Annotated in this window: 51 protein-coding genes, 2 tRNA genes, 3 pseudogenes and 1 other annotated feature (2 of these 57 cut by a window edge); of the genes and pseudogenes, 40 read left to right on the forward strand and 16 right to left on the reverse strand. The window is 51.9% G+C overall.

The window, feature by feature from the left end:
* From wcaD to ugd, 28 genes and pseudogenes are all read left to right on the forward strand, one after another.
* Nucleotides 1-24 carry the end of a colanic acid polymerase WcaD gene (wcaD, locus tag HWQ14_RS12885; protein ID WP_148418239.1) on the forward strand. 1,197 nt of this gene lie to the left of the window's left edge, so the window shows 24 of its 1,221 coding nt (coding positions 1,198-1,221); its start codon lies beyond the left edge, outside the window; the stop codon is at nt 22-24.
* Nucleotides 25-40: 16 nt separating this feature from the next.
* A complete protein-coding gene (gene wcaE / locus HWQ14_RS12890; RefSeq protein WP_176609933.1) occupies nt 41-787 on the forward strand; it encodes a colanic acid biosynthesis glycosyltransferase WcaE in 747 nt (248 codons plus the stop codon).
* A gap of 16 nt (nt 788-803) precedes the next feature.
* Nucleotides 804-1,358, forward strand: a complete 555-nt coding sequence (gene wcaF, locus HWQ14_RS12895; RefSeq protein ID WP_176609934.1) for a colanic acid biosynthesis acetyltransferase WcaF — start codon at nt 804-806, stop codon at nt 1,356-1,358.
* A gap of 21 nt (nt 1,359-1,379) precedes the next feature.
* Nucleotides 1,380-2,501 carry a GDP-mannose 4,6-dehydratase gene (gene gmd / locus HWQ14_RS12900; protein WP_003863514.1) on the forward strand — a complete coding sequence of 374 codons (1,122 nt, stop codon included), beginning with the start codon at nt 1,380-1,382 and terminating at the stop codon, nt 2,499-2,501.
* Nucleotides 2,502-2,503: 2 nt separating this feature from the next.
* Nucleotides 2,504-3,469 carry a GDP-L-fucose synthase gene (gene fcl, locus HWQ14_RS12905; RefSeq protein ID WP_148418236.1) on the forward strand — a complete coding sequence of 322 codons (966 nt, stop codon included), beginning with the start codon at nt 2,504-2,506 and terminating at the stop codon, nt 3,467-3,469.
* 2 nt (nt 3,470-3,471) lie between these two features.
* Nucleotides 3,472-3,951 carry a GDP-mannose mannosyl hydrolase gene (locus tag HWQ14_RS12910; RefSeq protein ID WP_176611191.1) on the forward strand — a complete coding sequence of 160 codons (480 nt, stop codon included), beginning with the start codon at nt 3,472-3,474 and terminating at the stop codon, nt 3,949-3,951.
* Nucleotides 3,948-5,171: a colanic acid biosynthesis fucosyltransferase WcaI gene (gene wcaI, locus HWQ14_RS12915; protein ID WP_148418235.1), complete on the forward strand. Its 1,224-nt coding sequence runs from the start codon at nt 3,948-3,950 to the stop codon at nt 5,169-5,171. The genes HWQ14_RS12910 and wcaI overlap by 4 nt, the downstream gene beginning before the upstream one ends.
* A 3-nt stretch (nt 5,172-5,174) precedes the next feature.
* Nucleotides 5,175-6,611, forward strand: coding sequence for a mannose-1-phosphate guanyltransferase (gene cpsB, locus HWQ14_RS12920; protein WP_148418234.1), 1,437 nt, complete (start codon nt 5,175-5,177; stop codon nt 6,609-6,611).
* 109 nt (nt 6,612-6,720) lie between these two features.
* Nucleotides 6,721-8,091, forward strand: a complete 1,371-nt coding sequence (cpsG, locus tag HWQ14_RS12925; RefSeq protein ID WP_148418233.1) for a colanic acid biosynthesis phosphomannomutase CpsG — start codon at nt 6,721-6,723, stop codon at nt 8,089-8,091.
* 130 nt (nt 8,092-8,221) lie between these two features.
* On the forward strand, nt 8,222-9,616 hold the full coding sequence (wcaJ, locus tag HWQ14_RS12930; RefSeq protein ID WP_176609935.1) for an undecaprenyl-phosphate glucose phosphotransferase: 1,395 nt from the start codon (nt 8,222-8,224) through the stop codon (nt 9,614-9,616).
* A 1-nt stretch (nt 9,617) separates the two neighbouring features.
* Nucleotides 9,618-11,096 (forward strand): colanic acid undecaprenyl disphosphate flippase WzxC, encoded by a 1,479-nt coding sequence (wzxC, locus tag HWQ14_RS12935; RefSeq protein WP_176609936.1) that lies wholly within the window; start codon nt 9,618-9,620, stop codon nt 11,094-11,096.
* Between the two features lie 17 nt (nt 11,097-11,113).
* Entirely contained in the window at nt 11,114-12,394 is a 1,281-nt protein-coding gene (gene wcaK, locus HWQ14_RS12940) for a colanic acid biosynthesis pyruvyl transferase WcaK (protein ID WP_176609937.1), read from the forward strand.
* Nucleotides 12,391-13,611: a colanic acid biosynthesis glycosyltransferase WcaL gene (gene wcaL / locus HWQ14_RS12945; RefSeq protein ID WP_176609938.1), complete on the forward strand. Its 1,221-nt coding sequence runs from the start codon at nt 12,391-12,393 to the stop codon at nt 13,609-13,611. Before wcaK ends, wcaL begins: the two co-directional genes overlap by 4 nt.
* Nucleotides 13,612-13,623: 12 nt before the next feature.
* Nucleotides 13,624-15,015: a colanic acid biosynthesis protein WcaM gene (gene wcaM / locus HWQ14_RS12950; RefSeq protein WP_176609939.1), complete on the forward strand. Its 1,392-nt coding sequence runs from the start codon at nt 13,624-13,626 to the stop codon at nt 15,013-15,015.
* Between the two features lie 173 nt (nt 15,016-15,188).
* Nucleotides 15,189-16,085, forward strand: coding sequence for a GalU regulator GalF (gene galF, locus HWQ14_RS12955; RefSeq protein ID WP_110293152.1), 897 nt, complete (start codon nt 15,189-15,191; stop codon nt 16,083-16,085).
* 337 nt (nt 16,086-16,422) lie between these two features.
* Nucleotides 16,423-17,895, forward strand: a complete 1,473-nt coding sequence (locus HWQ14_RS12960; RefSeq protein ID WP_176609940.1) for a lipid II flippase MurJ — start codon at nt 16,423-16,425, stop codon at nt 17,893-17,895.
* Entirely contained in the window at nt 17,892-19,013 is a 1,122-nt protein-coding gene (locus tag HWQ14_RS12965; RefSeq protein WP_176609941.1) for a glycosyltransferase family 4 protein, read from the forward strand. Before HWQ14_RS12960 ends, HWQ14_RS12965 begins: the two co-directional genes overlap by 4 nt.
* Nucleotides 19,014-19,016: 3 nt before the next feature.
* Nucleotides 19,017-20,138, forward strand: a complete 1,122-nt coding sequence (locus HWQ14_RS12970; RefSeq protein ID WP_176609942.1) for a hypothetical protein — start codon at nt 19,017-19,019, stop codon at nt 20,136-20,138.
* Complete coding sequence (locus tag HWQ14_RS12975) at nt 20,111-20,656, forward strand: serine O-acetyltransferase (protein ID WP_148418224.1); 546 nt, start codon at nt 20,111-20,113, stop codon at nt 20,654-20,656. Before HWQ14_RS12970 ends, HWQ14_RS12975 begins: the two co-directional genes overlap by 28 nt.
* Nucleotides 20,634-21,734, forward strand: coding sequence for a glycosyltransferase family 4 protein (locus HWQ14_RS12980; protein ID WP_176609943.1), 1,101 nt, complete (start codon nt 20,634-20,636; stop codon nt 21,732-21,734). The genes HWQ14_RS12975 and HWQ14_RS12980 overlap by 23 nt, the downstream gene beginning before the upstream one ends.
* A gap of 4 nt (nt 21,735-21,738) precedes the next feature.
* Nucleotides 21,739-22,851, forward strand: a complete 1,113-nt coding sequence (locus tag HWQ14_RS12985; protein WP_176609944.1) for a glycosyltransferase — start codon at nt 21,739-21,741, stop codon at nt 22,849-22,851.
* Nucleotides 22,848-24,032, forward strand: a complete 1,185-nt coding sequence (locus HWQ14_RS12990; RefSeq protein ID WP_176609945.1) for a glycosyltransferase family 4 protein — start codon at nt 22,848-22,850, stop codon at nt 24,030-24,032. The genes HWQ14_RS12985 and HWQ14_RS12990 overlap by 4 nt, the downstream gene beginning before the upstream one ends.
* A 3-nt stretch (nt 24,033-24,035) precedes the next feature.
* Nucleotides 24,036-25,430, forward strand: coding sequence for a mannose-1-phosphate guanylyltransferase/mannose-6-phosphate isomerase (locus tag HWQ14_RS12995; RefSeq protein ID WP_148418220.1), 1,395 nt, complete (start codon nt 24,036-24,038; stop codon nt 25,428-25,430).
* A gap of 15 nt (nt 25,431-25,445) precedes the next feature.
* Nucleotides 25,446-26,868 (forward strand): annotated as a pseudogene (locus HWQ14_RS13000) (phosphomannomutase).
* 191 nt (nt 26,869-27,059) lie between these two features.
* Nucleotides 27,060-28,466 (forward strand): NADP-dependent phosphogluconate dehydrogenase, encoded by a 1,407-nt coding sequence (gndA, locus tag HWQ14_RS13005; protein WP_176609946.1) that lies wholly within the window; start codon nt 27,060-27,062, stop codon nt 28,464-28,466.
* Between the two features lie 92 nt (nt 28,467-28,558).
* Entirely contained in the window at nt 28,559-29,644 is a 1,086-nt protein-coding gene (gene rfbB, locus HWQ14_RS13010; protein ID WP_176609947.1) for a dTDP-glucose 4,6-dehydratase, read from the forward strand.
* Complete coding sequence (gene rfbA, locus HWQ14_RS13015) at nt 29,645-30,526, forward strand: glucose-1-phosphate thymidylyltransferase RfbA (protein ID WP_176609948.1); 882 nt, start codon at nt 29,645-29,647, stop codon at nt 30,524-30,526. It begins immediately after the preceding gene.
* 239 nt (nt 30,527-30,765) lie between these two features.
* Nucleotides 30,766-31,932: a UDP-glucose 6-dehydrogenase gene (gene ugd / locus HWQ14_RS13020; protein WP_176609949.1), complete on the forward strand. Its 1,167-nt coding sequence runs from the start codon at nt 30,766-30,768 to the stop codon at nt 31,930-31,932.
* A 51-nt stretch (nt 31,933-31,983) separates the two neighbouring features.
* On the opposite strand, the gene HWQ14_RS13025 is transcribed toward ugd, so the two are convergent.
* Nucleotides 31,984-32,988, reverse strand: coding sequence for an NAD-dependent epimerase (locus HWQ14_RS13025; protein ID WP_176609950.1), 1,005 nt, complete (start codon nt 32,986-32,988; stop codon nt 31,984-31,986).
* A 195-nt stretch (nt 32,989-33,183) separates the two neighbouring features.
* On the opposite strand from HWQ14_RS13025, the gene wzzB reads away from it, so the two are divergent.
* Nucleotides 33,184-34,164 (forward strand): LPS O-antigen chain length determinant protein WzzB, encoded by a 981-nt coding sequence (gene wzzB, locus HWQ14_RS13030; protein WP_176609951.1) that lies wholly within the window; start codon nt 33,184-33,186, stop codon nt 34,162-34,164.
* A gap of 38 nt (nt 34,165-34,202) precedes the next feature.
* Here the strand turns inward: wzzB and hisIE are convergent, their stop codons facing one another.
* The 9 genes from hisIE to hisL form a co-directional block, all read right to left on the reverse strand.
* A complete protein-coding gene (gene hisIE, locus HWQ14_RS13035) occupies nt 34,203-34,814 on the reverse strand; it encodes a bifunctional phosphoribosyl-AMP cyclohydrolase/phosphoribosyl-ATP diphosphatase HisIE (protein ID WP_176609952.1) in 612 nt (203 codons plus the stop codon).
* Nucleotides 34,808-35,584: an imidazole glycerol phosphate synthase subunit HisF gene (gene hisF / locus HWQ14_RS13040; RefSeq protein ID WP_148418213.1), complete on the reverse strand. Its 777-nt coding sequence runs from the start codon at nt 35,582-35,584 to the stop codon at nt 34,808-34,810. The genes hisIE and hisF overlap by 7 nt, the downstream gene beginning before the upstream one ends.
* Nucleotides 35,566-36,303 (reverse strand): 1-(5-phosphoribosyl)-5-[(5-phosphoribosylamino)methylideneamino]imidazole-4-carboxamide isomerase, encoded by a 738-nt coding sequence (gene hisA / locus HWQ14_RS13045; protein ID WP_176609953.1) that lies wholly within the window; start codon nt 36,301-36,303, stop codon nt 35,566-35,568. The genes hisF and hisA overlap by 19 nt, the downstream gene beginning before the upstream one ends.
* On the reverse strand, nt 36,303-36,893 hold the full coding sequence (hisH, locus tag HWQ14_RS13050; RefSeq protein ID WP_176609954.1) for an imidazole glycerol phosphate synthase subunit HisH: 591 nt from the start codon (nt 36,891-36,893) through the stop codon (nt 36,303-36,305). The genes hisA and hisH overlap by 1 nt, the downstream gene beginning before the upstream one ends.
* On the reverse strand, nt 36,893-37,960 hold the full coding sequence (gene hisB, locus HWQ14_RS13055) for a bifunctional histidinol-phosphatase/imidazoleglycerol-phosphate dehydratase HisB (RefSeq protein ID WP_176609955.1): 1,068 nt from the start codon (nt 37,958-37,960) through the stop codon (nt 36,893-36,895). Before hisB ends, hisH begins: the two co-directional genes overlap by 1 nt.
* Nucleotides 37,957-39,018 carry a histidinol-phosphate transaminase gene (gene hisC, locus HWQ14_RS13060; protein WP_176609956.1) on the reverse strand — a complete coding sequence of 354 codons (1,062 nt, stop codon included), beginning with the start codon at nt 39,016-39,018 and terminating at the stop codon, nt 37,957-37,959. Before hisC ends, hisB begins: the two co-directional genes overlap by 4 nt.
* The gene (gene hisD / locus HWQ14_RS13065) at nt 39,015-40,319 is read right to left on the reverse strand and encodes a histidinol dehydrogenase (protein WP_176609957.1); all 1,305 of its coding nucleotides are present in this window, start codon (nt 40,317-40,319) and stop codon (nt 39,015-39,017) included. The genes hisC and hisD overlap by 4 nt, the downstream gene beginning before the upstream one ends.
* Nucleotides 40,320-40,324: 5 nt before the next feature.
* Nucleotides 40,325-41,224, reverse strand: a complete 900-nt coding sequence (gene hisG, locus HWQ14_RS13070; RefSeq protein ID WP_148418207.1) for an ATP phosphoribosyltransferase — start codon at nt 41,222-41,224, stop codon at nt 40,325-40,327.
* Nucleotides 41,225-41,269: 45 nt separating this feature from the next.
* Nucleotides 41,270-41,393, reverse strand: a sequence feature (His leader region).
* Nucleotides 41,369-41,419: a his operon leader peptide gene (hisL, locus tag HWQ14_RS13075; protein ID WP_099516347.1), complete on the reverse strand. Its 51-nt coding sequence runs from the start codon at nt 41,417-41,419 to the stop codon at nt 41,369-41,371. Its footprint overlaps the feature before it by 25 nt.
* A 173-nt stretch (nt 41,420-41,592) precedes the next feature.
* Between hisL and HWQ14_RS13080 the strand changes: the two genes are divergently transcribed.
* The 4 genes from HWQ14_RS13080 (at nt 41,593) to plaP (ending at nt 45,018) form a co-directional block, all read left to right on the forward strand.
* A complete protein-coding gene (locus HWQ14_RS13080; RefSeq protein WP_176609958.1) occupies nt 41,593-42,417 on the forward strand; it encodes an SDR family oxidoreductase in 825 nt (274 codons plus the stop codon).
* 41 nt (nt 42,418-42,458) lie between these two features.
* Nucleotides 42,459-43,388 carry a LysR substrate-binding domain-containing protein gene (locus HWQ14_RS13085; RefSeq protein WP_176609959.1) on the forward strand — a complete coding sequence of 310 codons (930 nt, stop codon included), beginning with the start codon at nt 42,459-42,461 and terminating at the stop codon, nt 43,386-43,388.
* 219 nt (nt 43,389-43,607) lie between these two features.
* Nucleotides 43,608-43,670, forward strand: a complete 63-nt coding sequence (gene yoeI, locus HWQ14_RS13090; RefSeq protein ID WP_099458931.1) for a membrane protein YoeI — start codon at nt 43,608-43,610, stop codon at nt 43,668-43,670.
* Nucleotides 43,660-45,018, forward strand: coding sequence for a putrescine/proton symporter PlaP (gene plaP / locus HWQ14_RS13095; protein WP_003859499.1), 1,359 nt, complete (start codon nt 43,660-43,662; stop codon nt 45,016-45,018). The genes yoeI and plaP overlap by 11 nt, the downstream gene beginning before the upstream one ends.
* A gap of 59 nt (nt 45,019-45,077) precedes the next feature.
* On the opposite strand, the gene sbcB is transcribed toward plaP, so the two are convergent.
* Nucleotides 45,078-46,514, reverse strand: coding sequence for an exodeoxyribonuclease I (gene sbcB, locus HWQ14_RS13100; protein ID WP_413815245.1), 1,437 nt, complete (start codon nt 46,512-46,514; stop codon nt 45,078-45,080).
* A 197-nt stretch (nt 46,515-46,711) separates the two neighbouring features.
* On the opposite strand from sbcB, the gene dacD reads away from it, so the two are divergent.
* The 4 genes from dacD to HWQ14_RS13120 all read left to right on the forward strand — a co-directional run bounded on the left by dacD (nt 46,712) and on the right by HWQ14_RS13120 (nt 50,103).
* Entirely contained in the window at nt 46,712-47,878 is a 1,167-nt protein-coding gene (gene dacD / locus HWQ14_RS13105; RefSeq protein WP_176609960.1) for a serine-type D-Ala-D-Ala carboxypeptidase DacD, read from the forward strand.
* A 118-nt stretch (nt 47,879-47,996) separates the two neighbouring features.
* Complete coding sequence (sbmC, locus tag HWQ14_RS13110; protein ID WP_176609961.1) at nt 47,997-48,470, forward strand: DNA gyrase inhibitor SbmC; 474 nt, start codon at nt 47,997-47,999, stop codon at nt 48,468-48,470.
* A 91-nt stretch (nt 48,471-48,561) separates the two neighbouring features.
* Nucleotides 48,562-49,620: an FUSC family protein gene (locus HWQ14_RS13115; RefSeq protein ID WP_176609962.1), complete on the forward strand. Its 1,059-nt coding sequence runs from the start codon at nt 48,562-48,564 to the stop codon at nt 49,618-49,620.
* A gap of 147 nt (nt 49,621-49,767) precedes the next feature.
* On the forward strand, nt 49,768-50,103 hold the full coding sequence (locus HWQ14_RS13120) for a DUF496 family protein (protein WP_148418199.1): 336 nt from the start codon (nt 49,768-49,770) through the stop codon (nt 50,101-50,103).
* Nucleotides 50,104-50,240: 137 nt separating this feature from the next.
* Here the strand turns inward: HWQ14_RS13120 and HWQ14_RS13125 are convergent.
* A tRNA-Asn gene (locus tag HWQ14_RS13125) sits at nt 50,241-50,316 on the reverse strand.
* A 161-nt stretch (nt 50,317-50,477) separates the two neighbouring features.
* On the opposite strand from HWQ14_RS13125, the pseudogene emmdR reads away from it, so the two are divergent.
* Nucleotides 50,478-51,961, forward strand: a pseudogene (gene emmdR, locus HWQ14_RS13130) (multidrug efflux MATE transporter EmmdR).
* A 103-nt stretch (nt 51,962-52,064) separates the two neighbouring features.
* Nucleotides 52,065-52,140: transfer RNA gene (locus HWQ14_RS13135), tRNA-Asn, on the forward strand.
* A 109-nt stretch (nt 52,141-52,249) separates the two neighbouring features.
* Here the strand turns inward: HWQ14_RS13135 and HWQ14_RS13140 are convergent.
* Together HWQ14_RS13140 and shiA are read right to left on the reverse strand one after the other, a co-directional pair.
* Entirely contained in the window at nt 52,250-53,704 is a 1,455-nt protein-coding gene (locus tag HWQ14_RS13140; protein ID WP_148418197.1) for an AMP nucleosidase, read from the reverse strand.
* A 76-nt stretch (nt 53,705-53,780) separates the two neighbouring features.
* On the reverse strand, nt 53,781-55,097 hold the full coding sequence (gene shiA / locus HWQ14_RS13145) for a shikimate transporter (protein ID WP_176609964.1): 1,317 nt from the start codon (nt 55,095-55,097) through the stop codon (nt 53,781-53,783).
* Between the two features lie 256 nt (nt 55,098-55,353).
* Here shiA and pagP point away from each other — a divergent pair.
* Nucleotides 55,354-55,931, forward strand: a pseudogene (gene pagP, locus HWQ14_RS13150) (lipid IV(A) palmitoyltransferase PagP).
* Here the strand turns inward: pagP and HWQ14_RS13155 are convergent.
* Complete coding sequence (locus HWQ14_RS13155) at nt 55,928-56,893, reverse strand: acyltransferase (protein WP_148418194.1); 966 nt, start codon at nt 56,891-56,893, stop codon at nt 55,928-55,930. The pseudogene pagP and the gene HWQ14_RS13155 overlap by 4 nt on opposite strands.
* Nucleotides 56,890-57,671 carry the 3' portion of an efflux RND transporter permease subunit gene (locus HWQ14_RS13160; protein WP_176609965.1) on the reverse strand. The gene runs 2,281 nt beyond the window's last position, so the window shows 782 of its 3,063 coding nt (coding positions 2,282-3,063); the start codon falls outside the window, past its right edge — the gene reads right to left on this strand; its stop codon occupies nt 56,890-56,892. The genes HWQ14_RS13155 and HWQ14_RS13160 overlap by 4 nt, the downstream gene beginning before the upstream one ends.

The following is a 57,671-nucleotide window of genomic DNA, read 5'->3' on the forward strand; positions in this document are numbered from 1 at the left end:
GCGCTAAATATTACGAGCGTATGACGAAATGAGGTGATTTATGTTTCTTAGCGTCATTACTGTCGCTTTTCGTAATTACGAAGGGGTGGTAAAAACCTGGCGCTCGCTGCGCAACCTGGCGCGCGATCCGAGCCTCACCTTTGAGTGGATCGTGGTCGATGGCGGCTCGAACGACGGCACGGCAGAGTTTCTGGAAAAACTCAACGGTGAGTTCAACTTGCGCTTCATCAGTGAGAAAGATAAAGGCATTTACGATGCGATGAATAAAGGCATCGCGATGGCGCAGGGCCGTTACGCCATCTTCCTCAACTCCGGCGACGTGTTCCATGAAGACGTGGCGTTATTTGCCCGTCAGCTGGCGCGCCAGAAAGAGGACGCCATGTTTATCGGTGATGCGCTGCTTGATTTCGGTGATGGGAAAAAAGTGCTGCGGGGCGCGAAGCCCGGCTGGTATATCTACCATAGCCTGCCGGCCAGCCATCAGGCTATTTTCTTTCCGATGAGTGGCCTGAAAAAGCAGCCTTACGATTTGCAATATAAAGTATCGTCCGATTATGCCCTGGCCGCCAGCCTGTACAAATCCGGTTATCCGTTCCGTCGTATTAAAGGGCTGGTATCTGAATTTTCAATGGGCGGCGTGTCAACCTCAAATAATCTGGAATTGTGCCAGGATGCAAAAAACGTGCAGCGTAAAATATTACGCGTACCGGGGTTCTGGGCGGAATTATCTTATTTATTACGTCTGAAAACGACGGGTAAAGCGAAAGCCTTATATAACAAAGCCTGAGATATAAGGAAATGTAATGCAGGAATTAAACGGATTCTCCGTGCCGAAAGGCTTTCGGGGCGGGAGCGGTATAAAAGTTCAGCTGTGGTGGGCCGTACAGGCAACGTTATTTGCCTGGTCGCCGCAGATAATGTACCGCTGGCGAGCATTTTTATTGCGCCTGTTTGGCGCAAAAATCGGAAAAAACGTAGTCATTCGACCTTCGGTAAAAATTACCTACCCCTGGAAATTAACGCTTGGGGATTACGCCTGGGTAGGGGATGACGCGGTGTTATATACCCTGGGCGAGATTACGATTGGCGCAAATTCGGTGGTTTCACAGAAGTGTTATTTGTGCACCGGCAGCCACGATTTTATGAGCCCGCATTTTGATATTACCGCTTCGCCAATTGCGATCGGCGAAAAATGCTGGCTGGCAACGGATGTATTTGTTGCACCGGGTGTTTCTGTTGGCGATGGCACGGTTGTAGGTGCCCGCAGCAGCGTTTTTAAATCGCTACCGGCAAATAAAGTTTGCCGTGGCAACCCCGCAGTGGTGATACGCGAACGCGTTGAAACTGAAAAACTTTGATAAGTACAGAGGAATATAAACATGTCTAAAGTCGCTCTCATCACCGGCGTTACCGGGCAGGATGGTTCTTACCTGGCAGAATTGCTGCTGGAAAAAGGTTATGAAGTTCACGGTATTAAGCGTCGTGCTTCTTCATTCAACACCGAGCGTGTCGATCACATTTACCAGGATCCACATGCGGCTAACCCGAAATTCCACCTGCATTACGGCGACCTGACCGATACCTCCAACCTGACCCGCATCCTGCAGGAAGTGCAGCCGGATGAAGTCTACAACCTGGGGGCGATGAGCCACGTTGCGGTTTCTTTCGAATCTCCGGAATACACCGCTGACGTTGACGCCATGGGTACCCTGCGTCTGCTGGAAGCGATTCGTTTCCTCGGTCTTGAGAAGAAAACCCGCTTCTACCAGGCATCCACCTCTGAGCTGTACGGCCTGGTGCAGGAAATTCCGCAGAAAGAGACCACGCCGTTTTATCCACGTTCTCCGTATGCGGTAGCGAAGCTGTACGCGTACTGGATCACCGTGAACTACCGTGAATCCTACGGCATGTACGCCTGTAACGGCATTCTGTTCAACCACGAATCCCCGCGTCGCGGCGAAACCTTCGTGACCCGCAAAATCACCCGCGCTATCGCCAACATTGCTCAGGGCCTGGAATCCTGCCTGCACCTCGGCAACATGGATTCCCTGCGCGACTGGGGCCATGCGAAAGACTACGTGAAGATGCAGTGGATGATGCTTCAGCAGGAGCAGCCAGAAGACTTCGTCATCGCGACCGGCGTGCAGTACTCCGTGCGTCAGTTCGTTGAGATGGCCGCGGCACAGCTGGGTATCAAGCTGCGCTTCGAAGGCACCGGCGTGGAAGAGAAGGGTATCGTGGTTTCCGTGACCGGCCACGACGCGCCGGGCGTGAAGCCAGGCGACGTGATTGTCCAGGTTGACCCGCGTTACTTCCGTCCTGCTGAAGTGGAAACCCTGCTGGGCGACCCAACCAAAGCGCACGAGAAGCTGGGCTGGAAACCAGAAACCACTCTGCAGGAGATGGTATCCGAGATGGTGGCCAAAGATCTTGAAGCAGCGAAAAAACACTCCCTGCTCAAGTCTCATGGCTACGAGGTTGCCATCGCGCTGGAGTCCTGAGAATGACCAAACAACGTATTTTTGTCGCCGGTCATCGCGGAATGGTGGGTTCCGCGATTGTCCGCCAGCTGGAGCAGCGCGGTGACGTTGAGGTGCTGGTTCGCACCCGCGACGAGCTGAACCTGCTTGACAGCAAAGCGGTGCAGGACTTTTTTGCCAGCGAGCGTATCGACCAGGTGTATCTGGCGGCGGCAAAGGTGGGCGGCATTGTCGCTAACAACACCTACCCGGCGGATTTCATCTACGAGAACATGATGATTGAGAGCAACATTATTCACGCGGCGCATCTGCACAACGTGAACAAGCTGCTGTTCCTCGGCTCATCCTGTATCTACCCGAAAATGGCGAAGCAGCCGATCGCCGAAAGCGAACTGCTGCAGGGCACGCTGGAAGCGACCAACGAGCCGTACGCGATTGCCAAAATTGCCGGGATCAAGCTGTGCGAGTCCTACAACCGTCAGTACAACCGCGACTATCGCTCGGTGATGCCGACTAACCTGTACGGTCCGCACGACAACTTCCACCCGAGCAACTCGCACGTGATCCCGGCGCTGCTGCGCCGCTTCCACGAGGCGACCGCCGAAAACGCGCCGGACGTGGTGGTGTGGGGGAGCGGTACGCCGATGCGCGAGTTCCTGCACGTAGACGATATGGCGGCGGCCAGCATTCACGTGATGGAGCTGGATCGCGAGGTGTGGCAGGAAAACACCGAGCCGATGCTGTCGCACATCAACGTGGGTACCGGCGTCGACTGCACCATTCGCGAGCTGGCACAGACCATCGCGCAGGTGGTGGGCTACAAGGGCCGCGTGGTGTTTGACGCCACCAAACCGGACGGCACGCCGCGCAAGCTGCTGGACGTGACCCGTCTGCATCAGCTGGGCTGGTATCACGAGGTGTCGCTGGAGCAGGGGCTGGCCAGCACCTACCAGTGGTTCCTGGAAAACCAGCACCGCTTCCGGGGGTAATGATGTTTTTAAGTCAGGAAGATTTTGCCACGATCGTTCGTTCCACTCCGCTCATCTCAGTTGACTTGATCGTGGAGAACGAACGCGGCGAGTTCTTGCTGGGGAAACGAACCAATCGTCCTGCACAGGGCTTCTGGTTCGTGCCCGGCGGGCGCGTGCAGAAGGATGAGACGCTGAGCGATGCGTTTGAGCGTCTCACTCTGGCGGAACTGGGCCAGCAGCTGCCGATGGCAGCGGGCCAGTTTTACGGGGTCTGGCAGCACTTCTATGACGATAACTTTTCGGGCACGGACTTTACCACGCACTACATCGTGCTGGGGTTCCGCCTGAAGGTGAGTGAGGCAGACCTGCGTCTGCCTGATTCTCAGCATGACGACTACCGCTGGCTGACGCCAGAGGCGCTGCTTGCCAGCGACAATGTGCACGACAACAGTCGTGCCTATTTCCTGGCAGATCGTCAGTCCGGAGTGCCGGGCTTATGAAAATTTTGGTGTATGGAATCAACTACTCGCCGGAGCTGACCGGCATCGGGAAATACACCGGCGAGATGGTCGAGTGGATGGCGAGCCAGGGGCACGACGTGCGGGTTATTACCGCGCCGCCGTACTACCCGGAGTGGAAGGTAGGCGAGCGCTATTCAAGCTGGCGCTATCGCCGCGAAGAGGGCGCGGCGACCGTCTGGCGCTGCCCGCTCTACGTGCCGAAGCAGCCCTCGACGCTGAAACGTTTAATTCATCTGGGCAGCTTTGCCCTGAGCAGCTTCTTCCCGCTGATGGCGCAGCGTCGCTGGAAGCCGGATCGCATCATCGGCGTGGTGCCAACGCTGTTCTGCACGCCGGGCATGCGCCTGCTGGGCAAACTCTCCGGCGCGCGCACCCTGCTGCATATCCAGGATTATGAAGTGGACGCGATGCTCGGCCTCGGGATGGCGGGCAAGGGCAAGGGCGGCAAGGTGGCGAAGCTCGCCAGCGCCTTCGAGCGCAGCGGGCTGCTCAACGTGGATTACGTCTCCACCATCTCGCGCTCGATGATGAACAAGGCGCAGGAGAAGGGCGTCCCGGCCCGGAAGGTGATCTTCTTCCCGAATTGGTCCGAAGTGGCGCGCTTTCGTGACGTAACGGAAAGCGACGCGCAGGCGCTACGCGCGCAGCTCGGTTTGCCTGATGGTCATAAAATCATTCTTTACTCGGGCAACATCGGCGAAAAGCAGGGGCTGGAGAGCGTGATTGACGCCGCGCTTCAGCTGAGCGAACACCCGTGGACGTTCGTGATTGTCGGGCAGGGCGGCGGCAAGGCGCGCCTGGAAAAAATGGCTAGCGAGCGCGGCCTGACCAACGTCCGCTTCTTCCCGCTTCAGTCTTATGACGCGCTGCCCGCGCTGCTGAAAATGGCGGACTGCCATCTGGTGGTGCAAAAACGCGGCGCGGCGGATGCGGTGCTGCCGTCCAAGCTGACCAACATTCTGGCGGTGGGCGGCAACGCGGTAATAACGGCAGAAGCCGATACCGAATTAGGCCAGCTGTGCAACAGCTACCCGGGCATTGCCGTTTGCGTGGAGCCGGAATCGGTTCCCGCGCTGGTGACCGGAATTGAGCAGGCGCTTGCCATGCCAAAAGAGAACACGGTGGCACGTGAATATGCCGAACGCACGCTCGAGAAAGAGAACGTGCTGAGCCAATTTATTGCAGATATACGGGGATAAATCATGAGTCAAACCACTTTGTATCCGGTCGTAATGGCGGGTGGATCCGGGAGCCGGTTGTGGCCACTGTCCCGCGTGCTTTATCCAAAACAGTTTCTTTGCCTGAAGGGCGACCTCACCATGCTGCAAACGACGGTTAACCGTCTGCACGGCGTGGAGTGCGAAAGCCCGGTGGTGATCTGTAACGAACAGCACCGCTTTATCGTTGCCGAGCAGCTGCGCCAGCTGAACAAACTCACCGAAAATATCATTCTGGAGCCTGCCGGCCGTAACACCGCGCCCGCTATCGCCCTGGCGGCGCTGGCGGCGAAACGCAGCAGCCCGGACTGCGATCCGTTGATGCTGGTGCTGGCGGCTGACCACGTTATCCAGCAGGAAGAGGCGTTCCGCGACGCGGTGCGTGCGGCCATTCCTTACGCCGAGCGCGGCAAGCTGGTGACCTTCGGCATCGTGCCGGATCTGCCGGAAACCGGCTATGGCTACATTCGCCGCGGCAGCGTGACGCCAGGCGAGGGCGACAGCGTGGCCTTTGACGTGGCCCAGTTCGTCGAAAAACCTAATCTGGAAACCGCGCAGGCCTACGTTGCCAGCGGTGAATATTACTGGAACAGCGGTATGTTCCTGTTCCGCGCCGGGCGCTACCTGGAAGAGCTGGAAAAATATCGCCCGGATATCTTAAGCGCCTGCGAGAAAGCGATGGCGGTGGTGGATCCGGATCTCGACTTTATCCGCGTGGATGAAGCCTCTTTCCTCGCCTGCCCGGAAGAGTCCATTGACTATGCGGTGATGGAGCGCACGGCGGACGCCGTGGTGGTGCCGATGGATGCGGGCTGGAGCGACGTCGGCTCCTGGTCATCCCTGTGGGAGATCAGCGCGCATACCCCGGAGGGTAACGTCCATCACGGCGACGTGATTAGCCACAAAACGGAAAACAGCTACGTCTACGCCGAGTCTGGCCTGGTCACCACGGTAGGGGTGAAGGATCTGGTGGTGGTGCAGACCAAAGACGCGGTGCTGATTGCCGACCGTAATGCCGTGCAGGACGTCAAAAAAGTGGTGGAGAAGATCAAGGCCGACGGCCGCCACGAGCACCATATTCACCGGGAAGTGTACCGTCCGTGGGGCAAATACGACTCCATCGACGCGGGCGAACGTTACCAGGTGAAGCGCATCACCGTGAAGCCGGGCGAGGGGCTGTCGGTGCAGATGCACCACCACCGCGCCGAGCACTGGGTGGTGGTGGCGGGTACCGCCAAAGTAACCATCGACGGGGAAGTGAAGCTGCTGGGTGAAAACGAGTCCATTTATATTCCGCTGGGGGCGACGCACTGCCTGGAAAACCCCGGAAAAATTCCGCTCGACTTAATTGAGGTGCGCTCCGGCTCCTATCTGGAAGAGGACGACATTATCCGCTTCCAGGATCGTTACGGGCGCGTGTAGCACCCCGCATCATGCCCGGCGGCGCTGCGGCTGCCGGGCCTACGAATGACAAAAATAAATTAGGCCATTATGTGGTCAGGGCCAACCGTTGCCTGAAAAAGAGGTCATCATGGAAAAATTAACCTGTTTTAAAGCCTACGATATTCGCGGCAAGCTGGGCGAAGAGCTGAACGAAGACATTGCGTGGCGCATCGGCCGCGCGTACGGCGAATATCTCAAGCCAAAAACCATCGTGCTGGGCGGGGACGTGCGTCTGACGAGCGAATCCCTGAAGCTGGCGCTGGCGAAAGGGCTGCAGGACGCGGGCGTGGACGTGCTGGATATCGGCCTTTCCGGTACTGAAGAGATCTATTTTGCCACCTTCCACCTCGGCGTGGACGGCGGTATCGAAGTCACCGCCAGCCATAACCCGATGGACTACAACGGCATGAAGCTGGTGCGCAAGGGCGCACGTCCTATCAGCGGCGACACCGGGCTGCGCGACGTGCAGCGTCTGGCAGAGGCCAACGACTTCCCGCCGGTTAACGACGCAAAACGCGGCAGCTATAAGCAGATTAACCTGCAAAAAGAGTACATCGACCACCTGCTGGGCTACATCAACGTGGCGAACCTTAAGCCGCTGAAGCTGGTCATTAACTCCGGCAACGGCGCGGCAGGCCCGGTTGTCGATGCGCTTGAGGCCCGCTTTAAGGCGCTGAACGTGCCGGTAACCTTCGTCAAGGTGCACAACACGCCTGACGGCAACTTCCCGAACGGTATTCCTAACCCGCTGCTGCCGGAGTGCCGCGACGACACCCGCAACGCGGTAATCGAGCACGGCGCCGATATGGGCATCGCCTTTGACGGCGACTTCGACCGCTGCTTCCTGTTCGACGAGAAAGGCCAGTTTATCGAGGGCTACTACATTGTCGGCCTGCTGGCGGAAGCGTTCCTCGAGAAAAACCCGGGCGCGAAGATCATTCACGATCCGCGCCTCTCCTGGAACACCGTCGACGTGGTGGGTGCCGCGGGCGGTACGCCGGTGATGTCCAAAACCGGCCACGCGTTTATCAAGGAGCGCATGCGTGAAGAAGACGCCATTTACGGCGGCGAGATGAGCGCGCACCACTACTTCCGCGATTTTGCCTACTGCGACAGCGGGATGATCCCGTGGCTGCTGGTGACCGAGCTGCTGTGCCTGAAAGGGCAGAGCCTGGGCGAGCTGGTGCGCGACCGCATGGCGGCGTTCCCGGCCAGCGGCGAGATCAACAGCAAGCTGGCGCAGCCCGCCGAGGCCATCGCCCGCGTTGAACACCACTTTGCCCTTCACGCGCTGGAGATTGACCGTACCGACGGTATCAGCATGTCGTTCCCGCAGTGGCGCTTCAACCTGCGCTCCTCAAACACCGAGCCGGTGGTGCGCCTGAACGTCGAATCCCGTGCCGATACCGCGCTGATGGAAGCGCGAACGAAGGACATTCTGGCGCTGTTGAATCAGTAATACGAAAAGCTGAAATCTGCCCCTCTCCCTAACCCTCTCCCCAAAGGGGAGAGGGAACTTGAACACCCTCTCCCCTTTGGGGAGAGGGCCGGGGTGAGGGGTAAGGTTTTGGTTGAATAAAGGAACAACGATGACGAATCTAAAAAAGCGCGAACGAGCGAGAACGAATGCATCGTTAATCTCTATGGTGCAGCGTTTTTCTGATATCACCATCATGGTCGGCGGACTGTGGGCGGTGTGTTGGGTCAGCGGGCAGTCGTTCTTCTACATGCATTTGCTGATGGCGTTGATTGCGCTGGTGGTGTTTCAGATGATTGGCGGCATGACCGATTTCTATCGCTCATGGCGCGGCGTAAAAATGACCACCGAACTGATGCTGCTGCTACAGAACTGGACCTTAAGCCTGATTTTCAGCGCGGGCCTGGTGGCGTTCAGCCATGATTTTGATAACCGCCTTGTGACCTATCTCTGCTGGTATCTGCTGACCAGCGTCGGCATGGTGGTTTGCCGCTCGCTGATCCGCTTTGGCGCGGGCTGGCTGCGCAACCGCGGCTATAACCGCCGCTTCGTTGCCGTGGCGGGCGATCTGCCGGTCGGCCGGGTGTTGCTCGACGGCTTTCGCAAAGAGCCGTGGTTAGGCTTTGAAGTGGTCGGTATTTATCACGACGCGAAGCCCGGCGGCGTGCCGTCCGACTGGGCGGGAAACTACGAACAGCTTATCGACGACGCGAAGGCCGGCAAAATTCATAACGTCTATATCGCCATGCAGATGAAGGATGAATCCCGCATCAAGAAGCTGATGCGCGAGCTTGCCGATACCACCTGCTCGGTGATCCTCATCCCGGACGTCTTCACCTTCAACATTCTTCACTCCCGTATTGAAGAGGTCAACGGGGTGCCGGTTGTTCCGCTGTACGACACGCCGCTGTCGGGCATTAATCGCGTGCTGAAGCGCGTGGAGGACATCGTGCTTTCGTCGCTGATCCTGCTGCTGATCTCCCCGGTGCTGTGCTGCATTGCGCTGGCGGTGAAGCTCAGCTCGCCGGGGCCGATCATCTTCCGTCAGACCCGCTACGGCATGGACGGTAAGCCGATCATGGTGTGGAAATTCCGCTCCATGAAGGTGATGGAGAACGACAAGGTGGTGACCCAGGCGACGCAAAACGATCCGCGCGTCACCCGCGTGGGCAACTTCCTGCGCCGCACCTCGCTGGACGAGCTGCCGCAGTTCATTAACGTGTTCACCGGGGGGATGTCCATCGTCGGGCCGCGTCCTCACGCTGTTGCCCACAACGAGCAGTACCGCACCCTGATTGAAGGCTACATGCTGCGCCATAAGGTGAAGCCTGGCATCACCGGCTGGGCGCAGATTAACGGCTGGCGCGGCGAGACCGACACGCTGGAAAAAATGGAAAAACGCATCGAGTTCGACCTGGAGTACATCCGCGAGTGGAGCCTCTGGTTCGATATCAAGATTGTTTTTCTGACCATTTTCAAAGGCTTCGTGAACAAAGCGGCGTACTAAGATGAGCTTACGTGAAAAAACCATCAGCGGCGCGAAATGGTCAGCCATGGCCACCATCGTCATCATCGGCCTCGGGCTGGTGCAGATGACGGTGCTGGCGCGCATTATCGATAACCACCAGTTCGGCCTGCTGACGGTCTCGCTGGTGATTATCGCGCTGGCCGATACGCTGTCTGACTTCGGTATCGCCAACTCGATTATCCAGCGCAAAGAGATTAGCCACCTGGAGCTGACCACGCTCTACTGGCTGAACGTCGGGCTGGGTATTTTCGTCTTTGTGCTGGTGTTCCTGCTGAGCGACGTGATTGCCGGCGTGCTGCACAACCCGGATCTGGCCCCGCTGATGCGCACGCTGTCGTTTGCTTTTGTGGTGATCCCGCACGGGCAGCAGTTTCGCGCGCTGATGCAAAAAGAGCTGGAGTTCAACAAAATCGGCATGATTGAGACCAGCGCCGTGCTGGCGGGCTTTACCTTCACCGTGGTGAGCGCCCATTTCTGGCCGCTGGCGATGACCGCCATTCTCGGCTACCTCGTTAACTCTGCCGTGCGCACGCTGCTGTTTGGCTTCTTTGGCCGCAAGATTTACCGCCCGGGGCTGCACTTCTCGCTGGCGTCCGTCTCCTCCAACCTGCGTTTCGGCGCGTGGCTGACGGCAGACAGCATTATTAACTATGTGAATACCAACCTCTCCACGCTGGTGCTGGCGCGCATTCTGGGCGCGAGCGTCGCGGGCGGCTATAACCTGGCGTATAACGTCGCGGTCGTGCCGCCGATGAAGCTCAACCCGATCATTACCCGCGTGCTGTTCCCGGCGTTTGCCAAGATTCAGGACGATACCGAGAAGCTGCGCGTCAACTTCTACAAGCTGCTGTCCGTGGTGGGCATTATCAACTTCCCGGTGCTGCTGGGGCTGATGGTGGTGTCCAGCAACTTCGTGCCGCTGGTGTTTGGCGAGAAGTGGAACAGCATCATCCCGATCCTCCAGCTGCTGTGCGTGGTGGGGCTGCTGCGCTCCGTGGGAAACCCGATTGGCTCCCTGCTGATGGCGAAGGCGCGCGTGGATATCAGCTTCAAGTTCAACGTGTTTAAAACCTTCCTGTTTATTCCGGCGATTATCGTGGGCGGACACGTGGCGGGCGCCATTGGCGTGACGCTCGGGTTCCTGCTGGTGCAGATCGTCAATACCGTGCTGAGCTACTTCGTGATGATCAAACCGGTGCTGGGCTCCAGCTACCGTCAGTACATCCTCAGCCTGTGGCTGCCGCTCTACCTCTCGCTGCCAACCCTTGCCGTCAGTTACGGCCTGGGCGTGGTGCTCAGCGGCCATCTGCCGCTGGCGGCGCTGCTTGCGGTGCAGGTCGCGGCAGGCGCGCTGGCCTTCGGCGTGATGATTGTGCTGTCACGCAACGCGCTGGTGGTTGAGATGAAGCGCCAGTTTTGCCGTAACGAAAAAATGAAAACGCTGCTTCGCGCAGGCTAGATATTTAAGAGGCCATTATGAAATTACTTATTCTTGGCAACCATACCTGCGGCAACCGTGGCGACAGCGCCATCCTGCGCGGTTTACTGGATGCAATTAACACCCTTAAGCCTGAGACCGAAGTGGACGTAATGAGCCGTTATCCGGTCAGCTCGTCCTGGTTACTGAACCGTCCGGTAATGGGCGACCCGCTCTACGGCCAGATGAAACAGCATAACAACGCCGCGGGCGTGATGGGGCGCGTGAAGAAGGTGCTGCGTCGCCGCTACCAGCATCAGGTGCTGCTCTCCCGCGTGACCGATACCGGCAGGTTGCGCAACATCGCCATCGCGCAGGGCTTTACCGATTTCGTGCGCCTGCTGTCCGGCTATGATGCCATTATTCAGGTCGGCGGCTCGTTCTTTGTCGATCTCTACGGCGTGCCGCAGTTTGAGCATGCGCTCTGCACCTTTATGGCGAAAAAGCCGCTGTTTATGATCGGCCACAGCGTCGGGCCGTTCCAGGATCCGCAGTTTAACCAGCTGGCAAACTATGTATTCGGCCACTGCGACGCGCTGATCCTGCGCGAATCGGTCAGCCTCGACATGATGAAGCGCAGCGAGATCGACACGTCAAAAGTGGAGCACGGCGTGGATACCGCCTGGCTGGTGGATCATCAGGTCGACAGCTTCCAGCCGAGCTACGCGGTCCGGCACTGGCTGGACGTGGCGGCGAAACAGAAAACCGTCGCGATTACCCTGCGCGAACTCGCCCCGTTCGATAAACGTCTCGGCACCACCCAGGCGGCGTACGAGAAAGCGTTTGCCGACGTGGTAAACCGCGTGCTCGACAGCGGCTACCAGGTGCTGGCGCTCTCCACCTGCACCGGTATCGACAGCTATAACAAGGATGACCGCATGGTGGCGCTGAACCTGCGCAACCTGGTGAACGATCCGTCCCGCTACCACGTGGTGATGGACGAACTGAACGATCTGGAGATGGGCAAGCTGCTCTCCGCCTGCGACCTGACCGTGGGCACGCGTCTGCACTCGGCGATTATCTCGATGAACTTCGGCACGCCGGCGATTGCCATTAACTACGAACACAAGTCAGCGGGCATTATGCAGCAGCTCGGCATGCCGGAAATGGCCGTTGATATTCGTCATCTGCTGGACGGTTCGCTTGGTGCGATGGTGGGCGACACGCTGGGCCAGCTGCCTGCAATCAACGAACGTCTGGCGGTGGCGGTGAAAGCCGAACGCGAAAAAGGCATTGGGATGGTGAAATCCGTACTCGATCGCGTCCGGGAGGGGAAATGAAGGTTGGTTTCTTCTTGCTGAAATTCCCGCTGTCGTCTGAGACCTTTGTGCTGAACCAAATCACCGCGTTTATCGATATGGGATATGACGTGGAGATTATCGCCCTGCAAAAGGGCGATACGCAGAACACCCATGCGGCGTATACCCAGTATGGGCTGGAGGCGAAAACCCGCTGGCTGCAGGATGAGCCGGGCGGGCGGATGAACAAACTGCGCTATCGCGCCAGCCAGACGCTGCGCGGGCTGCATCGCGCGTCGACGTGGCGGGCGCTGAACATGACGCGCTATGGGGCGGAGGCGCGTAACCTGATCCTCTCCGCCATCTGCGGGCAAACGGCGCGGCCGTACCGTGCGGATGTGTTTATCGCCCACTTCGGCCCGGCGGGCGTCACCGCCGCGAAGCTGCGCGAGCTTGGGGTGATTGAGGGCAAAATTGCGACCATTTTCCACGGTATCGACATCTCCAGCCGCGAGGTGCTGAACCACTATACCCCGGAGTATCAGCAGCTGTTTCGCCGCGGCGACATGATGCTGCCGATAAGCGACCTGTGGGCCGGACGCCTGAAAACCATGGGGTGCCCGAGCGAGAAAATTACCGTCTCGCGCATGGGCGTGGACATGGAGCGCTTCACCCAGCGCCCGGTCAAGGTGCCGGGCAAGCCGCTGCAGATTATCTCCGTGGCCCGCCTCACCGAAAAGAAAGGGCTGCACGTGGCCATCGAGGCCTGTCGCCAGCTGAAGGCTCGCGGCGTCGATTTCCACTACCGCATCCTGGGGATCGGGCCGTGGGAGCGTCGCCTGCGCACGCTGATAGAGCAGTACCAGCTGGAAGACGTGGTCGAGATGCCCGGCTTCAAGCCGAGCCACGAGGTGAAGGCCATGCTCGACGAGGCGGATGTGTTCCTGCTCCCCTCCGTGACGGGCGCCGATGGCGATATGGAAGGCATTCCCGTAGCGCTGATGGAGGCGATGGCGGTCGGTATTCCGGTTGTTTCGACGTTACACAGCGGCATCCCGGAGCTGATCACCTCTGAGCATTCCGGCTGGCTGGTGCCTGAAAACAATGCGCTGGCGCTGGCGGACCGCCTGGCGGCGTTCAGTGATATCGATAGCCAGACGCTGGTGCCCGTGCTGCAAAATGCGCGGCAAAAAGTTGAAGCAGAATTTAACCAGCAGGTAATTAATCGCCAGTTAGCGAGCCTGCTGCAAACGCTGTAACGCTGAGGTTGTATGCTGAAAAAGATTACCCGACGCCGATTTGTCTCTTCTTTATCCGTCCTGGCTGCCATGCCGCTGCTGTCGCCCCGCGCCGCGCGGGCGGCCACCGGAAAGACGGTTTCTGTCGATCGCTATAACCATAACGACTGGATCGCCGCCTTTAAGCAGGCCTTTAGCGAAGGCGATACCGTGGTGGTTCCTGCCGGGTTAACCTGTGAAAACATCAACACCGGCATTTTTATCCCTGATGGCAAAACGCTGCTCGTCCGCGGCGCGCTTAAGGGCAACGGGCGCGGGCGCTTTGTGCTCCAGGAAGGCTGTAAGGTGATCGGCGAGGGGGAAGGGCGCACGCACAACATCACGCTGGACGTCCGTGGCTCCGACTGTGCCATCAAAGGGCTGGCGATGAGCGGCTTCGGCCCCGTCACCCAGATTTACATCGGCGGTAAAAAGCGGCGAGTGATGCGCAACCTGCTCATCGATAACATCACCGTGACGCAGGCCAACTACGCTATCCTGCGTCAGGGGTTCCACAATCAGGTGGACGGCGCGCGCATCACCAACAGTAAATTCAGCCATTTACAGGGCGATGCGATAGAGTGGAACGTGGCGATCAACGATCGCAATATCCTGATCTCGGACCACGTGATCGATAATATCAACTGCACGAACGGCAAGATCAACTGGGGCATTGGCATCGGGCTTGCCGGCAGTACCTATGACAATGATTACCCGGAAAAGCAGACCGTAAAAAACTTCGTGGTGGCAAATATCACGGGCAGCAACTGTAGACAGCTGGTGCATGTCGAAAACGGTAAGCACTTTGTTATTCGTAATATTAAGGCCAGCAATATTACTCCCGACTTCAGCAAAAAGGCGGGAATTGATAACGCGACGGTAGCTATTTATGGCTGTGATAATTTCGTTATTGATAATGTCGATATGGTCAACAGCGCTGGCATGCTAATTGGTTATGGCGTAATCAAGGGGGATTATCTGTCGATCCCGCAGAACTTCAAACTCAACGATATCCGGCTGGATAACCGAAAGCTGGCGTATAAGCTGCGCGGAATACAGATTTCATCCGGCAATGCCACGTCGTTTGTTGCCATCACCAACGTTGAGATGCAGCGCGCAACGCTTGAGCTGCATAACAAGCCCCAGCACCTTTTCTTGCGCAATATCAACGTGATGCAGGAGTCAACGACGGGGCCAGCCCTGAAGATGAACTTCGACCTGCGCAAAGACGTGCGCGGGAAGTTTATGGCTAAAAACGAGACGCTGTTGTCGCTCGCGAACATAAAAGCGGTGAATGAAAAAGGGCAGAGTTCGGTGGATATCGATCGGGTGGATCAACACATTGTGAATACGGAACGGCTGAATTTTGCGCTACCGCACCGCTAACCGGCGCGCTATTTTGCGACTTTTCCTGGCACAGAATCGCGATCTATTCAGATTACAACTACTGTAATTTGTGGTGGGGTAGCTTAGGATTACTTCATATTTACGGCAAATCATGCTGGCGAAAACAGGTTTAAAAGCTATAATTCGTCAACCATTTTAAGGTGGAAGATATAATGATTAATTTGAAAGCAGTCATTCCGGTAGCAGGTCTGGGCATGCACATGTTGCCAGCCACAAAGGCCATTCCTAAAGAGATGCTGCCGATCGTTGACAAGCCGATGATTCAGTACATCGTCGACGAGATTGTTGCTGCAGGGATCAAAGAAATCGTTCTGGTGACGCACTCATCCAAGAATGCGGTAGAGAACCACTTCGACACCTCTTACGAACTCGAAGCGCTGCTTGAGCAGCGCGTTAAGCGCCAGCTGCTGGCAGAAGTGCAGTCTATCTGTCCTCCTGGCGTAACCATCATGAACGTGCGCCAGGCGCAGCCGCTGGGCCTGGGCCACTCCATCCTGTGTGCTCGCCCTGTTGTTGGCGACAACCCGTTTATCGTTGTACTGCCAGATATCATCATTGATACCGCTTCTGCTGACCCGCTGCGCTATAACCTGGCGGCGATGGTGGCGCGTTTCAACGAAACGGGCCGCAGCCAGGTGCTGGCTAAGCGCATGAAAGGCGATCTGTCCGAATACTCAGTTATCCAGACCAAAGAAGCGCTGGAGACGGAAGGGCAGGTAAGCCGTATCGTTGAATTTATCGAAAAACCGGATCAGCCACAGACGCTGGACTCAGACCTGATGGCGGTTGGCCGGTATGTGCTGAATGCGGATATCTGGGCCGAGCTGGAGAAAACCGCGCCGGGCGCCTGGGACCGTATCCAGCTGACCGATGCGATTGCCGAGCTGGCGAAAAAGCAGTCCGTTGATGCGATGCTGATGACCGGCGACAGCTACGACTGTGGGAAGAAAATGGGGTATATGCAGGCGTTTGTGAACTACGGCCTGCGTAACCTGAAGGAAGGGGCGAAGTTCAGAAGCCGCATTGAGAAGCTGCTGGCTAACGACTGATAGCTCATCACAGGCATAATCGGTTTACGAGCGACAGCCATCATTTTGTTATGTGGTTACATAACTAAAATGATGGCTGTCGCTTTTTTGTTATTAATTCCTATGATAACAGAGAGTTATCTGCTTTAAATCTGGACTGATTTGTAACGATTTGTGCTTGTTTCTGATGCGATTTAGGACGACAATTAACGCCAGTTTTTGCAGTTGTCCAGCGCCAGTAAGAGTTCGGTGTCGGACTTCAACAAATGGAACATTTAACCCTCGTTCAGTGCACTGGTAGCTGTTAAGCCAGGGGCGGTAGCGTGGCTCCAATGCTGTTTATGGTGACAAAACCTTCATGAACTTTATTATATATTTGGTACTTTCCCTTGTGAGTAAGGTTTTTGCATCTGCAAGAGAGTTTGGCATTGGTTATTTTTGGGGCGCTGGAGCTCTGGTCGATGCATTTATCATTGCAATGATGTTACCAATGTTCTTTATTGATATTTCAAATGTGCTATTTAATTCAACATATATTAATGTTTTCATAAAGCACAATGCGAAAGGTAGAAAGGATTTATTCAAAGATGTGATGTTTTTTTTAGCAGGATATATTGTCTTGTCTGTTTTAGTTATTTTTGCCTTTTTAAAAGTTTATGTTCATTATGCGGACATTCCCCTAGTAACAAAAAATATTATCAAAGATATAACATATTATATCCTAATTTATTATTCTTTGATGGTATGCTGCGAACTATATAAAGCACATATGGTCGCTAGCGAAAAGCAAAGGTTAATGCCCTTGCCAATGATTTTTGCTAATTTTATATTTATTATCTCAATGTATTTTGTTGCAGGTGAAAAAAATAACCTTGCGCTTGTTTTGTGTTTTGTATTGTCTGCGGCGATTCAATATCTTTTATATGTCGGACTTGTGTTTTTTTGCGTAAAAGACATTAATAAGAAAGGGGCAGATAAACAAAGCGCAATACTCTTAACGCGTAAAGAAAGTAGGGGGCTTTTTTTAAAAAATATAATCCCTGTTGCATTTAATTCAGTCTTGACGCAATCATCAAAAATAACAGATAAGTTAATTGCTTCAGGTTTGCTTATTGGAAGCCTGTCTTCATTATATTTCGCCCAGCAATTCTATGCACTTTACATAAATATAATTATTGTAAGTGTTTTGACTTTTGCTTACCCTAAAATATGTAGCAAAAGTAGTGAAAATAGTGAAATGGCAAATTATGTCAATGATGTAATTATACTCTTAATAGCCTTGTTAACGTTGCCATTAGTAATAGGATGGTATTATTCGAATTCAATATTCACACTTTTATTAAATAATACTAGCCCTGATAAAATAGCACTAGCATCAGAAATGTTCAACTGGCTAAGTATAGCCGTGTATTTCGAAGCAGTTAGTGCAACAATTAAAAGAGCATTTTGGGCAATGGATAGAATGAAAGTAACTGTTTACAATAGTGCATTTTCAATATTGCTAAATATTTTTTTGAGTGTTTTTTTGTCAAAATTCATCGGTGTTTCTGGGTTGGTTATCTCATATTGCATATCGAATTTCGCGGCATCTGTTTTGTTAGCTAAACTATATTACAAAGATTATGGTGTGAGTCTGGACGTAAAAAAAATCAAAGTGTTAATTATCATTTTTTTAACTGCTCTTTTACTATTCTTCATTCTAAATTGTTTCGCAATAAATATTAATCAACCAGAAGGCTTTATAATTCCTATCATTATTACTTTAATTGGATTTGGGTTCTATTTGGCTATTATTATCAAAAACAAACTCCTTAAGGTGCTTACAGCATGAAAAATATCTGCTTTGTAAATAGCTATGCTTGCTTGGGAGGTGCTGAAAAAAGCTTACAATCTCTAATTGTTGGCTTTCGAAATAAAGGATATCATATAACAGCAGTAGTCGGGGAAGATGGTCCATTATGCGAGTGGTTATATAAGGAAAAAATTGAGCATTGCATTATCCCTCAGCCATCTTTAAAGTCAGGTATAGGTAAATATCTTTCCCCTGTTAATCTGCTCAAATTCTTGCTCTCGGTACGTAATTTCTTAAAAAAGAATAATGTTGACATTGTTCATGTAAATACCTTTCGTTCGCGATTATATTGTTCTTATTTAAAGAAAATTTATAAATGTAAGTTAATAGCACATGTTAGAGATATAGAACCCTCCTCATTTAATGAGTTTTTAATCAGTAAATATGACTATACAATAGCAATATCTAAGGCGGTAGAGGAGTGTTTGTTAAAAGATATCAAACATTCACCTGAAATTGTTCGAAAAATAAAAGTTATATATAATGGTGTCGAAGAAACGGAATTAACATTAGCTCAAAAGGCAAGCAATAATATTGTCCAGATAGCAATGTTTTCTCGTTATGATGAATGGAAATGTCAGCACGTTTTAATCGAAGCTATAAAGTTAATACGCGAAAACAATGAGTATTTACTTGAAAATGTTGTTTTCAAACTTTACGGTGCCCCAATAAGAAAAGCAGAGGTTGACTATTATGCTAAGATTGTAAGCTTGGTAGAAAAATATGGTCTGAAAAATCATGTGATATTTATGGGTTTTTGCAGTGAACCATTGCAACAAATGCGGCAGATGGATTTAATTGTTTGTCCTTCGGATAACGAACCTTTTGGTCGAGTTGTTATAGAAGCAATGTCATTAAAAAAGGTGGTATTTGCATCAGGCAATGGAGGTATAATAGAAATTTTAGGTCAGAATTTTGGTGAGTTAACTTTTAGGCCAAGAGATCCCGATTCTTTGTCACGATTATTAATAAATTACGTAGAAAATAAAAAACAGTTTGATGGCGAATATAAAGATAAGTTATATGAAGAATATAAAAGTAGATTCTCTATAGAACAACTTATCAATAATATTGAAAAATTATACAGGGAAGAGTAATAGATGTTTTTTTTATTGCCTGCCTTTTTTGAGAATTTGACGTTTCCTACATCAAGAACAATATCAGATTTATTGTTTATACTCATTGCTATTATCTTGTTACTTTTTTATAAGAAAATTACCATTGAAAAAATTGGTATTTGCTACATTCTTTTCACAGCCCTTATAGTTCTGATAAATGCTGCGAATGGCTTTGCTAATGTTAGCAATCAGATTAATACGGATTTTTATGAAAAGTTAAACTGGTTGGTAACAGACCGGGGAATAAGTGAGTTTGTTCCATTAGGTGATTATTACCGCAGTACGCTAATATATCTTCGCTATCTCTTAATACCGATTTACTTCGCTGTAGGCTATCGCATCGCCTTGGTCCAAGGAAGGTATCAAGCACTTAATAGTTTATGGATACTGTTAACGTTCGCGCTAACTCTCAACCTCGTTTATGGCCTTTTCAAAGACAATCAACGGATATCTGGTTTTTTTGAAAATACAGCCACATTAGCATCTTTAAGTATATTATGCATATTTTTAGCAACGAAACTTAATTCATATTTAAAAATCACTTATACATTATTGATAAGCGGTATTACACTATTATTATCACAGACAGCAAGTGCCTATCTTGGATTGGCGGCTATTATAATATTACCCTTACTTAAAGTTAAAAAACCGCATATCAAGAGTATATTAATCACTGTTACCATTAGTATAATAATTTCAACGATTGGACTTATTCCTTCTATAATTGAGTTTATCGGTAAATATCTTTATACCGGGAGCTTAATCAATAGATTTACCACTTGGGGTACAATAATTAGTTATTATGATAGTTATAAGGTAATTATGTTCGGCTTAGGTTCGTTCCCGGTTTTCGCTGATAATTTATTTGTTTGGTTAATATCGGGATTTGGTTTAAGTGCTATTATTATGTACGTCTATCTGATGAAATTAGGAAACTATAATAATGATTGTGCTATTTTTATATCAATGATTGTTTGGCAGGGATTGCTTTTCCCTGGATTTATAATGCCCTATATGATAATAACAACATTTATGATTTTGGGGATCTTAAGTGTTGATAAAGAAAGAGGTATATTTTGTTCGAATACATCAAAAAGGATTTAAAGAGATATGATGATAACCTCATCTCAGCTATTCCAAAAGCATTAAGCAAATTAGGGTTTCTTGCATTAATTAATTACAGGATTGGTCGATTTTTAAGAAGCAAAGTCAAAGTCCCAATATTAAAACAATTAATATGGCTGCTGACCGGGTTATCAAGATTAGTTGTAAATATTTTAACTGGCATTGATTTACCTTATTCTTCAAAAATAGACGGAGGTATGAAAATCTGTCATTTCGGTACAATATTCATATCCTCCAAAACAATAATAGGAGAAAACTGTACAATTCATCAAGGAGTAACTATTGGCAAAGGTGGACATAATACTGAATCTGCAGAACCAATACTTGGGAATGATGTTTTTATAGGTGTTAACGCAACGATTATTGGTCCTATCATAATTGGGTCTCGTGTGAGAATTGGCAGTAATGTTTGTTGTTTTAAAGATATTCCTGACGATGCTACTGTTGTTACTACTGGGATAAGAGTTATTAAAAATGAAAGTAATGCTTCTTCATAATGAAATTAAAACCTTTCGTGTTCCGCTTTTCCAAGCTTTATCTCTCAAATATAATATTGATTTTTATTGCTTAAGAAAAAATCATTCAACAGTTGATTCCGTATCTAATGTACATTATGGACGTTATTTTCGGATTCCCAAGATGCAAGATCTTGAAATTCCTATGGGTTTATGGAAGCACCTTAAAGAAAAAAATCCTGACGTAATAATTTCTACTGATCTGGGCTATGCAATAACGTACATTGGTTTCGCGTTTGCCAAAATGTATAATAAAAAATTTGTTCTTTGGAATGAGCAATGGTGTGATATAGAGCATCCAAGAAGAAAGATTACTAAACCACTTGAAAAGTATATTTGCAAAAAATCAGATATTATATTAGCTTTTGGTGAGAAACATGGACAATATGCGGTTAACCTCGGTGCCGATCCTGAAAAAATTGTAAATGTTCCCAATGCAGTGCCGGATATCGAGCCTACTCCATTAACTGACATGGATATCCCTTGGCTGTATGATTCCTCATTGTTCAAGATCGTTTGCCCTGCTAGATTAGTCAAGTTCAAAGGCCATATCACTGTTTTGGATGCAATTACAAAAATAATACAAACACACAGTAATATTCGTGTTATTTTTGCTGGTTCGGGACCTGAATTAAAGACGCTCAATGAACTTGTTTGTCTACGAAATTTGAGTCAATATGTCTATATCACTAACAAAACTTATAATTCAAAAGAGCGCGATACTCTGTTCACATATTCAGATCTTATTATTCTAGCTTCTTTAAAATCTCGAGGTGTTGAAGCTTGGGGGTTAGTTATTAATGAAGCTGCTATGTTTGGAAAAAAAATAATCGTAAGCGATGCTACTGGAACTGCAAACGAATTGGTACTTGATAAAATAACAGGGCGTATTTTTAAAAGTGGAAATTCCGACAGTCTGGCTGAATGCATCAGTTCAGCATATGAAAAGACGTTAATTTGGAACAATTATAGTTTATCCATCAAACAAAGGGTCCATGATAAATACTCTATGGATTTACTCATCAAGCAGTTTAAACAAACTTTAGACAGGCTAATGTAATTATATGAAAGTATTATTGGTTTCTATTAATTCTATTTACGAACAAACCGGAGGTGGGATTTACTTACGTACACTTAAGTCGTTATATGAAATGAGTGGAACAAAAGTAGACATCTTTTCTAAAAATAGCCCCGATTACAAAGTAAAAAAAAATATTTTTACCGACTTAATTGGTCGAATACTATTTTGTCCTTCTTATATTGGCGCCTATGTTTTTAACATTTTAATTTTTTCAAAAAAATATGACATCATCGCTTTTCATAGCACGAGACTAGGTTTTTTAGCCAAAATCATTAAATTTATTTTGAAAAATAAAAAAATTATCTGCCATTCGGATAATGTAGAGAGCTTGTTAATTCGAGAGGTCAATGTAAACACCGGGATTCTAAAAAAAATATTAATCATAATTGATACCTTCCTTATCCCTTTTTCTGAATCTTCTTCAGTTCGAAACTGTGAGATGATATCGTTTATAACAGAAGAAGATAAAGATGCTACAGAAAAAAAATTGAAGATTAACCTCCAAAAAAAATCTTTCATTGTTCCAGTTTTATTAGATTCCTCACCGTGCCCAAATGATAATAGCGAAGGATATCTATTTTTTAGCGGTAGTTTTGATTTTTATCCAAATCAACATGCATTGTCTCGCATAGTTACTCTTGCAAATAACAATAAAAATCTAAAATTTTGTGTTTCAGGAAGAGGACTTGATAATTTTATTAAGGAAGCAAACTTAACGCTCCCAGAAAATTTAAGCATTTACAGTGATGTTTCATCGTCAAAAATGTCAGAATTATATCGAAAAGCAATGTTATATCTCTGCCCTGTAAAATATGGCAGCGGAATGAAAACAAAAATAGCAGAGGCGTTAAGTTATAATTTATTTGTCATTACTGATGAAGATAGTGCATACGGTTATAAATATGCTATCGATAACCGTGTGGTTTTTTCAGTTAATTCGAATCTATTTGATGATGTTAATAGTAAAATATTGCAAGAAATGGTTGAGAAAGTAGAACAGATAAAAAAAAATGCTAATAATAAACCGTATCAAGTTTTTAACGAATATTACAGCCTTAAAGCAGGCATTGAGTCTTTTCGACGGAATATTTTATGAAAAAATTATTGGTTCTTTCTCCTCGTTTCCCTTTTCCAGTAATCGGAGGTGATAGGCTTCGTATTTACAAAATATGCGAACAACTTTCTAAAAAATTCGAATTAACATTACTTTCTCTGTGCGAGTCGGAAGAGGAAATGAGTTTACCAGTTTCCGATAGTGTTTTTTCCAGAATAGAACGAGTTTATCTTTCTCCGCTTAAATCAAAACTTAATGTTATTAAAGCACTTCCGAGCAGCAAACCTCTTCAGATTGCATATTATAGTTCTGCTAAATTTGAACTAAAAATAAAGGAACTTATACCTTTTCATGATGCAGTTTTTGCTCATCTTATACGAACTGGCGAGTATATTAAGGATAAAAATATTAGAACTATCCTTGAAATGACAGACGCTATTTCTCTAAACTATAAGAGGGTAGCAGAATTAAATGAAACCAAAAATTTACGAACATTTATTTATCGATTAGAACAAAAAAGGCTTGAGAGATACGAAAAGCAAATTGCTTCAAAATTCGACCTGGTTTCATTCATTTCTAATGTTGATAGACAATATTTATATCCAAATTCATCTCCAACAATAAAGGTCTATCCAAACGGTGTTGATACGAAATCATTAATGTTTAAAAATAGAACCCTTCATTGTGATAATCCAATAATAATTGTCTTTATAGGTAACATGCACTCATTACAAAATATGGATGCAGCGAGATGGTTTGCTAAAAAAATACTGCCACATTTGTCGTTAAATAATAGGAAAGTAATTTTTAATGTGATCGGTAAAATAAGAGACTCTGACAAAGAATATTTGAATAATATTCCTAATGTCAATGCTATTGGCTCTGTTAATGATATTAATGAGGCGTGTGAAAATGGTCATATTGGAGTTTGTCCGATGCGTCTAGGCGCAGGTGTACAAAATAAGATCTTAGAATATATGGCCTTAGGTTTACCGTGTATTACTTCAACGGTTGGTTTTGAGGGGATTGGCGCTACAAAAAATAATGAATTGATAGTAGCTGATTCTCTTTCCCAGTATCGGGATGCTATATCCAAGCTTGTTAATAATCAAAGTTTTTACAAAGACATAGCGAACAATGCACGCACTTTTGTTGAAACAAAATTTTCATGGGAGTCAATGATTACTCCACTTGTTAATGATATTGAAAAATTATTGGATTAATAAATGATACTACCAGTTATTATGGCTGGAGGAGTCGGCACTAGACTCTGGCCACTTTCAAGAAAATATTTTCCTAAGCAATTTCATAATCTAGTATCATCTGAATCATTATTGATTGACACACTTAAACGTTTAGAAAAGATCAAACATGTCCCAGCTTTGATAGTCAGTAATGAAGACCATAGATTCCTTGTTGCAGAACAAGTAAAAAACTCAACATCTAAGGTTAGTGGTATTTTACTTGAGCCTGAGGGGAAGAACACTTGTCCTGCCGTTGCCTTGGCTGCTTTCCATGCATTAAAAGAAGGCATGGATCCGCTATTATTAGTTCTTGCAGCCGATCACGCTATTGAGGAAAATGACAAATTCATACGGGCAATTAATATTGCTCAAGAATCTGCATCCAAAGGGTTCTTGGTAACTTTTGGTATTGTACCTGATCGACCTGAGACAGGTTATGGCTATATTAGAAAAGGTAATGATATAGGTTCTGATGTTTACGTAGTAAATTCTTTTAAAGAAAAACCTGATCTTGATACTGCTTTATCATATGTTTCATCTGGCGAATATTTGTGGAATAGCGGAATGTTTATGTTTAGAGCATCTGCTTTTCTTGAACAACTAAAACAATATGCTCCGGATATATATGAATGTTGTGAATTGTCTGTCAAAAATTCTCTTCGTGACTTAGATTTTATCAGAGTTGATCATCAGATTTTTAAAAATTGCATATCTGAATCTGTTGATTATGCCATCATGGAAAAAACTGACAAAGCAGTTGTGGTGCCATTACAAGCCAAATGGAATGATGTTGGTTCATGGGCTGCATTATGGGAATTATCAAACAAGGATTCTTCTGGGAACTACATTAGTGGAGATGTTATTACCAACAATTGTACCGGAAACTACATACGGTCTGATTCTTCATTGGTCGCCACTGTCGGTGTAAATGATCATATTATTGTAAATACAAAAGATGCTCTTTTAATTGCCCATAAAAATCATGTGCAAGATATTAAAGCTATAACTTCAATACTGCAACAGAAAAATAGACCTGAACTTTCATATTTTAAAAATGAATTTAGATCATGGGGAGAGATTGAGCGAATTGATACCAATAATAACTATTTGGTCAACCGAATAACAATAAAGCCAGGTTCAAAAATATCAAATCAATTGCATTATCATAGAAATGAACATTGGATTGTCGTATCAGGAACAGCCAAAATAAAGATTGATAATGATTATTTTTATCTTACTGAGAATGAATCGACTTTTATCAAGGTTGGGCAACAACATTCTATAATGAATCCGGGAACTTTACCCTTAATAATCATTGAAGTACAGGTCGGGAATTTAATATCCGAAGAAGATATTCTAAGAATGGATGATAAATAAATGGAACAACACCTAATGCTATCATGTAAAAAAATCATTGCAAATAGTAATATTGTTTTTGGAACAAGCGGCGCGCGTGGTTTGGTAACTGATTTTAACCATAATGTCTGCTCTGCTTTCGTACATGCCTTCCTAAGTGATTTGAGAAATAATTATTACTTTAATACCGTTGCATTAGCTATTGATAATCGGCCTAGCAGTTATGAAATTGCTCAGTCATGTGCAGATGCGATTGTAAAGCAGGGATTCAATGTTGAGTTTCATGGTGTGATTCCCACACCTGCCTTAGCCTATTATTCAATGCAAAAAAAAATCCCCTGCGTTATGGTAACCGGTAGCCACATTCCTTTTGATCGCAATGGACTTAAATTTTATAGGCCAGATGGTGAAATATCCAAAGCCGATGAACAAGCTATTATAAATAGTGATTATCATTTTTCGTCGTGTGTAAACCTTCCTGAACTATTTGCCATACCAGATGCTGCAAATGCTTATATTGCACGTTATGCTGATCTGTTCGATAAAAATGTCCTCAAAGGTAAAAAAAATTGGTGTCTATGAACATTCTAGTGCAGGGCGTGATTTATATTCGAAATTGTTTAATATTTTAGGGGCTGAAGTTGTATCACTTGGCCGTAGTAATGACTTTATTCCAATTGATACAGAAGCGGTAGGCGACGAGGATAGAGTTCTTGCGCTGAAATGGTCCGAAGAACATCAATTAGATGCCATTTTTTCAACCGACGGAGATGGTGATCGTCCGCTGGTGGCCGATGAGAAAGGTACTTGGTTGCGTGGAGATATTTTAGGACTATTGACATCTATTCAATTGAATATAGATGCCCTTTCTATTCCTGTAAGTTGTAATACCGCAGTTGAGTTAACTCATCGGTTTAAGAATGTTGAACGAACTAAAATTGGTTCTCCTTACGTCATTTCAGCATTCGAAGCGTTGACGAAGAAATATGATAATGTTGCTGGTTTTGAAGCGAACGGGGGATATTTACTCGCAACCGATATGATTATTAACGGTCAGGTTTTATCAAAATTACCAACTCGCGACGCGCTTTTACCAGCGTTAATGCTACTCATCGCCTCTGGTAATGGTAATATTTCATCTCTAGTCGAGAATCTCCCTCAACGTTTTACCTGGTCTGACCGAGTTAAGAATTTTGATTCGGAAAAGAGTAAGCAAATCTTAGTTTCCGCTGTTGCATCGCCAGAAAAATTTCTAAATCAACTTGGTTTAGCGCCGCGATATTGCACAAATATCGATCAAACGGATGGTGTTCGTTTTATTCTTGACAACGGCGATATTGTTCACCTTAGACCGTCAGGTAATGCACCAGAGTTGCGTTGTTACACTGAAGCGGCTGATGAGGGACAAGCTAAGGTATATGTAGAAACTATCTTGGATCAAATCACTAAATTTCTCTAATTTTCAGCAGCGGATTTTATTCTTTTCGGCATAATATATCTTACGGCTTTAGATTAGGCAGATCTTTAGTTACATATGCCCTGTACTTAACGGCATCTTGTACTACACAGTAGCGTATTATTTGAGTTAACATCATTCATACATTCAAGCCGTGCATAAGTCGCGGCGACCACACCTGACAGGAGTATGTAATGTCCAAGCAACAGATCGGCGTTGTCGGTATGGCAGTGATGGGGCGCAACCTGGCGCTCAACATCGAAAGCCGTGGTTATACCGTCTCCGTTTTCAACCGCTCCCGTGATAAGACCGAAGAAGTCATCGCTGAGAATCCGGGAAAGAAACTGGTTCCTTTCTATACGGTTAAAGAGTTTGTTGAGTCTCTGGAAACACCTCGTCGTATCCTGTTAATGGTTAAAGCGGGCGCAGGTACCGATGCTGCCATCGACTCCCTGAAGCCATATCTGGATAAAGGCGACATCATCATCGATGGTGGTAACACCTTCTTCCACGACACCATTCGTCGTAATCGTGAACTGTCTGCTGAAGGCTTTAACTTCATTGGCACGGGCGTGTCCGGCGGGGAAGAGGGCGCTTTGAAAGGTCCATCTATCATGCCTGGCGGCCAGAAAGAAGCGTACGAACTGGTCGCGCCAATCCTGACCAAAATCGCAGCCGTGGCTGAAGATGGTGAGCCATGCGTAACCTATATTGGTCCTGACGGTGCTGGCCACTATGTGAAGATGGTTCACAACGGCATCGAATACGGCGATATGCAGCTGATTGCCGAAGCTTACTCCCTGCTGAAAGGCGGCCTGAACCTCTCTAACGAAGAACTGGCTGAGACCTTTACCGAGTGGAACAAAGGCGAGCTGAACAGCTACCTGATTGACATCACCAAAGATATCTTCACTAAGAAAGATGAAGAGGGTAAATACCTGGTCGATGTGATTCTGGATGAAGCGGCGAACAAAGGTACCGGTAAATGGACCAGCCAGAGTTCTCTGGATCTGGGCGAGCCGCTGTCCCTGATCACCGAATCTGTATTCGCGCGTTACATCTCTTCTCTTAAAGAGCAACGCGTTGCGGCATCCAAAGTGCTGTCCGGCCCGCAGGCTAAACCAGCCGGTGAAAAAGCTGAGTTCGTTGAAAAAGTACGTCGTGCACTGTATCTGGGTAAAATCGTCTCTTACGCGCAGGGCTTCTCTCAGCTGCGTGCAGCTTCAGACGAAAACAACTGGGATCTGAACTATGGCGAGATCGCGAAGATCTTCCGTGCTGGCTGCATCATTCGCGCTCAGTTCCTGCAGAAAATCACCGACGCCTATGCTGAAAATGCGGGTATTGCCAACCTTCTGCTGGCGCCTTACTTCAAACAGATTGCTGACGAATACCAGCAGGCGCTGCGTGATGTAGTTGCTTACGCCGTGCAAAACGGTATTCCGGTTCCGACCTTCTCCGCTGCTGTGGCGTACTACGATAGCTACCGTGCTGCCGTTCTGCCTGCGAACCTGATTCAGGCACAGCGTGACTACTTCGGTGCGCATACCTATAAGCGTACGGATAAAGAAGGTGTGTTCCACACCGAATGGCTGGATTGATTTCCTCGTATTGCCATTCCAACAAGCCCGGTAGCGATACCGGGCTTTTTTATCATATTTAATCCCCCTTACTTTTTAACGGAATAGATTGCGTGAAAATTCTTGTTACTGGCGGCGCCGGCTTTATCGGTTCTGCAGTTATCCGACATATCATCAGCAATACTCGGGATAGCGTCGTTAACGTTGATAAATTGACCTATGCCGGTAATCTGGAATCCTTACGTGAGGTAAGCGATAGCGAGCGCTATGACTTTGAGCACGCTGATATATGTGATAAAGAGGCAATGGCCCGTATTTTCGCCACGCACAAACCGGATGCTGTCATGCATTTAGCTGCGGAGAGCCATGTCGATCGATCTATTACCGGACCCGCCGCATTTATTGAAACCAATATAGTGGGGACGTATAACCTGTTAGAAGCTAGCCGTGCCTACTGGTCTGCACTGGATAACGCGGGGAAACTGGCCTTCCGTTTTCATCATATTTCAACCGATGAGGTATATGGAGATTTACCTCACCCTGATGAATATCATGAATCCACGCCATTGCCCCTTTTTACTGAAAAAACGGCATATCATCCAAGCAGCCCCTATTCAGCCTCGAAAGCGTCAAGCGATCACCTGGTTCGTGCGTGGATCCGAACGTACGGACTGCCGGGCATTGTGACAAATTGTTCAAATAACTACGGACCGTATCATTTCCCAGAAAAATTGATCCCGCTTGTCATACTTAACGCTCTGGAAAACAAAGCATTACCTATTTACGGTAAGGGAGACCAGATCCGTGACTGGCTGTACGTTGAAGATCATGCTCGCGCGCTGTATACCGTTTTGAAATCCGGTAAACCCGGTGAAACGTATAATATTGGTGGTCATAACGAGAAAAAGAATATTGAAGTTGTGCACACCATTTGTGATCTTCTGGATGAAATAGTACCGAAGGAAACATCCTATCGGGAACAGATTACTTACGTAGCGGACAGGCCTGGGCATGACAGACGCTATGCGATAGACGCTCACAAAATTAGCGCCGAGTTAGGGTGGACACCTCTTGAAACGTTCGAAAGCGGTATTCGTAAAACCGTTGAGTGGTATCTGAACAACCAGGAATGGGTTTCTAATGTCAAAAGTGGCGCTTATAAATCCTGGATTGAACAGAATTATGGGGAACGTAAGTAAATGACGAACCGTAAAGGTATTATTCTCGCGGGCGGATCGGGTACACGCCTCTACCCCGTAACGATGGCGGTAAGTAAGCAATTGCTGCCGATTTACGACAAACCGATGATCTACTATCCGCTCTCTACGCTAATGCTGGCTGGCATTAGGGATATTCTGATTATTAGCACCCCGCAGGACACTGCCCGTTTCGAGCAACTGCTTGGTGATGGTAGCCAGTGGGGGTTACATATTCAGTACAAAGTGCAGCCGAGTCCGGATGGCCTGGCGCAGGCTTTTATTCTTGGTGAAGAGTTCATTGGTAAGGATAACTGTGCCCTGGTTTTAGGTGATAACATTTTCTACGGGCACGACCTCCCCAGACTGCTTGAAGGCGCGGCTGGCCAGCAGGAGGGAGCGACCGTATTCGCTTATCATGTTAGCGACCCGGAACGCTATGGTGTTGTTGAATTTGATAAGGACGGTACAGCAATCGGCCTTGAGGAGAAGCCTCAGGAACCTAAAAGTAATTATGCAATAACGGGCCTCTATTTTTACGACAATGATGTGATTGAGATGGCGAAAAGTTTAAGCCCGTCCGACCGCGGTGAGCTGGAAATTACCGACATCAACCGCATCTATATGCAGCAGGGACGATTGTCCGTCGCGATGATGAGACGTGGTTACGCCTGGCTGGATACCGGTACGCACCAGAGTATGATCGAGGCGAGCAATTTTATTGCCACTATCGAAGAGCGACAGGGACTCAAGGTTTCTTGCCCTGAAGAGATCGCATTCCGTCGAGGTTTTATCGATGCTGAGCAACTTCTTGTGCTTGCTGAGCCGCTGAAAAAGACCGGATATGGTCAATATCTTTTGAATCTGACCAAGGGATTAGTCTGATTTGACGCAGTAAGCAGTTTTCCTCTGCTTACTGGCGAATCCCCTTTAAGGTCTTATTGTCGCTGAAAAACAGGCGCTTTGCTTAGTGTAGTGATAAGCCGTTTTGATGAGCAAAAACATTTTCTAAAAATTCTGTAACCTTGACAGTGAATGAGTATTAGCGCTAAAAAACTCCCAGATAATCATTGTGGTGGCCGCTTCAAGGCTACCAAAAACTCAAACGTGTAGAAGTCAAATAAATGAAAATAACCATCTCCGGAACAGGCTATGTTGGTCTCTCAAACGGTATCCTGATTGCGCAAAACCATGAAGTGGTTGCGCTGGATATCGTGCAGGCCAAAGTGGACATGCTCAACCAGAAGCAGTCTCCAATTGTCGATAAAGAAATCCAGGAATATCTTGCGAACAAAACGCTGAACTTCCGAGCTACCACGGATAAAGAAGATGCGTATCGTGATGCGGATTACGTCATCATCGCCACACCAACCGACTACGATCCGAAAACCAACTACTTCAACACCTCTACCGTTGAGGCAGTTATTAAAGACGTTGTAGCGATCAATCCTAACGCCGTAATGGTTATCAAATCGACCATTCCGGTAGGCTTCACCAAATCGATTAAAGAAGAGTTGGGTATTGATAATGTCTTCTTCTCGCCGGAGTTTCTCCGCGAGGGCAGGGCGTTATACGATAACCTGCACCCATCCCGAATCGTGATCGGTGAGCGCTCTGAGCGTGCGGAGCGTTTTGCGGCGCTGCTTCAGGAAGGCGCCATCAAGCAAGATATCCCGGTTCTGTTCACCGACTCAACTGAAGCGGAGGCGATTAAGCTTTTCGCTAACACCTATCTGGCAATGCGCGTGGCTTACTTCAACGAGCTGGACAGCTATGCAGAGAGCTTAGGCCTGAACACACGTCAGATTATTGAAGGCGTGTGCCTCGACCCGCGTATTGGTAACCACTACAACAACCCGTCATTCGGTTACGGCGGTTACTGTCTGCCAAAAGACACCAAGCAGCTGCTCGCAAACTATCAGGCGGTGCCAAACAACCTGATTTCCGCAATTGTGGATGCTAACCGTACGCGTAAAGACTTCATCTCGGATTCCATCCTGGCGCGCCAGCCAAAAGTGGTGGGGGTGTATCGACTGATCATGAAGAGCGGTTCGGATAACTTCCGCGCCTCTTCCATTCAGGGGATCATGAAGCGTATTAAGGCAAAAGGCGTGCAGGTCATCATTTATGAACCGGCCATGCAGGAAGACGAGTTCTTCCACTCGCGCGTAATTCGCGATCTGGATGTGTTTAAGAAAGAAGCGGACGTGATTATCTCTAACCGCATGGCAGAAGAGCTGGCTGACGTCAAAGATAAAGTCTATACCCGTGACCTGTTTGGTAGTGACTGAGCGCTAACTGTCGCACATAAAAAACCCGGCCTTTAGCCGGGTTTTCTGTTTTTAAACGTTGTAAAAGTTGCGGTACCAGTCGACGAAGTTTTTCACGCCCTCCTTGACGGAGGTCTGCGGTTTAAACCCAATGACGTCATACAGCGCTCTGGTGTCTGCACTGGTCTCCAGTACGTCACCCGGCTGGATAGGCATCATATTTTTTTCCGCTTCTTTGCCCAGAGCCTCTTCCAGCGCTGTGATGTAGTCCATCAGCTCTACCGGAGAGCTGTTGCCGATGTTGTATACGCGGTATGGAGCAGAACTGGTTGCAGGTGAACCCGCTTCGACCGTCCAGTCGGCATTGGCCTCGGGAATGACGTCCTGCAGGCGAATAATCGCTTCGGCAATATCATCGATGTAGGTGAAGTCGCGTTTCATCTTGCCGTAGTTGTATACGTCGATGCTGCTACCTTCAATCATAGCTTTGGTGAATTTGAACAGCGCCATGTCAGGGCGTCCCCACGGGCCATACACGGTGAAGAAGCGCAGGCCAGTGGTTGGCAGGTTGTACAGATGCGAATAGGTATGCGACATCAGTTCATTAGCTTTTTTAGTGGCCGCATACAGGGATACCGGGTGGTCCACGGAATCGTCAGTGGAAAACGGCATCTTACGGTTAAGGCCGTAAACGGAGCTGGATGATGCATACAGAAGATGCTGAACCTTATTGTGGCGACAGCCTTCCAGCACGTTAAGATGGCCTACAAGGTTGGCATCGGCATAGGCGTGGGGGTTTTCAAGCGAGTAACGGACGCCAGCCTGTGCGGCAAGATGGATGACGCGGTCAAATTTCTCCTCAGCAAACAGCGTTGCCATGCCCTCACGGTCCGCTAAATCCAGCTTGAGGAAAGTGAAACGCTCGGATTTCAGTAAGTCCAGGCGTGCCAGCTTAAGATTGACGTCGTAATAATCATTGAGGTTATCAATGCCAACGACCTCATGCCCCGCATCAAGCAAGCGCTTGCTGACGTGAGAACCGATAAACCCCGCTGCGCCCGTAACCAGAAATTTCATAGCTTCCCTCATTAAAACAGTGTTCTTGTTGATGCCACAAGACATCAAATTCCGGCTATGATAGCGCGTTGTTCTTCACATACATAACCCATCTTTCCGATATAACTCATCGGATTCTTATAGAAAAATCCGTAGCAACAGATACACTAGGTAGACATGTTTCTTTTTGCCCTTTTTTGATCTGTTAGGGATTGTATGACGCAAAACAACAATAGCCTGGTCACTCGCAGCAATGACCCGGAGCAAATTGATTTACTGGATTTAGTACTACAGCTGTGGCGCGGCAAGTGGGTAATTGGAGCGTTTATTGCTGTTTTTATCGTTCTTGCTGGCGTTTATATCACCATTGCAAAAGAAAAGTGGACCTCGTCGGCGATCATCGCCCAGCCTGACGCAGCGCAAATTGCAACTTACGCGAATGCATTGAATATTCTCTATGGTAGCGCCGCACCTTCAATGCAGGATATTCAAGGTCGCGCTATTGGCCGTTTCAATTCTTCTTTTTCTGCTTTAGCGCAAGCTCTTGAAAACCAAGAGGTCCCTGAAATACTCACAATTGAACCTACCGTCAAGGGGCAGAGCTTACCCTTAACGGTTACATATCAGGGCGAATCAGCTGAAGCCGCACAAAAGCAACTTGCACAGTATATTCAGCAGGTTGATGAGCAGACGGCCAAAGAACTGACTCTTGACCTGAAGGATAATCTTAAGCAGCAGATCACTACCCTGAACGACTCTCTTCAGAACCAGGAAAAAGTAGCTCAGGAGCAAAAAGATCTGCGTATTAAGCAGATTACTGAGGCGTATAAAAACGCGGAGGCCGCGAAAATTAGCACTCCGCAGCTCCAGCAAACTCAGGACGTTACTCAGGAAACCATGTTCCTGCTGGGCACTGAAGCGCTGAAGTCAATGATTGATAACGAGGCATCCCGTCCGCTCGTTTTCTCAGGTGCCTACTATCAGACCAAGCAAAACTTACTGGATATTCAGAATCTTAACGTTAACCCGGACACAGTACACGTCTACCGTTACGTTATGAAACCGAATCTTCCTATCCGTCGCGACAGCCCGAAAAAAGCTATCACCCTGATCCTCGCCGTACTCCTCGGAGGGATTATCGGTTCTGGTGTTGTTCTTGGCCGTAACGCGCTGAGAAACTACAGGCCGAAAGCCTGATTTGCAGACAAAAAAAGACCGGGTTTCCCCGGTCTTTTTTATTTGTGTCTCTTACGTAAATTCTCAATCACCGCTGTCAAATCCAGCTCCTGATCCTGAAGCAGCACCAGCAGGTGATACATCAAATCCGACGCTTCGTTCGTCAGCTCCTCCCGGTCATTCACGGTGGCAGCCAGCGCCGTTTCAACGCCTTCCTCACCCACCTTCTGCGCAATGCGCTTGGTGCCGCTGGCGTACAGCTTTGCGGTGTACGAGCTCTCGGGATCCGCCGTTTTACGCTCTGCCAGCAATTGTTCAAGCTGATAAAGGAACAGCCACTGGTGGCTCGCCTCGCCAAAGCAGCTGCTGGTTCCTTTGTGGCAGGTTGGCCCAATCGGGTTTGCCAGCACCAGCAGGGTGTCGTTATCGCAATCCGGCGTAATGCTTACCGCGTTCAGGAAATGACCTGAGGTTTCACCTTTGGTCCACAGGCGCTGTTTGGTGCGCGAGAAAAACGTCACCTTACCGCTGTCGATCGTTTTCGCCAGCGCCTCCTGGTTCATATATCCCAGCATCAGCACTTCGCCTGATACGGCATGTTGTACAACCACCGGCAGTAATCCGTCAGTTTTTTCCCAGTCCAGCTGCGCCCGTTGTTGCTCTGTTAACATACCCTGATCTCCACGCCCTGGTCGGCCAGGTACGTTTTTAACTCACCAATATTGATAATCTGCTTGTGGAACACGGACGCGGCCAGCGCGCCGTCCACGTTTGCATCGCGGAAGGCTTCCAGGAAGTGTTCCATGGTGCCCGCACCGCCGGAGGCAATCAGCGGAACCCGGCACACGGCGCGCACTTTTTTCAGCTGCTCGAGGTCGTAACCGTTACGCACCCCGTCCTGGTTCATCATGTTCAGCACGATCTCACCCGCGCCGCGTTTCTGCACTTCCTGCACCCAGTCCAGCGTCTCCCACTGCGTCACGCGCGTGCGGCTTTCATCGCCGGTGTATTGGTTGACGTGATACTTGCCCGTTGCGGCGTCATGCCAGGTGTCGATGCCTACTACAATACACTGCACGCCAAAGCGATCGGCCAGACGGGTGATCAGCTCGGGGTCTGCCAGCGCAGGGGAGTTGATGGAAATTTTGTCCGCACCGAAAGAGAGAATTTTGGCCGCGTCATCAGCGGATTTGATCCCGCCCGCCACGCAGAAGGGGATGTCGATCACCTCCGCCACGCGCGCCACCCAGCTTTTGTCCACCACGCGGCCATCGCTGGAGGCGGTGATATCATAAAATACCAGCTCGTCTGCGCCTTCGTCGGCATAGCGTTTAGCCAGCGGAACGATGTCGCCAATGATTTCGTGGTTGCGGAACTGCACGCCCTTAACCACCTGACCGTCGCGCACGTCCAGGCAGGGAATTATCCGTTTTGCCAGCATTGAATCGCCTCCGTTACAGTAAATTTTCCTTCCAGCAGGGCCCGACCCACAATCACACCCTTCACGCCGGTCCCGCGCAGCGCGGCCACGTCGCCAATATCACCGATACCCCCAGAAGACTGGAATGCCACCTGCGGATAACGCGCGCAGACCTCTTCGTACAGCGAAACGTTAGAGCCGGCCAGCGTGCCATCGCGGGAGATATCCGTGCACAGCACGTGCTTCAGGCCAACGGGAAGATAAATATCGACCAGTTCCTCCAGGGTAACGCCAGAGTTCTCCTGCCAGCCGCTGACCGCGACCTGCTTGTTACCCTGCTCGTCGATGCGCACGTCCAGCGCCAGCACCAACGCATCCGCGCCGAAGCGGCGGAACCAGCCCTTGACCGTCTCAGGATCTTTTACGGCGGTCGAACCGACCACCACCCGCGCCACGCCAGCGTCCAGCAGTGCCTCAACGTCGTCTTCCGTACGCACGCCGCCGCCAACCTGCACGGGAATGTCCACGCCAGCCACCAGTTTTTTCAGCAGCGGGATCTGGCGTTTCGCCGGATCTTTCGCGCCGGTTAAATCGACGAGGTGCAGCACCTCAGCCCCCTGTGCCGCATACGCCTGGAGACGCGGCAGCGGGTCGTTGCCGTAGTCGCGCTGCTGGCCATAATCGCCCTGATGGAGGCGAACCACCGTGCCGTCAATTAAATCTAAAGCGGGAATAATCATCACATCTCCAGGAAGTTTTTCAGCAGCTGTGCGCCGGCGGCGCCGGAGCGTTCCGGGTGAAACTGCACGCCGTAAAAATTATCTTTCTGTACCGCGGCGGTGAACGCCTCGCCGTAACTGCACTGGGCAATGGTGTACGTATTAACGGGCATCGCGTAGCTGTGGACGAAGTGGAAGTACGCGCCGTCTTCGATACCCTGGAACAGCCTGTTGCCCGCCTTCGGATAGACGCGATTCCAGCCCATGTGCGGCAGCGGCAGGCCGTGGTCGGCCATTTTCGGCACGTCTTCTTCAATAATTCCCAGCAGGTCAACGCCGTTACTCTCGTCGCTGCGGCGGCCGAGCAGCTGCATGCCCAGGCAAATGCCCAGCACCGGCTGGGTACAGGCTTTAATGAGTTCAACCAGCTCGCGCTCGTGGATCTGATCCATCGCCGCCTGGGTGGTGCCTACGCCCGGCAAAAAGAGTTTATCCGCGCGCAGCACCACGTCCGGGTCGCGGCTCACCGCCGGCTCATAGCCGTGACGCATAATTGCCGAGCGCACGGAGTTCAGGTTGGCGCAGCCGGTATCCAGAATCACCACGTTCATTACAGCACTCCTTTCGACGAGGGAAGGGCATCACCGTCAACGCGGATCGCCTGGCGCAGGGTACGGCCAAAGGCTTTGAACAGGCTCTCCACTCGGTGGTGATCGTTTTTACCTTTGGTTTTCAGGTGCAGCGTCAGGCTCATCGTGTAAGTCAGCGAGCGGAAGAAGTGCTCCACCATCTCGGTGCTGAGATCGCCCACGCGCTGGTAGGTGAAGTCGGCTTTGTATTCCAGGTGTGGACGACCGGAAATATCCATCGCACAGCGCGCCAGGCATTCGTCCATCGGCAGGACAAAGCCAAAACGGTTGATGCCGCGCTTGTCGCCCAGCGCCAGCTTCAGGGCTTCGCCCAGCGCCAGTCCCGTGTCTTCCACGGTGTGGTGATCGTCAATATAGAGATCGCCCTTAACGGAGATTTCCATCCGGAAGCCGCCGTGGGTCGCGATCTGGTCCAGCATATGGTCGAAGAAGCCGACGCCGGTGTGGATCTTGCTCCCGCCTTCGCGATCGAGCCAGACCTTAACGTCGATCTGCGTCTCTTTGGTGTTACGCTCAACGTGCGAATAGCGGTCGCGTCTGGTCAGCTGTTCGCCAATCATCGTCCAGTTAAGCGCGTCACGGCTGTAGCGCAGGCCCGCGATGCCCATGTTTTCCGCCAGGGTGATATCCGTGATGCGATCGCCGATGACGTAGCTGTTCGCTTTATCAAGCGCTTCTTCCGCCAGATAGCGCTCGACGAGCTTCACTTTAGGCTTACGGCAGTCGCACTCGTCGGCAGGCATGTGCGGGCAGATCAGCACTTCTTCAAACACCACGCCCTGCGAGGTCAGCACCTGCATCATCAGGTTGTGCGGGCCGTCGAAGTCCGCCTGCGGGAAGCTCGCGGTACCCAGACCATCCTGGTTGGTGATCATCACCAGCTTATAGCCCGCTTTCTGAAGCTTCAGCAGCACCGGGATCACGTCGGGTTCAAACGCCAGCTTGTCGAAACGGTCGACCTGAAAATCGCTGGGTGGCTCCGATATGAGGGTGCCGTCACGATCGATAAAGAGGGTTTTCTGACTCATACTTTCTCCGCTTTCAGGGCGTCAATCACGCGCTGGCTCTCTGCACGAGTGCCGACGGTAATACGCAGGCAGCCGCTCAGGGAAGGTTGTTTATTCTGGTCTCGTAAGATAATGCCCTGATCCCACAGCGATTTAAATATCGCGCTTGAGGCAGTAAAGCGCGCGAGGATGTAGTTGGTTTCCGAATCGAACACCTGCTCCACGCACGGAATAGCCTTCAGGGCCTCGACCAGATACTGGCGCTCTTCAAGGATCTGCGCCACGCGCTCGCGCATCGCTTCAATCCCCTGCGGGGCCAGCGCCTGTGCCGCGATGTCGGCAACCGGCGTTGAAAGCGGGTAAGGGGCGATCACTTTCAGCAGCAGGTCGATAACGGCCTTATTCGCCAGCGTAAACCCGCAGCGGAGGCCGGCGAGGGCAAAGGCTTTTGACAGGGTGCGCAGCACGACGAGATGCGGATATTCTTCAAGCCAGCCCGCCAGCGTCGCCTGCGGGCAAAACTCAATGTACGCTTCGTCAGCCACCACCAGCGCTTTGCCGCGGGTCATCTCCAGCAGGGCGCGAACGTCCTGCGGATCAATAATCTGTCCGGTCGGGTTGTTTGGGCTACAGACAAACACCACCTTTACGCCGTCGAGGTTATCGGCGATGCCCTGCAGGTCGAGCTGCCAGTTTTCCAGCGCCTGCACGTTGCGGCAGGCCACGCCGAAGGTTTCGGCGCTGACGCTGTACATCCCGTAGGTGGGCTGGCAGTACATCACCGCGTCTTTACCCGGCTCGCAGAAGGCGCGGATCAGCAGCTCAATGCCTTCGTCCGCCCCGCGGCTGACCAGCACCTGCTCAGGCTTCACGCCCGCGTACTGCGCGTAGTTTTCGATCACCGCTTTCGGCTGGCACTCCGGGTAGCGGTTCAGCGTCTGCTGCGACAGCTCGAAGGCCACCGCCGTTGGATACTCGTTAGCGTTCAGCCAGACGTCGCCGTTTCCGCCCAGACGGCGCGCGGACTGATAGGGCGTCAGGCGGCGGACATTTTCGCGGGCTAATTCTTCAATGTTCATGCTTGCTCCTTCAGGGCGGCAACGCGCAGCGTCACGGCATTTTTGTGGGCGGTCAGGCGCTCGGCGGCGGCCAGGGTTTCAATGGTCGACGCGAGCGAGGCAAACCCCTCGCGGGAGAGTTCCTGCACGGTCATGCGCTTCTGGAAATCTGCCAGCCCCAGGCTTGAGCAGGTTGAGGTATAGCCGTACGTCGGCAGCACGTGATTGGTGCCGGAGGCGTAATCCCCGGCGGACTCCGGTGACCAGTCGCCGAGGAACACCGAGCCGGCGCTGGTAATGCCGTCAACCAGCTCGCGCGCGTTGCGGGTCTGAATAATCAGGTGCTCCGGGCCGTACTGGTTGGAGATGGCAATACACTGGTCGAGATCGCGAGCCACAATCAGTCGGCTGGCCGATAGCGCCTGACGCGCCGTTTCCGCGCGCGGCAGGTCGGCAAGCTGGCGCTCAACGGCCTCGCCCACGCGTTTTGCCATATCGGCATCTGGCGTCAGTAAAATCACCTGCGAATCTGGGCCATGCTCGGCCTGCGAGAGCAGGTCAGAGGCCACGAAGTCTGGCGTGGCGCCGCTGTCGGCGATCACCAGTACTTCAGACGGCCCGGCAGGCATATCAATCGCGGCGCCATCCAGACGCTGGCTGACCTGGCGCTTCGCTTCGGTAACGTACGCGTTGCCCGGGCCAAAAATTTTGTCGACCTTGGGAACAGACTCCGTTCCGAACGCCATGGCGGAAATCGCCTGCGCTCCGCCCACCTTATATACCGCCTGCACGCCGCAGAGTTTTGCCGCGTAGAGGATCTCATCGGCAATCGGTGGCGGAGAGCACAGCACCACTTTCTGGCAGCCGGCAATGCGTGCCGGGGTTGCCAGCATCAGTACGGTCGAAAACAGCGGAGCAGAGCCGCCGGGAATATAGAGGCCGACGGAGGCCACCGGGCGCGTCACCTGCTGGCAGCGCACGCCGGGCTGGGTTTCCACGTCTACGGCCTGCAGTACCTGCGCGGTGTGGAAGGTATCAATATTTTTCACCGCGACGGCCATCGCCTGTTTGATCTCGTCCCCAAGGCGGCTTTCCGCCTCGGCGATCTCCTGGGCGGTAACCCGTAACTCGTTAACTTCGGTTTTATCAAACGTTGCGCTGTACTTGCGCAGGGCATCGTCCCCGCGGGCTTTGACGTTGTCGAGGATCTCCGCCACGGTGCGGGTAATGCTTTCAGAGGCGGAAATGGCCGGACGCATCAGCAGCTCGCGCTGCTGCGCGTCGCTGCACGTATTCCAGTCGATGATTGTGTTAAAACCCATGGCCGTTACTCCATCATCTTCTCAATTGGCAGCACCAGAATAGAGCTTGCCCCCAGCGCCTTCAGTTTTTCCATGGTTTCCCAGAACAGGGTTTCGCTGCTGACCATGTGCATCGCCACGCGCTGCTGGTCGCCCGCCAGCGGCAGGATGGTTGGGCGCTCGGCGCCCGGCAGCAGGGCAATTACCTCATCCAGACGTTCGGTTGGGGCGTGCATCATGATGTACTTGGATTCACGCGCCTGAATCACGCCCTGAATGCGGGTCAGCAGTTTGTCGATGAGCTGCTGTTTGGCGTCGGCCATATCGCCGTCGCGCTGGATAAGGCACGCTTTGGAGCGGTAGATGACCTCCACTTCGCGCAGGCCGTTCGCTTCCAGCGTGGCGCCGGTGGAGACGAGGTCACAGATGGCATCGGCCAGGCCCGCACGCGGGGCCACTTCCACGGAACCGTTCAGCAGGCAGGATTTGAACTGAACGCCTTTCTGATCGAGGTAACGCTTCAGCAGGTGAGGGTAAGAGGTGGCGATACGTTTACCGTTAAGCGCGGCCGGGCCGTCCCACGCTTCATCAACCGGCGTCGCCAGCGACAGGCGGCACCCGCCGAAGTCCAGACGGCGCAGGGTAAAGTAGCGCGGATCTTCACCCTGAGCGCGGCGGGTGAGCAGCTCTTCTTCCAGCACGTTTTCGCCGATGATGCCGAGGTCAACGACGCCGTCCATCACCAGGCCAGGAATATCGTCATCACGCACGCGCAGAATATCGATCGGCATATTTTCAGCAAGGGCGATCAGGCGCTGGGTGTGCAGGTTAATTTTAATCCCGCAGCGGGCCAGCAGTTCGCGTGAATCGTCGCTTAAACGGCCTGATTTTTGAATAGCTATGCGTAAACGTGCGTTATCTAACATTCTGTGTTCCTCGTTAACCTGTAATAACCTGTCTGAATGCGGTCCAAAAAAAAGCCCCCGGAAGGCGATCTTCCGGGGGCTTTTTCATGCGTTCATGCACCACTGGAAGATCCAAACGTCTTCCAGCACACATCGCCTGAAAGACTAGTCAGGATGATGGTGATGGTGGTGGTTTTTAAACGGAACGCGTGTCATATAAATTCTCGTTGAATGCTTATGCATTTGATGTCTTTTAACCTAAACCAGTTGTACGCCAGAAAGCAAGGGCTTTTTTTGATCATTAATTCATTTCATATTGATGCTATGAATTGTGCGTTCCATCAGGCTGGCGTAGCCTTATAAAAGGCGGAGTTAAGCGGAGAATGTACATGAAAAAGGTCGCGATTGTCGGTTTAGGGTGGTTAGGAATGCCGCTGGCGATGTCATTAGCCGCGAAAGGCTGGCAGGTGACGGGAAGTAAGACCACGCGGGACGGGGTTGAAGCGGCGCGCATGTGCGGCATTGAGGGCGTCGAGCTGCGTCTCGAACCCGAGCTAATTTGCGATACGGACGAGCTGGATGAGCTGATGAATGTGGACGCGCTGGTGATTACCCTGCCGGCGCGGCGCAGCGGGCCGGGAGAGACGTTTTATCTGCAGGCCGTACAGGAGATTGTGGACAGCGCGCTGGCGCACCATATTCCGCGCATCATCTTTACCAGCTCCACGTCGGTTTATGGCGACATCGACGGCACGGCGAAGGAGAGCACCGAGCGCCGTCCGGTGACCGCCAGCGGCCGGGTGCTGAAAGAGCTGGAGGACTGGCTGCATAACCTGCCCGGCACGCAGGTGGATATTTTACGCCTCGCCGGGCTGGTGGGGCCGGGGCGTCATCCGGGACGCTTCTTTGCCGGGAAATCGGCGCCGGACGGCCAGCACGGCGTCAATCTGGTGCATCTGGCGGACGTTGTCAGCGCGATAGAGCTGCTTTTACAGGCTCCAAAAGGGGGGCACATCTATAATATATGTGCGCCTTCGCATCCACCGCGCAGTACCTTTTATCCGCTGATGGCGCGCCAGCTTGGCCTGGCTCCGCCGGTATTCAGCGATGCGCAGGGCGATCGCAAAGGCAAAATTGTTGATGGCAATCGCATTTGCCATGAGCTTGGGTTTGAGTATCAGTATCCCGATCCGCTGGTTATGCCGATGGAATAACTGCACTGGCGGAGACAATCGCACACCGCAAGGGGGCGAAGATGAAACCGCTGCTGGATGTTCTCGTTATTCTGGATGCGCTGGAAAAAGAGGGGAGCTTTGCCGCCGCTTCGGCAAAGCTCTACAAAACGCCTTCGGCCCTGAGCTATGCCGTTCAAAAGCTTGAGAGCGATCTTAATATCCAAATCCTTGACCGCACCGGTCATCGAGCGCGCTTTACCCGCACAGGGCAGATGCTGCTGGAAAAGGGGCGCGACGTGCTGCATTCGGTGCGCGAGCTGGAAAAACAGGCCGTTAAGCTCCACCAGGGCTGGGAAAATGAGCTGGTCATTGGGGTAGATGACACGTTCCCTTTTTCGCTGCTTACGCCGCTCATCGAGGCGTTTTATCAGCGCCACAGCGTCACGCGGCTGATTTTTATCAACGGCGTGCTGGGCGGCTCGTGGGACGCCTTAACGCAGGGCAGGGCGGATATCATCGTTGGGGCGCTGCATGAACCACCCCAGCTGAGTGAATTTGGCTATGCCCGCCTGGGCGTTCTGGAGCAGATTTTCGCCGTAGCACCTCATCACCCGCTGGCAAATGAACCAGAGCCCGTCACCCGACGCGTGATTAAAAACCATCGCGCCATTGTGGTAGGCGACAGCGCGCGTCCGGAGTGCGGCATATCATCGCAATTACTAGACGAGCAGGAGGCCATCACCGTTTTTGATTTTAAAACCAAGCTCGAACTGCAAATTAGCGGCCTGGGGTGCGGTTATCTTCCCCGCTATTTAGCGCAGCGGTTTATTGAAAGCGGAGCGCTGGTGGAAAAACAGGTTTTAGCGCAACGCAGTAACGAATCGGTTTGGGTGGGCTGGAATGAACAAACCGCAGGGCTTGCCAGCGCCTGGTGGCGAGACGAAATTTTAGCAAATAGTGCTATCGCCGCCGTTTACACTCAGGCAGATGATGGGAAATCAACCAGTTAGAAAAATTAATTTATGGGCTTGTTTCTCAATGTATTGCGTTTTGTATCTGGAATAGGGCAAAATGCCGCCGCTGCAAACAAATGAATAATCGACGATATAAAAGGCGTCGGTTATTTTTTTTTGCATGTACGAAACGAAACTAAAAACCAAGAGGCCGGGCTTCGTACCGGATAGATATTTACTAAAATCCGACAGTTGTTGTCGCTGAGGAAGAAAGAAATGGGGCAATTTTTCGCTTACGTGGCGGTTATCACCGTAAAGGAGAATAACTATGTCGCATAACGCAACTCCAAACACCTCTCGCGTGGAATTACGTAAAACGCTTACGTTGATTCCGGTTGTCATGATGGGCCTGGCCTATATGCAACCAATGACGCTGTTCGATACATTCGGTATCGTATCAGGCCTCACGGACGGTCATGTGCCGACGGCTTACGGCTTTGCACTGATTGCGATCCTCTTTACCGCGCTCAGCTACGGTAAACTGGTTCGCCGCTATCCGTCTGCCGGTTCCGCCTATACCTATGCCCAGAAATCCATCAGCCCGACGGTCGGCTTTATGGTGGGCTGGTCTTCGCTGCTCGACTATCTGTTCGCGCCGATGATCAACATTCTGCTGGCAAAAATCTATTTTGAAGCGCTGGTGCCGTCGATTCCATCCTGGATGTTCGTCGTGGCGCTGGTGGCCTTTATGACGGCCTTTAACCTGCGCAGCATCAAGTCCGTTGCCAACTTTAACTCCGTTATCGTTGTGCTTCAGGTTGTACTGATTGCCGTGATTCTCGGCATGGTGATTTACGGTGTGTTCCACGGCGAAGGCGCGGGCACTCTGGCGAGCAGCAAGCCGTTCTGGTCTGGTGATGCGCATGTGATCCCGATGATTACCGGGGCGACGATTCTGTGCTTCTCCTTTACCGGTTTTGACGGTATCAGCAACCTGTCTGAAGAAACGAAAGATGCAGAGCGCGTTATTCCGCGTGCAATCTTCCTGACGGCGCTGATTGGTGGCCTGATCTTTATTTTCTCGACCTATTTCCTCCAGCTGTACTTCCCGGATATCTCTCGCTTCAAAGATCCGGATGCTTCTCAGCCGGAAATTATGCTCTATGTGGCGGGTAAAGCCTTCCAGGTCGGTGCGCTGATCTTCTCCACCATCACCGTACTGGCGTCCGGTATGGCCGCGCATGCAGGCGTTGCGCGTCTGATGTACGTTATGGGTCGCGATGGCGTATTCCCGAAAAGCTTCTTCGGCTACGTACATCCAACATGGCGTACCCCGGCGATGAACATCATTCTGGTCGGTGCGATCGCGCTTCTGGCGATTAACTTTGACCTGGTGATGGCAACGGCGCTGATTAACTTTGGTGCGCTGGTGGCGTTCACCTTCGTTAACCTGTCGGTGATCTCTCAGTTCTGGATCCGCGAAAAGCGTAACAAGACGCTGAAAGACCACTTCCAGTATCTGTTCCTGCCGATGTGTGGTGCTATGACCGTGGGCGCGCTGTGGGTTAACCTGGAAGAGAGCTCAATGGTGCTTGGCCTGATTTGGGCAGGTATCGGTCTGGTTTACCTGGCCTGCGTAACGAAGAGCTTCCGCAACCCGGTTCCTCAGTACGAAGACGTAGCGTAAGTTTTAACGCGTTAAAAAAAAGCCGGAGACATCGCCTCCGGCTTTTTTATATCTGCGGTTCAGACAATCTCCTGCGCATACTGGTACAGCGCTTTCAGCAACGCCTGCTTCTCGGCATTACCTTCATACTGGCCGTACAGCATCTCCAGCTCCTGGGCATAGCTGTGCAGGTACTCGGGCGTAAAGACGTTACGACGATGCTGTAACCAGCGCTCCTGCTCTGCTTCATCCAGCGTACCGGGGTAGTTACGTGCCCGATAGTTAAACATCAGCTTCTCGATACGCTTATCCGCAAAGGTGATATCCAGCGCGGGCAGGTTACGCGGGTCGGTTTGCAGCACGATATTCATCGCCGCCCGATCGGCATCGCTAAAGAAGCCGTTGTACAGCTGTGCATCCACGTTTTCTGACGGCACAAACGGCTCCGCTTCAGCAAAAATGGCGACGACTTTCTCGCGCACCTGCGGGTTGTCGCGCAGCACCTTCAGGTTATCGAGGCAGTGCTGGCGGTTAATCCCCAGCCGGTCGGCGTCTTCCGGGCGCAGCGTGTTGGCCTGCGCCAGTACAGGGCATTTATTGATATGCACCAGCTTAACCGGCACAGCGGGCAGGTCACCCAGCGCCTCTTTCGGCGTATAAAGCCGCTCGCGTAAGGTGTCGCTGTCGTGCTCAAGCAGCGGCGAAATATCCCCGGCGAGATCCACCATGATGACGGCGTTACGGTTGTCCGGATGCCAGGCGAGCGGCGCCACCCAGCTCGTGTTTCCGCGCCACGCGCCGAACATCCCCGAAATATGCACCAGCGGCTTCATCTGCGGTACATCAATCAGCGTCATCAGCTTCTGCTTGCTGCGATGGCTTAGCAGGTACTCAAACAGGCGCGGCTGCGCGGTTTTAACCAGCTTCGCCATGGCGATGGTCGCGTAGACGTCCGCCATCGCGTCGTGGGCGTTGCTGTGCTCGATGCCGTTGGCCTTCGTCAGGTGCTCCAGCCTGAAGCTCGGCAGGCCGTCGTCGTTTTCCGGCCAGGTAATCCCCTCCGGGCGCAGCGCATAGCAGGCGCGCATGATATCCAGCAAATCCCAGCGCGAATTGCGGTTCTGCCAGCTCCAGGCATAGGGATCGTAGAAGTTGCGGTAGAAGATATTGCGCGTCACTTCATCGTCGAAACGGATGTTGTTGTAGCCCACCACGCAGGTATGGGGCACGGTAAACAGATCGTGAATACGGCGGGCAAATTCCGCTTCGCTGACGCCTTTCTCCCGCGCTTCCTGGGGCGTAATGCCTGTCACCATCACCGCGCCAGGCTGCGGCAGGTAGTCATCGGCGGGCCTGCAGTAAAACACCTCGGGCTCGCCGATGATATTAAATTCGTCATCGGTACGGATAGCCGCAAACTGCGCCGGTCGGTCCAGCGCCGGATGGGTGCCAAAGGTTTCGTAATCGTGGAACAAAAAAGTCGGGCGCGCGGCAGAGTCAGACACCAGTAATCTCATCCTGTTAAAAATTGACGTCTCTATGGTAAACGATTGGGGTGAGCAGTCCGAATAAAAAGCACGCTCGGGCAAGACATTTGCGAGATCTGTTCCGATAAAACCTGCGCGTTGTCACATTTTTTTGCAATTAAGGCAGGTAACGACATCAGAACTCCCGTAAAAAGGTCATCGATTTTTAATGACCTGAGGATATACCGTTGAAACGCCGTCTGTTTATTGCTGTTTCTTTACTCGCTTCGAGTATTTCATCCGCGCTGGCTGCCGATCTGCTGGATTTTTCACCGCAGCCTCCTGCCATCCAGGCAGGATCGTGGGTACTGATGGATTACACCACGGGTCAAATCTTAACGGCGGGCAACGAACATCAGCAGCGCAATCCGGCGAGTCTGACCAAGCTGATGACGGGATACGTTGTCGATCGCGCCATTGACAGCCACCGCATCAGCCCGGACGACATTGTGACGGTAGGGCGTGACGCCTGGGCAAAAGGCAACCCGGTCTTTGACGGCTCATCGCTGATGTTTCTCAAAGAGGGCGACAGGGTTTCCGTACGCGATCTCAGCCGCGGCCTGATTGTTGACTCCGGCAACGACGCCTGCGTGGCGCTGGCCGATCACGTGGCGGGCGGTCAGCCGCAGTTCGTCAAACTGATGAACGACTATGTGGAAAAGCTGCACCTGCGCGATACCCACTTCGAAACCGTGCATGGTCTGGATGCGCCGGGCCAGCACAGTTCTGCGTACGATCTTGCGGTGCTGTCGAGGGCCATCATTCACGGTGAACCAGAGTTCTACCATATGTACAGCGAAAAGAGCCTGACCTGGAACGGCATCACCCAGCAGAACCGCAACGGCCTGCTGTGGGATAAAACGATGAACGTCGACGGCCTGAAGACCGGGCATACGTCGGGCGCGGGCTTCAACCTGATTGCTTCTGCGGTGGACGGCCAGCGCCGGCTGATTGCCGTTGTGATGGGGGCAGACAGCCCGAAAGGGCGCGAGGATCAGGCACGCAAGCTGCTGCACTGGGGACAGCAGAATTTCGATACGGTGCAGATTCTGCATAACGGGAAGAAGGTGGGCGCCGAGCGCGTCTGGTACGGTAACAAAGAACAGATCGCGCTGGGCACGGATCGGGACTTCTGGCTGTCGCTACCGAAAGCGGAAATACCGAACATTAAGGCCAAATACGTGCTGGATAAAAAAGAGCTGGAAGCGCCGATTGCCGCGCATCAGCGGGTAGGGGAAATCCAGCTGTACGATCGGGACAAGGTGGTGGCGCACTGGCCGCTGGTTACGCTGGAAGACGTTGATAGGGGCGGCGTTTTCTCCCGCCTTGGTGATTATCTCCACCATACATTCTGACCTTTTCGAGCAGACTGGCAGCGTTGCGAGTCTGCTCGCATAATTAACACTTCTCGTTTGCCGATAATATTTACTCTGCTTTATAGTGTATAAATACACAGTAATAAACGGAGGCAGCATGGACTACAGCATCAGGCAGCAGCAGAAACGCACGATCGCAGGCTTTCATCTCGTAGGGCCGTGGGAGAAAACGGTCAAGCAGGGATTTGAACAGCTGGTCATGTGGGTAGACGGACGTCATATCCAGCCGCAGGAGTGGGTGGCCGTATATTACGATAATCCGGATCAAGTGCCGGCAGAAAAACTCCGCTGCGATACCGCCGTAACGGTAGCGGACGATTTCACCATTCCTGAGAACAGCGAAGGGATAATGATGACCGAGATTGCTGCCGGTGATTATGCCATCGCCACCGCGCGCGTGGAAAACGATGACTTCGCCACCCCGTGGTATCAGTTCTTCAACTCCCTGCTGGAGGACAGCAAATTCCAGATTGCGCCAAAGCCCTGTTTCGAACGCTATCTGAACGATGGCAATGCCGACGGCTACTGGGACATTGAGATGTTTGTTCCGGTAGAGCATAAGGTGGGTTAAGCCTGCGGAATGCAGGGTTTTTCAGCCGGGTGTAAACAATCCGGCTGAAAACACAGTACAATTGTGGTTTGCCGTGAAGCTGGAGACGGGTGTGCGCCCCGACAAATCATTAACGCCTTTTGAAATTCGGTTATACAAACATTATCGCGTGGTGCACGGTTGCCGCATTGCGCTGGCATTTGTTCTGACCTTCGTTCTGGTTCGTTTGCTGAATATTCCGGAAGGAACGTGGCCGCTGATCACGCTGGTGGTGGTGATGGGGCCTATCTCCTTTTGGGGTAACGTTGTCCCGCGTGCATTCGAGCGCATTGGCGGCACCGTTTTAGGCTCTGCGCTTGGGCTTATCGCCCTCAAGCTGGAGCTGATTTCCTTCCCGGTCATGCTGCTGTGGTGCGCGGTGGCGATGTTTCTTTGCGGCTGGCTGGCGCTGGGCAAGAGGCCGTACCAGGCCCTGCTGATTGGCATTACGCTCGCGGTCGTGGTCGGTGCCCCGGCGGGGGACATGACTACCGCACTATGGCGAAGCGGGGACGTTATTCTCGGCTCGCTGCTCGCCATGCTGTTTACCGGCATCTGGCCGCAGCGCGCTTTCCTGCACTGGCGCATTCAGATGGCCAGCTACGTCACCGCGTTTAACCGCGTTTACCAGGCCGGTTTTTCTCCAAACCTGATCGAACGTCCGCGGCTGGAAAAGCACCTGCAAAAAATCCTCAATGATGTGGTCAAAATGCGCGGGCTGATTACTCCCGCAAGCAAAGAAACGCACATTCAGAAAGCCATTTTTGAGGCCATTCAGACGGTCAGCCGCAATCTGGTCTGCATGCTTGAGCTGCAAATCAATGCCCACTGGGCTTCCCGTCCCAGCCACTTCCTGGTGCTCAACGCGCATACGCTGAAAGAGACGCAGCAGATGACGCAGCAAACCCTGCTGACCATTGCCCACGCGCTCTACGAAGGGAACCCCCAGCCGATTCGGGCCAACAGCGAGCGCCTGAATGAAATCGTCGCCGAGCTGAAACAGCTGATGAATGAACGGCATGTCGACAGCGTGGCGGAAACGCCCATCCATGGCTACGTCTGGCTGAGCATGGAGCTGGCGCGGCAGCTGGAGCTGTTATCGCAGCTGATCTGCCGGGCACTGCGCAAATAAAAAGCGTATGTGACGCCTGCTGCTTCGATTCAGCAACAATTAGGGTTATGATGGTTTTAAACGATATACTCATTGTCATTCGCAGCCGCTGTCTGTTAAAACGGTTGCCTTAACGAATCCGAATCTCACATTATCAGGGGTGTAAAAATGGAAACTACTAAGCCTTCGTTCCAGGATGTTCTGGAGTTCGTCCGCCTGTTCCGCCGCAAAAACAAACTGCAGCGCGAAATCCAGGACGTTGAGAAGAAGATCCGTGACAACCAGAAACGTGTCCTGCTGCTGGACAACCTGAGCGACTACATCAAGCCGGGCATGAGCGTTGAAGCTATTCAGGGCATCATTGCCAGCATGAAGAGCGACTACGAAGATCGCGTTGATGACTACATCATTAAAAACGCCGAGCTGTCCAAAGAGCGTCGCGACATCTCCAAGAAGCTGAAGGTGATGGGCGAAATTAAAAACGTCGACGCTAAGGCCGAGTAATCGCGCAATTTACTGCCCGGTGGCGGCTTCGCCTGCCGGGCCTGCGGTTCCGTGGTCGGGTAAGGCCTGGTTGCTTCCGACAGTTTTAGCGAACGCAGAAAAGCAAAAAGCCTGCTCGAAAGCAGGCTTTTTAAATTTGGCTCCTCTGACTGGACTCGAACCAGTGACATACGGATTAACAGTCCGCCGTTCTACCGACTGAACTACAGAGGAATCGTTGTGGAGGTTTATCTTAGCGGCGAAAAAACTTTTGTCAAACCTGATCTTAGGTAAAAGTGACTGATTGATGATTCTGTCGTCGTTTTGTTGCTAATCCAGACATAATTTTATGGAAAATACTTTGCAGGATACGCATTTCTGCCCCATCATTTGAAATGGAGTTTCAACTTTCTCGCTAAGGTCCATTTTGAACGTCACCGCCCCCATACGCCAGGCGATAATGCGCACGCCCTGGTATGCCAAACGTAAAAGCTATCGAGTTCTGTTCTGGCGTGAAATCACCCCTCTTGCTGCGCCCATCTTTCTGGAGAATACCTGCGTCCTGTTAATGGGGGTGCTGAGCACCTTCCTGGTGAGCTGGCTTGGCAAAGAAGCGATGGCCGGGGTAGGGCTGGCGGACAGCTTCAACATGGTTGTGATGTCGTTCTTCGCCGCTATCGATCTCGGGACGACGGTGGTGGTTGCGTTCAGCCTCGGCAAGCTCGATCCGAAACGCGCCCGGGAAGCAGCCAGACAGTCGCTGATGATCATGACGCTCTTTTCGATCGTTCTCGCGGCGGTTATCCATTACTACGGCAAAGAGATCATTGACGTGGTGGCGGGTGAAGCGACCGGTGAGGTGAAGGCGCTGGCGCTCACCTATCTGGAAATGACGGTGCTGAGTTATCCGGCGGCAGCCATTGCGCTGATTGGCAGCGGCGCGCTGCGCGGGGCCGGCAATACCAAAATTCCGCTGCTGATAAACGGCGGGATGAACATCCTGAACATCATCATCAGCACTATCTTGATCTACGGCGTCTTCTCCTGGGATGGGCTGGGTTTTGTCGGCGCGGGGCTAGGGCTGACCATTTCCCGCTATATCGGTGCGGCGGCCATTATCGGCGTTCTGATGGCGGGGATCGCGCCATCGCTGCGCCTGACGCTGAAAAGCTATTTCCGTCCGCTTAACTTCGCCATTATCTGGGAAGTGATGGGGATTGGTATTCCGGCCAGTATTGAATCCGTGCTGTTCAACGGCGGGAAGCTGTTAACGCAAATGTTTGTTGCCGGGATGGGGACGGACGTTATCGCCGGTAACTTTATTGCCTTCTCCATCGCCTCGCTCATTAACCTGCCCGGTAACGCGCTGGGGTCAGCGTCGACGATCATCACCGGCAGGCGCCTCGGAAAAGGGCAAATAGGGCAGGCGGAACGGCAGCTTCGCCACGTCTTCTGGCTTTCAACCATTGGGCTGACGGCAATCGCGTGGGGAACCGCGCCGTTTGCAGGGCTGATGGCCTCGTTCTACACGCATGAAAATGACGTAAAAGAGGTGGTGAAGGTGCTGATTTGGCTCAACGCGGCGTTTATGCCGATTTGGGCTGCCTCGTGGGTGCTGCCTGCCGGGCTGAAAGGGGCGCGCGACGCCCGCTTCGCCATGTGGGTGTCCATGCTCGGCATGTGGGGCTGTCGCGTCGTGGCGGGCTACACGCTGGGGGTGATGCTGGGCATGGGCGTGGTCGGCGTCTGGCTGGGGATGTTCCTTGACTGGGCCGTGCGCGGCGCGCTGTTCTACTGGCGTATGGTGAGCGGACGCTGGCTGTGGAAATACCCGCGCAAAAAAACGGAACAGGCGGTTTCGGAAACCGCGAACGCCTGACAAATGCGCGAAGTGGAGAATAAATCGGCAAACGATTGAAAATCTGCATTCACCCTTTGACATCCTCAGGGCGCATCGATAATATGCGCCCCGTTCACACGATTCCTCTGTAGTTCAGTCGGTAGAACGGCGGACTGTTAATCCGTATGTCACTGGTTCGAGTCCAGTCAGAGGAGCCAAATTTAAGAAGCCTGCTTTTAAAGCAGGCTTTTTGCTTTTCTGCGTTCGCTAAATCTGTCGGGAAGCGGCTTCGCCTTACCCCAGCGGCGGGAAGGCGAAGCCCTGCAATCAGCGGAACGGCGGCTCGTTGAAGGTGCGCAGCTTGCGGGAATGCAGCCTGTCGCCTTCCGCGCGCAGCAAATCGATGGCGCGAATACCGATTTGCAAATGTTCAGAAATTGCCCCCTCGTAAAAACGGTTCGCCTGACCCGGCAGCTTGATCTCCCCGTGAAGCGGCTTATCGGACACGCACAGCAGCGTGCCGTAAGGCACGCGGAAGCGGTAGCCCTGCGCTGCTATCGTGGCGCTTTCCATGTCGATGGCCACCGCGCGGCTGAGGTTGAAGCGCAGCGCGGAGGCGGAATAACGCAGCTCCCAGTTGCGGTCATCCGTGGTGACGACCGTACCGGTACGCAGGCGCTGCTTCACCTCTTCACCCGGCATACCGCTCACCTCTTTCGTGGCGTCGTACAGGGCGCGCTGCACTTCGGCGATGCTTGGGATTGGAATGTCCGGCGGCAGAACCGCGTCGAGAACGTGGTCGTCGCGCAGGTAGGCGTGGGCCAGGACGTAATCGCCAATCAGCTGACTTTCGCGCAGGCCGCCGCAGTGGCCGATCATCAGCCAGACGTCCGGGCGCAGCACCGCCAGGTGGTCGCAGATGGTTTTCGCATTCGACGGGCCAACGCCGATGTTAATCAGCGTAATGCCCTGGCCGTCGGCGGTGATCAGGTGCCAGGCCGGCATCTGGTGCTTTTTCCACGCCAGGTCGGAGATGGCCTCCTCCGGCGCTTCGGTTTCGGCGGTGATCCAGATCCCGCCCGCGCAGGAGAGGGCGATGTAAGGGCTGTCCGGGTCGAGGATCTGGCTACAGCCCCAGCGGACAAATTCGTCCACATAGCGCGTGTAGTTGGTAAACAGCACGAACGGCTGGAAGTGTTCGGCCGGCGTGCCGGTGTAATGGCGCAGGCGCGCCAGCGAGAAATCCACCCGGCGGGCATCAAAGTGCGACAGCGGTGAAAACTCTGCCGGGTGGTAGATGCCGTCAGCCGTTTCATCGCCAATCTGCGACAGCTCGGTCGTCGGGAAGTGGCGCGTCAGCCCCGCGCTCATGGAGCGGTCCAGCGTCAGCGCCGAGCCGTCTATCACGTAGGGATAGGGGATCTCGTGCAGGGACGGTTCGACGCTGATATGCGCGCCGTAGTCCTGGTACAGCAGCGTGAGCTGCTCTTCCAGATAGGGCCGAAACAGCCCAGGACGGGTGATGGTCGTGCTGTAACAGCCCGAGTGGGTGAAGCGGGCATAGGCGCGGGTTTTCGGATTACTGCTGGCGCTGCCGTCCCAGGTGACAGAGAGCGATGGATAAACAAAAAGGCCCTGGGTTCTGGCCTTTTCATCGGGAAGTTTCCCGGTTTCGATATAGTCGCCGATGGCGTTACGCAGCGCGTTGACGGACTGTTCATACAGCGCGTCGAGTTTTTCCAGCGCCTGAGCCGGGGTCAGGCTGGAGCCCTTATTATTCATGTTTGTCTCCTTGTTCCACAGGTGTGCGGCGATACCCGATAGTATGTCACACGCCTGTGAAACAAAAGTGAGGAGATCAGCCGCGCGCGGTTTCCTTCATAAACAGGGCGGTCGCGGCGGAGAGCAGGCAGCCCGCCAGCAGGTAAATCGCCACGCTGTGCCAGTCGCCGCCGGAGAAGGTCACCAGCGCGGCGGCGATAAACGGCGTAAACCCGCCGCCGACCACGCTTGCGACCTGGTATCCCACGCCCGCGCCGCTGTAGCGGTAGCTTGCGCCGAACAGCTCGGTAAACATCGGTTGCTGCACGCACACCACCATATCGTGGGCGACATTGGCCAGCATGATGGCGAAGAAGACGATCCAGAAGACCGACTGCGCCTCCAGCGCCATAAAGAACGGCCACGCGCTCAGGGTGCCGATTAATGCCCCGGTAATGTAAACCCGCCGACGGCCAAACCGGTCGGCGAGCCAGGCGAAGCAGGGGATGGTCAGGCAGCTTATTCCGCCGACCACCAGGCCAATGTTCAGGAACAGCTCCCGCGGCAGGCCGAGGTTTTGCGTCGAATAGTTCAGGGCAAAAGCGGTGACGATATACATGGTCAACAGTTCACACAGGCGCAGGGCGATAATTTTCAGAAAAGCGCCAGGGTGCTGCACCAGCGCTTCCATCACCGGCAGCCGTTTTTTCGCCGCCGGCTTTTCCCGCTGCTGCTGTTCAAATTCGGCCGACTCCTCCATGCCGTTGCGGATCCAGAGGGCCACCACGACCAGCACAATGCTGAAGATAAACGGTATACGCCAGCCCCAGCTCAGGAACTGCTCGTCGGTGGTGAGCTGGCTTATCAGCGACACCAGCCCGGTGGAGAGCAGCAGGCCCACGCCATACCCCACCTGCACGCCGCTGCTGTAAAAGGCTTTCCTGTTTTTTGGCGCGCTTTCCACGGAGAGCAACGCCGCGCCGCCCCATTCGCCGCCTACGGCAAAGCCCTGAATGGCGCGCAGCGTCACCAGCAGCACCGGTGCCCACCAGCCGATGGAGTCAAAGGACGGTAAAATGCCAATTAGCGCGGTGGCAATGCCCATCATCCATACGGTGAGCATCAGCATGCGCTTGCGGCCCAGGCGGTCGCCGAAGTGGCCGAAGATCACCCCGCCGAGAGGGCGAAACAGGAAGCCGACGCCGAAGGTGGCAAAGGCGGCCAGCGTGCCCATGGCGGGGCCGATCTGGGGAAAGAATTCACGGTTGAACACCAGCGCGGCGGTGATGCCGTAGAGCAGAAAGTCATACCAGTCGACGACGGCGCCTGCGAAGCTCCCTAAAGCGGCGCGGCGGGCGCGGTTAAGCGAAGGTGTCTCCTCGTCAGGGCGAGCGGAGATGAGGGTTGAGTCCATAGTTGTCCTGTCCGTACTGATTTTTAATTATTGGTATAAGAAAAGGTCACTCACACTGCGGCCGTCGTAGTGACGGAACGTATGAGACTACCGCGACAGGCGGCCTGAGAAAACGTTTTTATCTTTCCTGAAAGCGCTAAATAAATATATTTCATCTTACCCCGCCCCAACATAAATCAGCCTGTTTGGCTCCGGTTAGGTCTGGATGGTTTACAGTAATAACGATCGCAACGTGACGTAAGCTGAGGGAATAACCATGCAACGCCTCTTTCCTGCACTCTGGGTCGTTCTGTTTTTAGTGGTTTCGCCGCTGCATGCGGAGCCTAAAGTTTATGGCGAGCAGCGCATTCACCGCTGGTGGGACGCGCTGACGGACGATATTTCTCAGACCTGGGAGCAGCCGGATCGTTACGATCTCTATCTGCCGTTTCTGAGCTGGCACGCTCGCTTTATGTACGATAAAGAAAAAACGGACAATTACAACGAAATGCCGTGGGGCGGGGGGGGCTGGGCATTTCTCGCTACAGCGACGAGGGCAACTGGAGCGCGCTCTTTGCCATGATGTTTAAAGATTCCCACAGCGAGTGGCAGCCCGCGATGGGCTACGGCTGGGAAAAAGGGTGGTATCTCGATAACGCGAAAGATTTTCGCCTGGGGCTGGGCGCCGCGGCGGGCATCACGGCCCGCGACGACTTTGCTAACTATGTACCGCTTCCGTTTATCTTTCCCCTTTTCTCCGCCGGGTACAAGCGCGTTACCGTTCAGTTCACCTATATTCCCGGAACCTACAACAACGGCAACGTGCTGTTTGCCTGGCTGCGGCTGGGCTTTTAAAGGGTGATCACTTTTTTAGCCACCGCGTTGGAAAGGATCAGCAGAGAAAACAGGACCGACGTTATAAAGGTGAGCACGATCAGGGCAAGCTTGATGCTCAGCGAGGTCACCGGAATAAGAGCCGTCAGCAGGTGAAACACCGAGTAGTGCATAATATATACCCCGGTCATCGTTTTGCTGATGGCGGCCAGCACGGACTCCTTAAACTCCGCATTGCGGCGAAAGCGTACGCCATTTGCCGCAATCACCAGCGCGATGATCAGAATGTAGATTTGCGATCCGGTGAGAATAAAGGCGTTCCTGTCGGCTTTAAACAGCGCGAAAAAGAAGTGCCGCTCGTAAAACCACGTGAAGAGATAGATAAACGGAATGGCAATTACCGCTGCCCTGACCACGCTTTTGCGGCCGATCCACGCTGCGATTTGCGGATCGCAAAAAAGCTGCCCCGTCAGATAAAACAGCAGCCACGTCCACAGGCGGTACTGGGGCGACAGCGAAAAGATATGGGCCTCAGGATAGAGCGCTGACAGCAAATCGTACCCGTACGAGAAAAGCAGCAGGCCGGCAATCACCCCGCAAAACAGCCTGCGCCGCTGGCTGAGCCACTCCACCGCCGGATGAAACGTGTAAATCACGACAAACGCGAACACGAACCAGGGCTGGATCAGATAGCCGCGCTGATAGGGCTCCCACAGGTAGTAGATGGTTATCCAGAACAGAAAGACGATAACAAGGCTTTTGATCTTATTAAGCTGCCAGCTTGTGCCGTGACGGGATTGCCCGTCCAGATAACCTGCAACCACAAAAAACAGCGGCGTGGCGATGGTCGAAATAAACGTTAAAAAGCCCAGGATCCAGTGGTAGTCATAATCATAACGATCCCAGGTGTTGTAGATGGTGAAAAAGGTTACCGCCGTCATACAGCCCAGCGTCTTGATGATGTTCAGCCCTGTCGCATTCATTGTTGTTCAGCTTTGTCCTTACGATGAAAACACGCATAAATTACCGGGAGTACCAAAAGCGTAAGGATTGTAGCAAACCCAAGTCCAAACATAATCACAACGGCCATGCTCTGGAAGAACACATCCAGCAGCAGGGGTGCGAGGCCAAGCACGGTGGTAAAGGCGGTCAGCAGGATAGGGCGCAGGCGCGAGGTGGCGGCACAGACGATCGCGTCGTGCTGATCCTTATGCGCTTTTTGCTGCTCGATCTCTTCCACCAGCACAATGCCGTTGCGGATCAGCATCCCGCTCAGGCTCAGCAGGCCTATCAGCGCCATAAAGCCAAACGGAATACCGGTGATCAAGAATCCCGGCGTGACGCCGATCAGCGCCAGCGGTACGGTCAGCCAGATGGCAACGGCGTTTTTCAGCGAACTGAACATCAGAACCGTGATGGCAAACATCACCAGATACCCCAGCGGCAGCGTGGTGAACAGGCCCTGCTGCGCTTCGCTGGAGTTTTCTGCATCTCCGCCCCACTCGATGCTGTAGCCGTGGGGCAGGGGAAGCGCATCAACGTGCGGCTTCACGCGGGCGAGAATATCGCCGGAGGTCTGCTGGCTCAGCGGGTCGGGGTCGGTCTGCACGGTCAGCACCCGCGAGCGGTCGCGACGCAGGATCAGCGGGTCTTCCCACTCCAGCGAGAAGCTGCTGACGACGTTACTCAGCGGAATATACTGCTGCCGGGTCTGGCTCCAGACCAGCACGTTGTTCAGGTGATTGGCGTCCAGCCGCTCGC

This window comes from Enterobacter cloacae (assembly GCF_013375935.1).
Classification (GTDB): Bacteria; Pseudomonadota; Gammaproteobacteria; order Enterobacterales; family Enterobacteriaceae; genus Enterobacter; species Enterobacter pasteurii.

Excerpts from the sequence above, each read along its gene's own strand:
- wcaE (WP_176609933.1), top strand. The coding sequence starts at position 41 with ATGTTTCTTAGCGTCATTACTGTCGCTTTTCGTAATTACGAAGGGGTG.
- wcaF (WP_176609934.1), top strand. The coding sequence starts at position 804 with ATGCAGGAATTAAACGGATTCTCCGTGCCGAAAGGCTTTCGGGGCGGG.
- gmd (WP_003863514.1), top strand. The coding sequence starts at position 1,380 with ATGTCTAAAGTCGCTCTCATCACCGGCGTTACCGGGCAGGATGGTTCT.
- fcl (WP_148418236.1), top strand. The coding sequence starts at position 2,504 with ATGACCAAACAACGTATTTTTGTCGCCGGTCATCGCGGAATGGTGGGT.
- HWQ14_RS12910 (WP_176611191.1), top strand. The coding sequence starts at position 3,472 with ATGTTTTTAAGTCAGGAAGATTTTGCCACGATCGTTCGTTCCACTCCG.
- wcaI (WP_148418235.1), top strand. The coding sequence starts at position 3,948 with ATGAAAATTTTGGTGTATGGAATCAACTACTCGCCGGAGCTGACCGGC.
- cpsB (WP_148418234.1), top strand. The coding sequence starts at position 5,175 with ATGAGTCAAACCACTTTGTATCCGGTCGTAATGGCGGGTGGATCCGGG.
- cpsG (WP_148418233.1), top strand. The coding sequence starts at position 6,721 with ATGGAAAAATTAACCTGTTTTAAAGCCTACGATATTCGCGGCAAGCTG.
- wcaJ (WP_176609935.1), top strand. The coding sequence starts at position 8,222 with ATGACGAATCTAAAAAAGCGCGAACGAGCGAGAACGAATGCATCGTTA.
- wzxC (WP_176609936.1), top strand. The coding sequence starts at position 9,618 with ATGAGCTTACGTGAAAAAACCATCAGCGGCGCGAAATGGTCAGCCATG.
- wcaK (WP_176609937.1), top strand. The coding sequence starts at position 11,114 with ATGAAATTACTTATTCTTGGCAACCATACCTGCGGCAACCGTGGCGAC.
- wcaL (WP_176609938.1), top strand. The coding sequence starts at position 12,391 with ATGAAGGTTGGTTTCTTCTTGCTGAAATTCCCGCTGTCGTCTGAGACC.
- wcaM (WP_176609939.1), top strand. The coding sequence starts at position 13,624 with ATGCTGAAAAAGATTACCCGACGCCGATTTGTCTCTTCTTTATCCGTC.
- galF (WP_110293152.1), top strand. The coding sequence starts at position 15,189 with ATGATTAATTTGAAAGCAGTCATTCCGGTAGCAGGTCTGGGCATGCAC.
- HWQ14_RS12960 (WP_176609940.1), top strand. The coding sequence starts at position 16,423 with ATGAACTTTATTATATATTTGGTACTTTCCCTTGTGAGTAAGGTTTTT.
- HWQ14_RS12965 (WP_176609941.1), top strand. The coding sequence starts at position 17,892 with ATGAAAAATATCTGCTTTGTAAATAGCTATGCTTGCTTGGGAGGTGCT.
- HWQ14_RS12970 (WP_176609942.1), top strand. The coding sequence starts at position 19,017 with ATGTTTTTTTTATTGCCTGCCTTTTTTGAGAATTTGACGTTTCCTACA.
- HWQ14_RS12980 (WP_176609943.1), top strand. The coding sequence starts at position 20,634 with ATGAAAGTAATGCTTCTTCATAATGAAATTAAAACCTTTCGTGTTCCG.
- HWQ14_RS12985 (WP_176609944.1), top strand. The coding sequence starts at position 21,739 with ATGAAAGTATTATTGGTTTCTATTAATTCTATTTACGAACAAACCGGA.
- HWQ14_RS12990 (WP_176609945.1), top strand. The coding sequence starts at position 22,848 with ATGAAAAAATTATTGGTTCTTTCTCCTCGTTTCCCTTTTCCAGTAATC.
- HWQ14_RS12995 (WP_148418220.1), top strand. The coding sequence starts at position 24,036 with ATGATACTACCAGTTATTATGGCTGGAGGAGTCGGCACTAGACTCTGG.
- gndA (WP_176609946.1), top strand. The coding sequence starts at position 27,060 with ATGTCCAAGCAACAGATCGGCGTTGTCGGTATGGCAGTGATGGGGCGC.
- rfbA (WP_176609948.1), top strand. The coding sequence starts at position 29,645 with ATGACGAACCGTAAAGGTATTATTCTCGCGGGCGGATCGGGTACACGC.
- ugd (WP_176609949.1), top strand. The coding sequence starts at position 30,766 with ATGAAAATAACCATCTCCGGAACAGGCTATGTTGGTCTCTCAAACGGT.
- HWQ14_RS13025 (WP_176609950.1), bottom strand. The coding sequence starts at position 32,988 with ATGAAATTTCTGGTTACGGGCGCAGCGGGGTTTATCGGTTCTCACGTC.
- wzzB (WP_176609951.1), top strand. The coding sequence starts at position 33,184 with ATGACGCAAAACAACAATAGCCTGGTCACTCGCAGCAATGACCCGGAG.
- hisIE (WP_176609952.1), bottom strand. The coding sequence starts at position 34,814 with ATGTTAACAGAGCAACAACGGGCGCAGCTGGACTGGGAAAAAACTGAC.
- hisF (WP_148418213.1), bottom strand. The coding sequence starts at position 35,584 with ATGCTGGCAAAACGGATAATTCCCTGCCTGGACGTGCGCGACGGTCAG.
- hisA (WP_176609953.1), bottom strand. The coding sequence starts at position 36,303 with ATGATTATTCCCGCTTTAGATTTAATTGACGGCACGGTGGTTCGCCTC.
- hisH (WP_176609954.1), bottom strand. The coding sequence starts at position 36,893 with ATGAACGTGGTGATTCTGGATACCGGCTGCGCCAACCTGAACTCCGTG.
- hisB (WP_176609955.1), bottom strand. The coding sequence starts at position 37,960 with ATGAGTCAGAAAACCCTCTTTATCGATCGTGACGGCACCCTCATATCG.
- hisC (WP_176609956.1), bottom strand. The coding sequence starts at position 39,018 with ATGAACATTGAAGAATTAGCCCGCGAAAATGTCCGCCGCCTGACGCCC.
- hisD (WP_176609957.1), bottom strand. The coding sequence starts at position 40,319 with ATGGGTTTTAACACAATCATCGACTGGAATACGTGCAGCGACGCGCAG.
- hisG (WP_148418207.1), bottom strand. The coding sequence starts at position 41,224 with ATGTTAGATAACGCACGTTTACGCATAGCTATTCAAAAATCAGGCCGT.
- HWQ14_RS13080 (WP_176609958.1), top strand. The coding sequence starts at position 41,593 with ATGAAAAAGGTCGCGATTGTCGGTTTAGGGTGGTTAGGAATGCCGCTG.
- HWQ14_RS13085 (WP_176609959.1), top strand. The coding sequence starts at position 42,459 with ATGAAACCGCTGCTGGATGTTCTCGTTATTCTGGATGCGCTGGAAAAA.
- plaP (WP_003859499.1), top strand. The coding sequence starts at position 43,660 with ATGTCGCATAACGCAACTCCAAACACCTCTCGCGTGGAATTACGTAAA.
- sbcB (WP_413815245.1), bottom strand. The coding sequence starts at position 46,514 with ATGAGATTACTGGTGTCTGACTCTGCCGCGCGCCCGACTTTTTTGTTC.
- sbmC (WP_176609961.1), top strand. The coding sequence starts at position 47,997 with ATGGACTACAGCATCAGGCAGCAGCAGAAACGCACGATCGCAGGCTTT.
- HWQ14_RS13120 (WP_148418199.1), top strand. The coding sequence starts at position 49,768 with ATGGAAACTACTAAGCCTTCGTTCCAGGATGTTCTGGAGTTCGTCCGC.
- HWQ14_RS13140 (WP_148418197.1), bottom strand. The coding sequence starts at position 53,704 with ATGAATAATAAGGGCTCCAGCCTGACCCCGGCTCAGGCGCTGGAAAAA.
- shiA (WP_176609964.1), bottom strand. The coding sequence starts at position 55,097 with ATGGACTCAACCCTCATCTCCGCTCGCCCTGACGAGGAGACACCTTCG.
- HWQ14_RS13155 (WP_148418194.1), bottom strand. The coding sequence starts at position 56,893 with ATGAATGCGACAGGGCTGAACATCATCAAGACGCTGGGCTGTATGACG.